Source organism: Providencia sp. PROV261, from assembly GCF_028477945.1.
Lineage (GTDB): Bacteria > Pseudomonadota > Gammaproteobacteria > Enterobacterales > Enterobacteriaceae > Providencia > Providencia stuartii.
In genome coordinates, this window is sequence record NZ_JAMPMC010000003.1 from 288,356 (window position 1) to 346,026 (window position 57,671).

Consider the following 57,671-nt stretch of genomic DNA (forward strand, 5'->3'; position numbering starts at 1 on the left):
AACTTTTTCCACTCCCCAGTTAAAGGGAGAGGATAAACCGGAAACACCTTGGTTAGTGAAAGCCTCCCATTGCGCTTGCTGTTGAAATTGTTGCGGAGAGAGTAATGCGCCTTCATTCCATAATGGGCGGTAAATTTTCATTCGATGATCCTTTTATTTAAGCAAAAGCAATTGGCATTATGATTCATTTTCCCGAAACAATTCGGCGGCGAGGTGATGTATTCACTCAAATTTGGAAAGTAAAGCATTTCTGATGTTTTGATACGCTACCGCCCTTAGCCGTCACCCAAGGCTCATAAGGTTAAAATACGCTAATACTGTCCTGACAAATCAATCCAAATTAATAAAAAATGGCACTTAAAAATAACCCGTGGCCCATCAAATGATGAATGCAATTGATGGACCGCTTGAATCTAAACGTCCATATCCTAAATATAGTGCTCAAATTATAGGAATTAAGGATTAAGTCAGCAATTATTTTTATCAATTTCTCTTATGTAGCCACAAATACGCATAGTGAGCATTATTCACTAGCTGAACTAGACATAAAATGTATTGTAAGGTAACAGAATGAAATAATCTGGAGTGAAGACGGACTTAAGAAGCCATGCTGGCGCATTCAAGGCTGTGTTGTATGTTATCAATTAGAAAGGTAACGTAAGGAAATTTAATGGTTGATACCTATTTTATGTGTGAAAAATGTTTCTTTCCGGTTTGTCACTGCGATGCTGACTGTCATGAGTAGTCTCATTGTCACGTGAAGAGCATAAGAATAGTTGGGATATTATTCTTATGCCAAATCAAGCCGCGAATTTGCAGTATGGTTTCGGCTATACTTTATTGTTATAGATAAATTAGTTGTTAATTATCCATAACTTAGTGATTTTATCTTGAATTAATGACCATAAGGCCACTTTGCGATGATGTTTTGCATGGAGCATTGAAAAATAGCTCAATGCTTCTGTTATCGATTCTTCTGTGTTTATTGCGATACTGTAATCAAAACTTTTCTTTAAATCCGAAATCGCATACGCATAATAGCGACTTTGCGCGGTGAGTATCGCCCCTTCAGTAAGGCAACGACGAAGTATAGTGGCAGCCCTTATATAGCCCTGAGTATATAAATAAAAAAGGGAGGCTTACGCCTCCCTTTGACTCTGTCAATAACTGATTAGCAAACCACTATTTTAGCACGTTGTAGATCACGGTTTCACCCGCGGTCACATTTCCGTTAGCTAAAATTTCAACACCAGCAAAATCATCGATATTACTGATAATAACAGGGCTGATCATCGATTTAGCGTTAGCTTCTAGGAAAGCGATATCCAACTTCAGAATTGGTGTACCGGCTTTCACTTCACTGCCTTCTTCCACTAAACGCGCACAACCTTCACCTTTTAGAGCAACAGTATCGATACCCATGTGAACAATTAACTCAACACCATTTTCTGTTTCTAAACAGAACGCATGATTAGTTTCGAAAATTTTCACGACGGTTCCTGATGCTGGTGCAAGCACCTCATCACTGGTTGGTTTAATGGCAATACCATCGCCAACGATACGACTAGAAAAAGCTTCATCTGGCACATCATCAAGGGAGTACACTTCACCACTGACAGGTGCTACCAGTGAAAGAATTGTTTCACCTTTTGTTTTCACAGGCTCGGCTATCTTGGCTTTTTCAGTTTCTGTTGCTGAAGCAGAAGCTGCAATTGGGCCTTTCGCAATCACTTCTTTCATCGCCGATGCGACCAGTTCAGCACGTGTACCTACAATGACTTGCACGCTTTGTTTATTCAAACGAATAACCCCTGAGGCACCAAGGCGTTTAGCCATCGCATCATTAACAATACTGGAATCTTTCACATTCAAACGAAGACGAGTAATACATGCGTCGATACCTGTAATATTGTCACTTCCGCCGACAGCTGCGACATATTGACGGGCTTCTTTCTGAATATCGCTATCTGTGCTATCAGCTGAGCTCAAGTTTTCATCATAACCGTCAATTGTTTCATCACCTGCACTCACTTCACGACCTGGCGTTAACAGTTTGAACTTGGTGATCATAAAACGGAAAACAACATAGTAAATACAGAAGAAAACGAGACCTTGAACAATCAACATCCACCATTGCAGCGCAAGAGGGTTACGTGATTGCAGTAACATATCCACTAAACCTGCACTAAAGCCGAATCCCGAGATCCACTCCATTGTGGCAGAGATATAGATAGAAATACCGGTTAATAAGGCGTGGATCACATACAGTACAGGCGCCACAAACATGAATGAGAATTCAAGTGGCTCTGTAATACCTGTAAAGAAGGCAGCAAAAGCACCCGCAAGCATAATACCTGCAACTTTGGCTTTATTTTCAGGACGAGCGCAATGGTAGATAGCCAAAGCAGCGCCTGGTAGACCAAACATCATAATAGGGAAGAAACCAGCTTGATAACGTCCAGTGATGCCTGGCGTCGCTAAACCTTCTTCAATTGACTTCGCGCCACCGAGGAAGTTAGGAATATCGTTAATACCTGCAACGTCAAACCAGAATACAGAGTTCAAGGCATGGTGCAGACCAACTGGGATTAATAAACGGTTAAAGAAGGCATAGATACCTGCGCCCACTGAACCTAAATCTTTGATACTTTCACCGAATGAGACTAATGCATTATAAACGACTGGCCATACGTACATTAGAATGAAAGCAAGGATAATCATTAAGAAAGAAGTCAGGATTGGAACCAGACGACGTCCACTAAAGAATGATAACGCTTTAGGTAATTCCACCCCACTATAACGGTTATACAGCTCAGCCGAGAGCACACCGACCAGAATACCCACAAACTGGTTATTAATCTTATTGAAGGCAGCAGGAACGTTTTCAAGCGGAACATTCATAATCATGGAGTAAGAAGCTGGTGAACACAGCGTTGTCACCACTAAGAACCCCACAAACCCTGTCAGCGCCGCTGCACCATCTTTATCTTTCGACATACCATAGGCAATACCAATGGCAAACAGCACAGACATATTATCAATAATAGCTGCGCCTGATTTAATAAGTAACGCTGCGATTGCACTATTGGCGCCCCACCCATCTGGGTCAATCCAATATCCAATCCCCATAAGGATTGCGGCGGCTGGCAGTACAGCCACAGGCACCATCAATGCCCTGCCGATCCGCTGTAAGTAGCTAAGAATATTCACGAACTCCCCCTTTAAAGCCCTATTATTGCCCCATTCACAGGATCTTATTGTTCATACACCATAATAATAATTTAGGTGTCTGAGTGTAGCAATTTCATAGTCTAGATGAATTTTTTCGCGATACAAAATAAATAGGTTCGATTTGTGATAAATGTCAATGATAATTTTCATTATCCACCTAAATTAGTGGCTATTATTGAAAACTTATTTTATGATTAAAAATAACTTATCTACTGGATTTAGCTGTATAGCTAATAGAGAATCGATACTCCCTGAAATTTCCTATAGTTAGTTAATAAAAAGTCAGGGGCATAGCAACTCAAAATAGCAAAGTTACATGCTGGCGATTGAGTACAATCGCTGATTTGCAACAAATGTCATGTAACTTAAGCCATAAAGAGTATGGCGATCTTTCAGATTTCATAGAATTAACAGACTGTTACTAGAGGTAAAGTATCATGAGGCTTCTCCCACTAAAAACTGCTCACGACGTTGGGATTTGGTCTGCACAATATATTGCAGATAAAATCAACGCTTTTAACCCAACAGCCGAGCGCCCTTTTGTTTTAGGTTTGCCGACCGGTGGAACTCCGCTTGCGACATACAAAGCGCTTATCGCGTTGTATCAAGCAGGCAAAGTGAGCTTTAAACATGTTGTAACGTTCAACATGGACGAATATGTGGGTATCCCAGAAGATCATCCGCAAAGTTACCATACTTTTATGCATGAAAACTTCTTTAACCATATTGATATTCAAAAAGAAAATATCAATTTGCTAAATGGTAACGCATCGGATGTGGATGCTGAATGCCAACGCTACGAAGATAAAATTAAGTCTTATGGCAAAATTAATCTATTTATGGGTGGTGTCGGTAATGATGGTCATATTGCCTTTAATGAACCCGGCTCATCATTACGCTCTCGTACTCGTATCAAAACATTAACCCCCGAGACGCGCATCGCTAACTCACGTTTCTTTGATAATGATGTCAATCAAGTACCGAAGTTTGCCCTTACTGTAGGTGTCGCAACATTAATGGATGCGGAAGAGCTGATGGTATTGGCAACGGGTGCCAACAAAGCCAACGCCGTTCAAGCTGCGGTTGAAGGTTCAGTCAATCATTTATGGACTATCAGTTGTGTGCAAATGCACCAAAAAGCATTGATCGTCTGTGATGAACCCGCAACGCTTGAGCTAAAAGTAAAAACACTCAAATATTTTACGCAGCTAGAATCTGACATTATCGAAAAATTTAACTCATAATCATTCGATCACCCGACCTGTGGAAGCAGGTCGGTGACCCGATGTTTTATCTCTCCAGAAGTCAGGAGCCAAATACCATGTACGCATTAACCCATTGTATTATTTATACAGGTCATGAAAGATTAGATAACCATGCTGTCATCATAGATGGTGCTCTTATTAAAGATATCTGCCCATTAGATGAACTTCCCTCTGATATCGAGCTGCACGATTTACAAGGTGCTATTCTTTCTCCCGGCTTTATTGATTTACAAGTCAATGGCTGTGGTGGCGTCCAATTCAATGATAACAAAGAAAATGTGACATTGAAGCATCTGGAGATAATGCAAAAAGCCAATGAGCGTTCTGGGTGCACAAGTTTTCTACCAACCTTAATTACCTGTTCCGATGAACTGATGAAGCATGGTGTAGAAGTGATGACGGAGTACTTAAAAACACATCGTCATCAAGCGCTCGGCCTACACTTAGAAGGCCCTTACATCAACATCGTGAAAAAAGGCACGCATAATCCTGAATTCATTCGTCAGCCTTCTGCGCAAATGATTGATTATTTAGCCGCTCATGCAGATGCGATTACCAAGGTCACCTTAGCACCGGAAATCGTGGGTGAGTCTTATATTCGCCAATTGACCAATGCTGGCATTATCGTTTCTGCGGGCCATTCAAATTCAACTTACGAAGAAGCGCGCCTCGGCTTTAAAGCGGGTATCCGTTTCTCAACCCATCTCTTTAATGCAATGCCATATATTTCAGGTCGCGGACCTGGTTTAGTAGGGGCAATTTATGATACTCCAGAAGTGTACGCTGGCATTATCGCAGATGGTCTTCATGTACAATGGGCAAATATTCGTAACAGTAAACGGTTGAAAGGTGATAAATTAGTTTTAGTTACGGACGCTACCGCGCCTGCTGGTATTGATCCTCAAACTGGTGAAATGGATCATTTTATCTTTGCAGGCAAAACCATATACTACCGGAATGGATTATGTGTTGATGAGAACGGAACCCTCAGTGGATCGTCACTAACCATGATTGAAGCAGTTAAAAATACGGTAGAACATGTCGGTATCGCATTAGATGAAACATTAAGAATGGCAACACTTTACCCCGCTAGAGCGATTGGCGTCGAATCCCACTTAGGGTCTATCGCGCCGGGTAAAGTTGCGAACTTAACTGCGTTTAACCACGACTTCCAAATCCTTTCAACCTATGTCAACGGAGAGGAAGTCTACAAAAAATGAGTATATAGCTGATGAACCATAGTCACTCGCTAAAGCAAATTGGTAATATTGATCTGGTAAAACAACTCAACGGTGCCGTGGTATATAGCCTCATTGACCAACATGGTCCTATATCTCGCATCCAAATTGCAGAGCAGAGCCAACTTGCCCCCGCAAGTGTCACTAAAATTACTCGTCAGCTACTTGAGCGCGGCCTCATTAAAGAAGTCGACCAGCAAGCCTCTACAGGGGGGCGACGTGCCATATCTATCGTATCAGAGCATAAAAACTTTCATACGATAGGTGTGCGCTTAGGTCGTTATGATGCCACTATCGCCCTTTATGATTTAAGCGGCAAGCTACTTGTCGATGCCCACTATCCAATCTCAGCGCCTTCTCAGCAAGCGGTAGAGCAAAAACTGATTGAAGCGATAGAAGACTTTATTGCGCTCAATCAACGCCGTCTTAAAGAGCTTATAGCCATCTCAGTCATTTTACCCGGCCTCGTTAGCCCACACAGCGGCATTGTTCACTATATGCCACACATTAAAGTGGATAACTGGCACCTTATCGATAATTTGCAGGCTCATTTCAAAATTACCTGCTATGTTGGGCACGACATCCGTAGCCTTGCCTTAGCAGAAAGCTACTTTGGAGCCACAAAAGATTGCAAAGACTCGCTACTTGTTCGGATCCACCGCGGTGCAGGTGCCGGACTGGTCATTGATAATGAAATCTTACTAAATCACCGTGGTAACCTCGGTGAAATCGGTCATATCCAAGTGGACCCTCTAGGTGATTTGTGCCATTGCGGTAATTTTGGTTGCCTCGAAACTATCGCCTCAAATCAAGCTATTGAAAACCGTGTTCAACAGCGCCTAGAACAAGGTTTTACTAGCTCACTCACACTAGAACGTTGCTCTATACAGCATATCTGCCAAGCTGCAAATAAAAATGACCCTCTGGCGACAGAGGTGATACAGCATGTCGGCCGCCAAATCGGTAAAGCCATTGCTATCGCAATCAACCTGTTTAACCCTGAAAAGGTGGTTATTGCAGGTGATATTACGGAAGCCGAGCAAGTCTTACTGCCAGCTATCCAAAGTTGTATCGATACCCAAACACTCAAAGAGTTCCGTGAAAACTTACCGGTAGTTACCTCACAATTAGTGCATACCTCAGCAATCGGTGCCTTCGCCTTAACAAAACGCGCTATGCTCAATGGGGAGTTGCTCCAAAAACTCCTTGATAACTGATCTCACAATCCCACCAGCAAAAACCAGAAACTGTTGCTCCATTTCTGGTTTTTGCTCTGGATTAGATTCTTTTTCCTTAACGCCAAAAACAGGCAAACCGTGCGTTGATAGATCTTTTGGATCACCATTTCACTGTTAGTTTGGCATCCCAACATATTAAGATGGATACAATTACTCTCATGTGACATGTCACAGTTTTTTCGATGAATGACTTGTTTTTTGCTGTCTTTATCGACAAAATGATTATTCATCAAACAAACGGACGCATTTTCACAAAAATAGTGAAAAAAGCAGTTGACTGTCTTAGCTGTAATTAGCATAATGCGCCCCGCAACGCCGATGAAGGTAATGCAAAAAAGATGGCTATGTAGCTCAGCTGGTTAGAGCACAACACTCATAATGTTGGGGTCACAGGTTCGAATCCCGTCATAGCCACCATGTTTGCGGGAGTGGCGAAATTGGTAGACGCACCAGATTTAGGTTCTGGCGCCGCGAGGTGTGCGAGTTCAAGTCTCGCCTCCCGCACCATTTCCTTCTCGGTTATTGAATTTAAGATTGGGGTATCGCCAAGCGGTAAGGCACCAGGTTTTGATCCTGGCATTCCCAGGTTCGAATCCTGGTACCCCAGCCATCTTAAATTAACGAATTTAGAAGACATCCTCGGATGGGGTATCGCCAAGCGGTAAGGCACCAGGTTTTGATCCTGGCATTCCCAGGTTCGAATCCTGGTACCCCAGCCATCTTCTCCTCTTCGTAGGTTGTCTTGAATCCCATGCAGTGAAGTTAAAAAAGCAGTTTTACTGTATGACATGGCTATGTAGCTCAGCTGGTTAGAGCACAACACTCATAATGTTGGGGTCACAGGTTCGAATCCCGTCATAGCCACCATGTTTTGCGGGAGTGGCGAAATTGGTAGACGCACCAGATTTAGGTTCTGGCGCCGCAAGGTGTGCGAGTTCAAGTCTCGCCTCCCGCACCATCCCTAACTAGGGATAAAAAATCTGATATATTGGGGTATCGCCAAGCGGTAAGGCACCAGGTTTTGATCCTGGCATTCCCAGGTTCGAATCCTGGTACCCCAGCCATCTCTCCCCCTACTCCACTTCAAAGTAAAATTTTCACCTAATATACCTTTGGGCTATCCCTTATACTTTCTCAAAAGAGACAACTTCATTTATCACTCAAGCTCAGTTACAGGTTTGCATCATCTATTTTTCTGAGCCTAAGTAGACCAATGTACAGCCATTTCAGATACTATTTTCGTTCCGTATACCCACTTAGTGTTCGTCAGCTGGCAAAACGATGAACAGCACCTATCGTATAGATGACCTTGAGATATTTTCAGAGAAACAAAAATAATCAGACAGTGTATCCATTACAGTGTCATCCCTATAACCAAATCTTATTGCCTGATTTATTCTCCTGTTCATCTAGCTCAATAAACAGGTTTCAAACCTACCATAAACACATCGTAGTGTTTTAAGCGGCATAGTGCTTTGCTTGAGGATAGAGGCTATTTGATGCTTCAAGAAAGCCCATTAGCCCATCGACACGAGCAATAAGGAGATCGCTTACCCCGAGAATTTGCCGTTTAATCACCACAGAAAGCCATAAATTACCACTCCACTTTCATAGAGGTAGAGCTGCTTATCTTTTAAATTTGAAACGAGAGCAGTTTAAGCAGCCTTCTTCACATCGCCGCCGTCTTCTTTCACTTTATATAGGATGGGGCGTATAAAGCGTTTCTTGTGGCTTCTGTTGCCACTGCTTTGGCGCACGCGGATAGTCGCGGCTGAGTCGCTTATTCTTAGAGCAAAAAGATGTTTAATTTTGTTTGATAGCCCTCAGCGCTTATTGGCTAGCTAAGCTAACTAGGGAGCCATTGATTCACCAGACTATTAGGTACAATAGTTTTGACTTACTCTAACGCCTTTTGCTGTATATCAAACACCAGAGAGAAATCATCTAACAGCAAAACCCTGTAGCCATTCCCTTTGGTATGTCAGCATTTTTCGCAGAAAACAAAAATATCTATATTTTATCCGCATACCTATCAGGTAATAACAAGGTAGCATTATTGACACGTTTTAATGAGAAATCATTGACTCATTACAAAATTGTTTCTCCCGTGATATCTCACGACCTTTGATTTATCTTAATAATTTTCCGTTAAGAATTAACACTGATGATATTAATACTTAGTTCGTTGGGCTAGCTCAAAACTGAGTTAGCCCAATTAACATTTCTATTAAAAATTTATTATTTTGTTATTAATGAATTATAATCCTTTATCAAGGATTCATAGTTTATAAAAATCGTATCAATATCATTCGACACATTCTTGCCTTCCTTAGCTTTTTTCTCTAACACTTTTAATTCGATAACAATTTGTTGATATTTTCTTAAATATTCTTTAACTGCATAATCTGAGCTTTTTATGTTTTCTTTATTGAGTAACACTTCATTGCCGAATAATTTTTCTAACTCGACTGACTCAGCTTCAATTTTAGCAATTTCATCAGAAAGTACTTTCAAATCAATTTTCTCTGGCTCCATTGACTCAATAGTATTAGACAGTAGATCCAATGAGTTCATAATTTGAAAACGAATAATTAAGCCTTTTTCCTTCACTAATTTAAGCTCTTCAACATGCATATCTTGATAATAATTTTCATATGCATTTTCTAATTTTTCTTTTTCATCAATAAGTTTGATGTAGGCTTTTTTAGCATCGTCGTATAACACTTGCATTTGCGCATAATCATCTAAACGATATGTTTTTTTGATAATGGCATAATCACCTAATTTTATCATTTTTTCATATAAATCAACATAACTTTTACCATAAGCAATACCTGCAGCGTCTAATTCAGGGATCTCTGGGGAAAGCGTCGCCATATAATCAAATGCTTCTTTGATATTATTTAGTTCTGAATTATTGAAATGCATTGAAAAAGTAATGTCCAATGACAGTAAGCTTCCACTTATTTCTGCCCTATTTTTTAGATCCGTTTTGTTATCAATTGCTTTAAAAGCCGGAAGGTTAAGTGTCATATTTTTATCAGAACTGAATGAATCTAATACACTTTTTGTATTATTTAAAATATTAGGATTTAAACCACCTGATATCACTGATGTTTTTTTCCTTATTATATTGCCAAATTCCTCCTCAATGGCATATGTCCATAAATTACCTTTTTCAATCTTTTGGGCCAATTTAGCTTCATTGAAGTTAGTGTTTTTCTGTTTTGACTCAGATTGTTCTGCTTTATTTTTCTGAGATGGAGTGGTATTTGAGCTTTCATTAGAATCATTACACCCCGTAACTGATATTAATAAAAGGCTTAATATCGAAACTAATATTTTCTTTTTCATAATCCCTCTGCATATTATTAATTTTTTACTTCCAAGTAATTATCATAGCTCTTTTTTACGAGTAAAAAAACAATGAGCTTAACACTATCCTTCACACTCCTATTTTTTAATAACAAAGAAGATTAACATTTACGGTATTACATTTGACAATATTTCACAGTAATACATTAAAGATAAAAAAGAGCCGATCAGTATTCTCAATTTTTCAGTAACTATTTGAATGGCTTGTGCCGAAAATAAAAGAAGTGTGCTCGTAGTCAATTTTATTCAATATCTTAGTTTGGTGCTTTCTCACTTGTTGAGACTCGAAAGCAGCCTTATGTCACATGAGGTCTTTACTCCAACATTCCCCATATGAGCTTCACTAGGCTTGTTGTTCGACGGGTTCCGCAGATAATGTGGCGTCATTGCGTTATTTAATCAATGAAGTCAAAATACTATCCTCTTAAAATACTTTTAGGATTTTACCGAAAATGAAAGATTGTGCCATGCATCATTCCTTTTTAATGTGTTTACTGAAATGACACAAAATATCTATCACACCTGAAAAAAGTATATTATAAAAGATATTTCAAATTGCTCGAACGGTATGCCCGAGCAGCTCTACAACTTCTTAGTGATACCAATCCAGTTTCGCGCATAGGTAAACGAACAAGTAGAAGAGAAAAACGAATATTACAATCTGGAAAAGTGCAATTAACTTTTATTTTACTCTCATTCTAATTAGCACTTTTCTCATTTTCATGTTTTCAATAAGAGATGTGAATTATGCCGTTAAATCGGGCTTATTACGCGATTAAGATAGCAGCCATTGCAAAACAACTGCGTCATGCTGGATTAATTGACCATACACTGAATTTGCCCATTATTTACCTACCAGGTATTTTAGGAAGTCAGTTATACGATAGGCAGAAAAAAATCTTAATTTGGGGAGACTATCGTAGCTTAATTCGACAGAATCATTATCAATATACGGACTCCGCTGCTCATATTGGTGTCCAACAACTACACAGCTTCTCAGTTATTCCTGGTTTAATCGAGAATTTAATCACCGCACCGTTAAAGCAGCTCTTAGAAAAAGCATTAGGCTATCGCGATGGTATTGACCTATTTTTCCTTGCATATGATTGGCGCGCAGATCACCGCCATTTAGCCGCTCAACTTGACGCCAAAATCCATCAAGTAAAACAACGTTATGGGGAGCAACAAAAAATATTACTGATTGCTCATTCATCATCAAACTGTGCGATCCGCTACTATCTACAACAATCGGCAACACAAAAAAATCGCGACAGTATTGCTAAATGGTATGCTTTTGGTCCTCCTTGGGTTGGAACATTTCAATCTTTAGCCTTGATTCAATCAGGGTATTACCCAGCAGGGAAACTCTTTCATGGGTTTTCTGCTGATGATATTGCCAGTTGCCCTAGTGCCTACCAGCTGCTTCCTAGCTCTCCTCAAGTCATAGATAAAAAAGGTAATCTAGTCGAAGAATTTGATATTTATGATGAAGAATGCTGGAAAAGCTTCTCTCTCGGCCCTTATCGCTCGCCCACAGCCAATATCTCTGCCTCCACGGAACACCTACGTGAAGAGCTAGCAAACAACCTAATGAGTGCAAAAGCCTTTAGTCAATGTGTGTCTATACGCCATGCCGCCGAACAGTCAGTTTCTCAAACCTGGTTTTTGAGTGATAACCATCAAACAGTCAAATGCGCCGTCTATGACCAAGGGCAACTATTTTTGAACGCAAAAGCGATACAAAAGCACTACCCTAATTTAGTTGAACAGGCGCTCACCAAAGGCGATGACCACCTTCCGATCGATGGTTTACTTAAAGGATGGGAGCACCCCATTTTATGTGAAACAGAAACACCGCCATTAGGTGAAAATTATGTGTTTATTAATCAAGCTCGTACTCACCGAGGATTAGTTGGACATATTCCTAATTTACGCACGCTCGCTTTTGATATTGCGACATTAAATCAAAAAGCGTGCTGATTAAGATGGCTTTCCGTTCGGACTTATCTCAAATATGTATTAAGTGAGCTCATATATAACTTTATCCGTAGATAAACATACATAATGATAAACAGCTAAACACTTATGATGTCGCAATTTAATGTGACACTGGCAAGATTGATTATTCGAATTTTATGTGTGTTTTTCAGGTATACACAAAGGTAAAAAAGTCTCATGGGTCAAAATAAAGAAGTACCTTTAGTTCTTGCAGGGAAGCCATTGCCCCTTTATTACCGCATAGTTTCATCAACTATTCGTCGCATATACTACCCAAATTGTTCCCTTGTCGGTCATGTGCCACTACAGCAAACTAATAAACCAACTCTCTTTTTGTGTAGTCATCGCAACAGTGCCTTTGATGGCTATTTAACCTTAAAAGTCTCTCCACTGGGGCAAGCACTCGCATCCATCCAACTGCTCAATAGCTTTATCATGCGCCTTTATTTCACGGGTATTCCCGTCGTACGCAAAAAAGATAAAGAACGTTTAGGGATCAGTGCAAGCAGCTTCGAAAACCCAGTTGATGCGGGTGTTGAGCATCTCAAAGCAGGAGGCTCACTGTTTCTCTTCCCAGAGGGAAGTAGTGAATGGGGCCACCGACCATTGCCTTATCAACGTGGTGCAGCACGGATCATTCGCACTTTACTCTCTCAACAGATTGAATTTAATATCGTGCCATTAGGGCTGTTTTATGCCATGCCCGACCGCTTTGCGAGTCATGCCGAAATCTATGTTGGCAAACCAATCCAGATTACTGCCCAAGAAAATGAAGAGTCCGATCGCGAATGGGAAAAACGCATCCATACTCAAATCTCACAATCTCTGGATGATGTTTCCGTTAATTGCCCTGATGAAGAAACCTTTAAACACGCTGAACAGTATGCTAGCCACGCTTTCATGCAAGGCGATTCCTATGCAGAGGCATTTTTACGTTACCAACACAACCCAACACCCCAATTACTTCCCGACACTCGCCCCTCAACTCACAGTACAACTTGGCGTTGGCTTGGCTTCTTTTTAATGTTTATCTTTATTCCTATTTTACTGGCCTCTCGGTTTGCAGCGACTTATGCCGATGCACGTAACACCATCACTTTTTTTAAAATATTAGGAGGAGGATTAGCCAGTTTAGTTTGGTTACCCTTACTTGCTTGTTTTACCTTCATCTGGCCTACGGTACTTATTCCGAGTTTTATCAGTGCCTTTATTGGTTATAAAATTATTCAATACAAAGGCTCTGCTCCATGCTAAAAACACACTATCTACATTTATTTAATCGGCTATTTGCCATTCAATTATTTATTATCTGGCTTTTAGGGTGCATTGGGGTTTTTGGCTCAGATCTGACAGAGACTCTTTGGCCATCGGTACTCACTGGCGGCATCTTTTGGATCCTATTAGTCGCCTGTAGCAAACTTCCCAAATGGCAATCCCCGCGTTTCTATTGGGTAGGTTTATTACAACTTATCGCTTGCTGGTCCATCTTCCCACTGTTTAAAGCCATTCGAATTCATTTTTATTCATGGAGCGCGGATCATCTCTTATACACCATAGACAGTTATCTTTGGCTTAATAAAAGCCTTCCAGAGCATATGATCGCTCTTCAAGCCCCATGGTTCAGTGAGTTAATTGCTTTTTGTTATTTCAGCTTTTACTTTTTAGTTATTGGTAGTGCTCTATTTTTCTTTTTACAACGCAAAAAAAACACCTCTGAGCATTACTTTTTGGGCTTAATGTTGATGTATTTTTTTGGATTTATTGGCTATTTCATTTTGCCTGCTGTCGGGCCATACGGTGCTTTCCCAACATTATTTACTTACCCTGTCCACAATGGTGCAATGACCCTTTTTCTGACAGATATGGTGGAAAAAGGGATCACTGGAATGGATGTTTTCCCAAGCTTACACACAGGGATCACCCTGTATATCGTTGGTTTTTTATTCAAAACAGGCTACCGAAAAATCGCATGGTGCCTAACCCCTTTAGCAGCAGGTCTCATTGTTGCAACGGTTTATCTTCACTACCACTACGGTATCGACGTCATTGTTGGTGCTTTGTTGGCATTACTTGTACTGCATTTCCTATTTAAGAAAAAGAAGGTGGAAAATGGAACTCATCTATAGTCTAAATGATACTCAAGCGGCAGATATTGCTATCAGTGGTGGTAAAGGGGCTAGTTTGGCAAAAACAATCCAAGCCCTCCCTGTTCCTGACGGCTTAATCCTCTCTTGCGAAGCCTACAAGCAATTCATTTCCCCTTTATTTGGACAAATTAGTTCACTCCTTGCTCAACACCCTGACAATGAACAAAATGCCAGCGAATCTATCCGACAACTCATACTCTCGGCGCCATTGCCTGATAGCCTGACCACCCTGTTATCAACCCGCTTACATGATAGTCAATTAACTCATGTTCCTCTGGCTGTGCGCTCTTCAGGGACACTAGAGGATATGCCAGGAGCCGCATTTGCAGGCCAACACGATACTATTTTAGGCGTACGCGATCTCCCGTCGCTTCATGATGCGATCCGCCAATGCTATGCTTCCCTTTGGCATACCCATGTCATGCTTTATCGACAACATTTACAGTTACCCCATCAACATGCCGCGATGGCGGTTGTATTACAGCGTATGGTAGACGTACGTGAAAATGAAGCCGCCGGGGTTGCCTTCTCAATTGATCCTGTACGGGGTAATTTATCATCTGTACTGATTAACGCTGCCTTTGGATTAGGAGAAACCGTTGTTGGTGGTGAAGAGCCTATTGATGAATACCAAGTTGATCGCGATTCCTTGCAAATCGTTCACCAAGAAATCGCCGAGAAGCAGCGTGCAATTGTTATGACTGATAAGGGAACGGACATACTCCCTTTAGTGAGCCCTGCCAAAAATCAAACAACACTAACTTCTGAACAGTGCCAAGCAGTCGCCGAGCTCGCCATTCGTGCAGAGCAATATTTTCAGTTCCCTCAAGATATTGAGTGGGCATTTCATGACCAACAATTATGGTTATTACAATCACGTAATGTGACTCAAATTGCCCCAATTTGGACACGCGACGAGTCGGCAGAACGTTTCCCTAATCCAATCACACCTTTGACATGGGATATGTGTGAGGCGGGTTTCCATGCCTCTTTGAACTACAGTTTAAATTTAATGGGGCTACCTTCCTTTAATGGTAAATGGTTCACGATGAAAGATTATTATATTTATGGTAACCAAAACGCCGTTGCGCTTTACCATAACCGTCTTCCTACATCAATGATGAATGATTTACCCACTCTCTTATCTTCATTGCCTGAAATTGCCCGTAAATTTGCATGGGTACAAGAGCTACCTATTACTTGGATGCGAGACCTCGACCGATATTTGATTGGAATTGGCGCCCTTAACCAAGAGCCTCTCCAAGAGAAAAAATTGAGTGAACTGTGGGATTACATACAAAGGATCAATAAATTAGGCTCTGATTACTTTTTACCGAACATTGCGATTTCACTTACTCAACGCTCATTATACGCAGCCTTAATCGCCTTACTGAAAATGCTTTATCAAGGGGATGAACAGTTAGCTCATAAGACACTTGATAGTCTAATTGCAATGTCAGAGACCAAAACAGGGCAAGTGAATAACGAATTATGGAGCTTATCACGCCTTGTTCGCCATGATGCGAAATTATTTGCGCTATTAAAAGCTATCGATGCAGATTCAATTATGGGTACATTGAAGCAAGCGCATCCCGACTTTTTCACTGAATTTACCGCATTTTTAACTAACCATGGTCATCGTGAAATGGACTTTGATGCCTACCACCCTACATGGCTAGATGCCCCTCATATTGTTCTTACACAAATAAGCGCAATGGCGGATTTAGAAAATGATGGACAAACCAGCGATGCGTTAAGTAAAAAAATTGCTCAGTCAAAAACCGAATTTGAGATCATCTCGCAAACGCCAGAAGAGTTGCGTTATTTTATGCAAGAGTTAATTAGGTTGGCGCGGGTATACACTGCATTAGATGATTTAGAGCATTACCAAACCACTCGCCTGGCTTTACCTATGCGCCGGGGCTTACATGCCCTAGGTGAGCGCTTGGTGATCCGCGGTGTCATTGATCAAGCCTCGGATATCTATTTTGCGAAAGAACAGCAGTTAGCAGACGCTATTAACGCTGAAACTACTCAAGCATTTAGCGAATTACGCCAACATATAAGCAGCAACAAAGCAGGCTATGAACAGGCTAGAAGTACAACACCGCAATGGGTTTATGGCGAAATATCAGAAGAAACCGAAGACGATGGGTCATCCCTAAAAGGGTTAGCTGGCAGCGCTGGCACCGTTGAAGGTGAAGTCTTTTTAGTTCATGGGCCTGAAGATTTTGCCCAATTCCCTCAAGGCGCGATTTTGGTTGCTCGTACCACCAATCCTGCATGGACAGCACTTTTTTATCGAGCAAGTGGCGTTATCACCGAAAGTGGTGGCCCGCTTTCTCACGGCGCAGTAACCGCTCGCGAATTAGGATTACCGGCGGTTATGGGTATCCGTCGTGTGATGAATACGCTTAAAAATGGTCAGCGTGTTAAAGTCGACGGTCAAAAAGGTATTGTTGAGCTGCTATAATCACGTATTCAATTCACTGGATAAGCTATGTTTATGATGACCTTATAGACGATGGCTTTATTCAGTGAATTGAACTTTTTGTTATAACTAATAACTACAAAGAATAACGAGCCGAATGGCCTAAATGGATATCTTTTCTCTTTTCCGCTTATCAGTACAGAAAAGTATCTCAAGATTAGGCTACGCCTGCTCTGGACGCTTGCTACTCCCTGTTTGACCTCTTTGTATCATCTCATCTTACTTCTCTATTTTTGACTTTCGAATAGTTATCTACACTTATCATTTAGCTTCGAAAAGTAACACTTAGTTAATTTTATTTACCTTTAGATAACTTCATTATCGAATATGTGACTTTAATCATTTTATCGTAACTAATAATAGTGATAATCTCCGCGTGAATTTTGGTTAGACTCGGTTAATGGCGTCAGGAGCACTCTGCCTTCTGCCATGACTCAAATTTCATCCAACCTATCATTCCCAAAATAAAAACGTTCTCAAATCCTAATAATTATAATTTGCAGTGATGCAATATTTTACAGAGAAGATTTATGCAAAACATTATAAAACAACCACTCTATAAGATCCTTTATGTCCAAGTTATTGTTGCCATTTTATTTGGTATCGCACTTGGTCACTTTTTCCCTGATATTGGAGAATCCTTAAAACCACTCGGTGATGCTTTCATTAAAATTGTTAAGATGATCATCGCACCTGTTATTTTCTTAACCGTTGTTACTGGTATAGCCGGTATGAGCAATATGAAGGCGGTTGGTAGCGTTGCAGGGAAAGCGATGCTTTATTTCATCACTTTCTCGACTATCGCACTGATTATCGGCCTAATTGTCGCGAATATCATTCGTCCCGGTGCGGGGCTTAACATTGACCCAGCAACACTCGATAGCAGTAAAGTGGCAGGATATGTAGAAAAAGCCCATGAATCCTCTATTGTTGGCTTTTTAATGAATATCATTCCTGATACCGTTATTAGCCCGCTCGTTAACGGTAATATTCTGCAAGTACTGTTTATTGCCGTCATTTTTGGTTTGGCTCTTGCTGCAACGGGTAAGCATGGCGAGCCTATCGTTAAATTACTGCAAAACTTCTCAGAGCCTGTCTTTAAGATGGTTGCCATGCTGATGAAACTTGCTCCTATTGGTGCATTCGGAGCCATGGCATTTACTATAGGTAAGTACGGTATTTCTTCAATCGGCAACTTAATGATGCTGATTATGACCTTCTATATCACATCATTACTGTTCGTTTTGATAGTGCTTGGTGCTGTCGCTAAATATAATGGCTTTTCGATCATTCAACTGATCAAATACATTAAAGATGAACTATGGCTAGTATTAGGTACCTCATCGTCTGAAGCCGCATTGCCTAGCTTAATGAGAAAAATGGAACATGCTGGATGTGAAAAATCCGTAGTTGGCTTGGTTATCCCAACAGGTTACTCATTTAACCTTGATGGAACCAACATCTACATGACCATGGCCGCACTGTTTATTGCTCAAGCGACAAATATTGATCTGACTATTTGGGAACAAATCTCACTGTTACTGGTTGCAATGATCAGTTCTAAAGGCGCAGCAGGTGTGACAGGCGCTGGCTTTATTACCTTGGCAGCGACTCTAATGGTGGTGCCAAGCATTCCTGTTGCAGGCATGGCTTTGATTCTAGGTATCGACCGTTTCATGTCTGAGTGTCGTGCACTAACTAACTTAGTGGGTAATGCTTGTGCTTGTATCGTCGTTGCTCGTTGGGAAAAAGAGTTAGATACTGAAAAATTAGCCAATGCGTTTGCCGCAAAAGGCGAAAGCATTGATTCAATTATTACTGAAGAAAATTTTGATGTTGTAGCTGACCAACCAAAACCGGTGGATATTAGCAAAAAATAAACAGCGTATTTGTTAACTGCAAATAAGTTGGTTACCGCTCAAGTCATTACAGCGCATATCATCTGCGCTGTAATCATCCATACGACTTTGAGTCGGTGTGTATTTTTTCAACATTAATCATTGCCCAAGTTCTTGCGATTATTGAGGTTCTCGTCAAACTTTCTAATCGCAACTTGGGCATTAATGCAATTTCTATCCGCAACTTAGGTTATTTAGGATGAAATTTATAATCCTAATGCGTATTTTAATGCGATTTTCTTCGCTTCACCGGCACGTTGAGCAGCCATAAGACCAAGGTTTCTTAACATTTTCAAGCCGGGTAGCGTTTCACTAAATGCCATATAAAATGCATCCATCCCCGCTTGCATGACTAAGTTATCTGGCAAGCGTCGACGTTGATAGCGTTTTAATACCTCTACGGAAGACCAAGGTTCAAGGTACTCTTTTGCCTGTGTAACCACTTTCAGCAAAACATCAACATCTCGATAGCCTAGGTTAACCCCCTGTCCTGCCAGTGGGTTTATGGTATGTGCGGCGTCGCCAACCAACGCAAGCCCCTCAATCACATAACGATTCGCATGGTGGCGTGTCAACGGAAATGCGCCGGAAGCATATGCGGTGACTTTCCCTAAACGCTCAGGAAAAGCTTCCGTAATCGCCCCAGTCAGTTGCTCCATCGACATTGATTGTAATCGGCGGATTTTGGCTGGGCTGTCATACCACACCAGCGAGGCCCAATGATCATAAAGCGGTAAAAATGCCCGAGGGCCTGACGGGAAAAATTGCTGCCATGTCTTATCTTGCTGCGGCCCTGCTGTTTGGACGGTGATCAACATGCAAGACTGGCGATACTGCCAACCACGGCTGCCAATTCCTGCTAATTTACGTACTTGGGAGTTTGCGCCATCCGCACCGATGACTAATTTCGCTTGTAGCTCACGCCCATCATCCAGAGAGACTACCCACTCTTTTTGGCCTTTAGGTTGATAAAGATACAGTAATTGAGCGGGGCAAATACGTTCAAGATTGGCGTATTTTTCACACTCCTGCCACAGAGCCAGCTGCAATATTCGGTTTTCTACCATAAAACCAAGTTCAGGCAACCCTAAGTCATGGGCGTCAAAAACAACGTTGCTCCCTTCTTCTTCCCATGTTTCAAGTTGTCGATAAGGCGCACTGCGCATTGCTTCAACATGTTGCCAAGCACCTAACTGTTTAAGTAAATCGACAGAGGAACGGCTAATGGCAGAAATACGGACATCAGGAGCACTATTGGCGTCAAAAGCGGTTGGCTCTGCTTTTTCCAGTAATGCAACACGCATCCCTTCTTGAGCAAACCCAAGAGCCGCGGCGGCACCAGTCATACCCGCACCAACGACGACAACATCATAATATTCTGTTAATTTATTCATTACATTAGCTACTATTAACTATTTGATTTACGTAGTGTACCGAAAAATTGTTACGCTGACAGGGAATATCTCTTTCAGAGACTCTGGTCACTGATGCTGCAAATGAATACAATACAGGTTAATCTTGAAAAAAATAGGCGATAACCTGTCTTTGAGACCGCGTATTACATAGCCTTTGGGTACTAACTCAGGCTATTTTGGCATTTTTCATATCATAGAGTGATGTTTATGATCAAAAATGCGTGCGCCTTCCCAAAACGGGACAGGACTTTGGATTTATATCCATTATATTTCGAGCAACTACGCATAAAGGCTCTATGCTCAAAGTATAACGGGTATACAACGCGTTTCGGAGTCCATTATACTAAGCCACTTCGAAAACACCGGATATAGACATGTCGACGAATAAAAAGTTATATATTAAAACATGGGGCTGCCAAATGAATGAGTATGACTCATCAAAAATGGCTTCATTATTAGAAAGCACCCATGGTTATCAGATCACTGAGATTCCAGAAGAAGCAGATTTACTGCTGCTGAACACGTGTTCAATCCGTGAAAAAGCACAGGAAAAAGTTTTCCATCAGCTTGGTCGCTGGAAATCGTTCAAAGATAGCAACCCTGATATCATTATTGGTGTCGGCGGCTGTGTTGCGTCTCAAGAAGGTGATTTTATCCGCCAGCGCGCACCAAGCGTCGATATTGTTTTCGGTCCACAAACGCTACACCGTCTCCCTGAAATGATTAATCAGGTTAAAGGAAGCCGTAGCCCTGTTATCGATATCAGTTTCCCTGAAATTGAGAAATTTGACCGTCTGCCAGAACCACGCGCGGAAGGCCCTACCGCTTTTGTCTCCATCATGGAAGGCTGCAATAAATATTGCACATTCTGCGTTGTTCCTTATACACGCGGTGAAGAAGTTAGCCGTCCTTGTGATGATATCCTGTTTGAAATTGCTCAATTAGCGGCGCAGGGTGTACGTGAAGTAAACCTATTGGGTCAAAACGTTAACGCTTATCGTGGCGCAACATTTGATGGTGAAATCTGTACTTTTGCTGAATTAATTCGTTTGGTTGCCGCGATTGATGGTATCGACAGAATTCGTTTCACGACTAGCCATCCAATTGAATTTACTGATGACATCATTGAAGTCTATGAAGATACGCCTGAGCTAGTTAGCTTCCTACATTTGCCAGTGCAAAGCGGTTCAGATCGTATTTTGACATTAATGAAACGCGCACACACCGCACTTGAATACAAGGCTATCATCCGTAAATTACGTAAAGCACGTCCGGATATTCTCATTAGCTCTGACTTTATTGTTGGCTTCCCTGGTGAAACCAATGATGATTTTGAAAAAACCATGAAACTGATCGCTGATGTGAACTTCGATATGAGCTTTAGCTTTATCTACTCACCACGCCCAGGTACACCAGCCGCTGATCTACCCGATGACGTGAGCGAAGATGAGAAGAAACAGCGTCTCTATCTCCTTCAACAGCGCATAAACCAACAAGCAATGAGCTACAGCCGTGCTATGTTAGGTACGGTACAACGTATTTTAGTCGAAGGCCCTTCACGTAAAAACGTTATGGAGCTTTCAGGTCGTACAGAGAGCAACCGTGTTGTGAACTTTGAAGGTTCACCTGATATGATTGGCAAGTTTGTTGATGTAGAGATCGTTGACGTTTATGCCAATTCACTACGCGGTAAAGTGATCCGCACAGAAGACCAAATGGGCTTGCGCGTTCACGAATCACCCGCTTCTGTCATCGCACGTACTCGTAAAGAAGATGAGCTTGGTGTTGGTAGTTACCAACCCTAACGATAGGATACTCAGTGACCGATAAAAAACCGTTGCAAATCGCAACACAAGAAATCTTTCTAGAGCCCGCAGATAACCAACGCTTAATGAGCCTTTGCGGGCCATTTGATGATAATATCAAGCAACTTGAGCGTAGACTTGCGATTGAAATTAATCGTCGTGATAACCGTTTCAAGCTATCAGGCAAACCACTCAATATCCAAGCGGCCAGTAAAATCTTACGCCAATTGTATGTTGATACCGCTCCAATACGCGGTGTGATCCCCGATATTGACCCTGAGCAAATCCACCTTGCTATCTCTGAAAGCCGCGTATTAGAGCAGGCTGCCGATAGTATTCCAGATTATGGTAAAGCCGTTAATATCAAGACCAAACGTGGTGTTATCAAGCCTCGTACACCAAACCAAGCGCAATATATAGCGAATATTTTAGATCACGATATTACGTTTGGCATTGGCCCTGCGGGTACAGGTAAAACATACCTTGCCGTTGCAGCCGCCGTAGATGCTTTAGAGCGCCAAGAAGTACGGCGTATTTTGCTGACTCGCCCTGCTGTTGAAGCGGGGGAAAAACTTGGCTTTTTACCCGGTGACCTCAGTCAAAAAGTAGATCCTTATTTGCGCCCACTGTATGACGCATTATTTGAAATGCTAGGGTTCGAAAAAGTTGAAAAACTGATTGAACGTAATGTTATTGAGGTAGCACCACTGGCTTATATGCGCGGTCGCACCCTCAATGATGCTTTCATTATTTTAGATGAAAGCCAGAACACCACCATTGAGCAGATGAAAATGTTCCTGACCCGTATCGGTTTTAATTCAAAAGCCGTCATCACGGGGGATATTACTCAGGTCGACTTGCCTCGCGGTAATAAATCAGGCTTACGTCATGCCATTGAAGTGCTTTCTGATGTTGATGAACTTAGCTTTAATTTCTTCCACAGCGAAGACGTTGTTCGTCACCCTGTTGTCGCAAAAGTTGTTATTGCCTATGAAAAATGGGAAGAACAAGACAACAAACGCCGTCAACAAATTAGAGAAGAAAAAGAACAGCAAAAAGCGTTAGAAAAGCAGGAAATAATTAAATGAGTGAAGTCATTCTTGATTTACAGCTCGCTTGCGAAGAAACAACAGGGCTACCTGATGAAGCACTGTTTCAACGTTGGTTAGAAGCCGTACTCCCTAAGTTTCAACCACAAAGTGAAGTGACTATCCGCATCGTTGATGAAGAAGAAAGTCACCATTTAAACCTGACTTATCGGGGGAAAGATAAACCAACAAATGTGTTATCTTTTCCTTTTGAAGCGCCACCAGAGGTAGAATTACCTCTACTTGGCGATCTGATTATTTGTCGTCAAGTGGTTGAACAGGAAGCCATCGAACAGCAAAAAAGTGCTGAGGAGCATTGGGCGCACATGGTTGTACATGGCTGTCTGCATCTGCTTGGTTATGATCATATCGAAGACGATGAAGCAGAAGAAATGGAGAGCCTAGAAACGGAAATTTTAGCTGAATTGGGCTATGCTGATCCTTATCTTGCAGAAAAAGAATGACCCACGGTCTATTTTTATGTTAAATATTAGCTGAATAAGTCTAATCGCGTTTTTTGGGAGTAAATACCATAGTTATCTCACGCCGTTGAATGTATATTTGGCAGAGTTAAAAACCTAAGCAATTGACTTATTTAGCTAAATTAACCATTATCATCAATTGAGGAATAATTAATAAAACGCCATGAGCGACGATAACTCTTCGAGTAGTGACAACCCTGGTCCTAAGAAAGGGTTCTTTGCACTATTAAACCAACTCTTCCACGCTGAACCTAAAAACCGTGGTGACTTGGTCGAGCTGATCCGTGATTCCGAGCAGAACGACCTTATCGATCCTGATACCCGTGACATGTTAGAAGGCGTCATGGATATTGCCGATCAGCGGGTACGTGACATTATGATCCCGCGCTCCCAGATTGTAACCTTAAAACGTAATCAAACTCTGGATGAGTGCCTTGATGTTATTATCGAATCCGCACACTCACGTTTCCCTGTCATCAGCGAAGATAAAGATCATATTGAAGGGCTACTAATGGCAAAAGATTTGCTGCCATTTATGCGTACAGACGCTGAGCCATTCAGTATTGATAAAGTGTTGCGCCAAGCGGTTGTTGTACCTGAAAGCAAACGGGTCGACCGGTTGTTAAAAGAGTTCCGTTCACTACGCTATCATATGGCTATTGTCATTGATGAGTTTGGCGGTGTCTCTGGTCTTGTTACCATTGAAGATATTTTAGAGCTTATTGTTGGCGAAATTGAAGATGAGTACGATGATGAAGATGATGTCGATATTCGTCAGCTAAGTCAGCACTCCTACTCAGTTAGAGCCTTAACCCAAATTGAAGACTTCAATGATGCGTTTGAGACTCACTTTAGCGACGAAGAAGTGGATACTGTCGGTGGCCTTGTTATGCAAGCCTTTGGTCATCTACCCTCTCGAGGTGAATCCATCACTATAGATGGCTATCAATTTAAAGTTGCCATGTCGGATAGCCGCCGAATTATTTTACTTCACGTAAAAATTCCAGATGGCGCGCCTGCACCAAACTTAGATGAAGAAAAGAGTTAATGAACTTAACGTCATACTATCAAAGTCAGTGGTTAAGACTACTACTGGCTTTCATTTTCGGAGCCAGTGGTACACTGGCTTTTTCGCCATTTGACCTCTGGCCTGCAGCTCTCCTTTCCATCCTATTTCTCCAACTACTGACCCTACAACGCTCCCCTAAACAAGCTTTTTCGATTGCTTTTGCATGGGGCTTTGGGCTATTTGGCTCGGGCGTTAATTGGGTGTATGTCAGCATTGCTGACTTTGGTGGAATGCCAGAGGTTGTTAATGTCCTATTGGTGATCCTGCTTGCAGCTTACCTTTCCCTCTACACTGGGTTATTTGGTTATCTACTCAGCAAATTCTTTCCCCAATCAACAATATGGCGATTAGTCTTTGCCGCTCCAGCCATTTGGCAGCTCACCGAGTTTTTACGAGGTTGGGTTCTTACAGGCTTCCCATGGCTTCAATTCGGTTACAGCCAAATTGATGGCCCAATGAAAGGCCTTGCCCCCATCTTTGGTGTAGAACTGATAACTCTAATATTATTTAGTATTAGTGGGTTACTCGTGCTTGCGTTGGTACGTCGCCGTATTACGCCGTTAGTCGCCGCTGCCGTACTACTTTTCGCCCCTTTAATCATCAAGAGCTATCAGTGGTATACCCCTCTGGAGTCAAAAACTACGGAAGTGGCGCTTGTACAAGGCAATATTCCCCAATCCATGAAGTGGGAAACAAGCTACTTACAAAAAATCAAAGATACTTATATCAAGCTTTCTAGCCCTTATATTGGCAAAGCTTCCTTAATTGTTTGGCCTGAATCCGCAGTGCCGTCAGTCGAATTAGATAACCAAGCATGGCTAAAATCACTGGACAAAATATTAGCTGAATCCCAGACCAAACTGATCACGGGTATTGTTGATGCCCGTCCTATTGACGGTGACTATCAGTTTTATAACACCATCATTGTATTAGGGGATACAACTCCCTATCTGTACCCATCAAAAAATCGCTATAACAAGCACCATTTAGTGCCTTTTGGTGAGTTTGTACCGCTAGAGGATATTTTACGCCCTATCGCACCATTATTTAATTTACCAATGTCAGGATTTAGCCGGGGCGATTATCAACAAGCTCAGCTTGCTGTAGGCAATATGCATCTAACAGCCGCCATCTGCTATGAAATTATCCTTGGAACACAGGTTCGCGATAATTTCCAACCTAATAGCGATTACCTCTTAACCATTTCTAACGATGCGTGGTTTGGTAAGTCGATTGGGCCATGGCAACATTTCCAAATGGCGCGCATGAGAGCGCTGGAGCTTGGTCGCCCACTACTTAGAGCTACCAATAATGGCGTCACCGCAATTATTCGAGCAGATGGTACCGTCCAAGCTAAGTTGCCTCAATTTACCGCTGCTACACTATCTGCATCTATTACCCCAACAACGGGGTTAACACCTTATGCACGCTGGAGTAATTGGCCAATGTGGGGCGTTGTTATCATATTTATGCTGATAGCCATATCACGAGGCCGCAGGTCAAAAACAAGTTCAGATAAATAACAAAAATCCCAGTCTTTGCATTAATTGCACACGACTGGGATTTTATTTTACATCGCCTAAATTTTATCATTTAACCAATCAATTGCCCTTGTACATCCGCAACGCTAATAGAAGCGATGCAACCTGCATTAAAATTTAAATAATCATCTTCAATGCCATCGGAAAAAATCACGCCATTTTCCGGCATCAATGATTCAAGTTGCAGCGGTGAATTCTCCTCAATCGCACCGAAAACAAATGAAGTTCCTGTTGTCTTACTAGGAAAAGGCTCCCTAACACTAAATTGAAGTCGCCTTTCTTGCCAAGAAAATCCTTGTGACAACGGGTGATGAGCTACCCCCATAACGGCTTGAGCACCCGCTAAAATCGATTGAAACCACCCTGTCGACCCTAAGCCTGTTGAAATAATGATCCCCGAGGAGGATTGAAATTCTTGTTCCCCATTCCATCTCATAATATAGCGTGCCGATGTGTGGGTTTTAGGGCCAATAAATAGATCATTAACCGCAAGTAATGTTTGCCCATCATTAGTTGTCGCCTGAGCAAAAGTCACCGTTTTACTTGGCATCTTTTCCTTTAACGTATTCAAAACGACTTCACGCAGTTGGCCTATTTCAAAAGGTAATAATTTGCCATCCCATCTTGCAGGATCAGGATTAATTGCGATAACAGGCTGACCATTTAAATATTTCAATGTATTTGCCACTAAGCCGTCTTGTCCTATCACAATCACAATATCACGAGCCGTAAATTGGTAGCTAGGCAGTAAAGAACGTTCTAACAATTGAAATCGCCCCATTGATTTCAGAACCGCCTCTGCTTGTACTAATTGTTTTTGATAGTGATCGTGCTCTTCAAGATAATCGTTTACCTCAACATGATTATGCTCTAAATAAAATTTGGCTTGTGGCCAAGTATTAAAACGTTCAATCAGTGCCTGTAACCGCGTTTTACGCATAATTAAAACAAAACGGACATCCTCTCCTCTTTTCATGCTTTAGCTCCTTTTTTAAATATTTGGCTAAAGAGATCGGGGGATATATTCAACTCACCAATTTTCCCTGCATTTAGCGCTAATGATTCAAACGCCATAGCCATTAACTGCTCCGGTGCCATTTTTGCCAATGCCATCGCTTTTAAATTCTCGACAGGCAGTTCTCGATAAGCACGCATTTTCACCTCAATAGCGTAAGCATCCGCATCCGATTGAATTCGTTGGTTTTCAACGCTTAATGCCACAAGCTCATTACGTTTAGCTTCGGCATTGACTTGAGCGGCTAACTTTTCCTGCTCAATTTCAGCCTGTTCACGCAATAAATGACGTTCATTTTCTAAACGTGCTTCTTCAATTTGTTGCTGCTTATTTTGAACGGATAAATCGGTTTCCAGCTCGGCTTCCTTAAGCATACGCTCTTGTTCGACAGAAAACTTACGTCTCGCATAAATCGCATCATCGGCCTCTTTTAGAATCGATTCTCTCGCCTCTGCTTCAAGAGCTTTCAATGTTTCAGGTGATGGTGTAATGGCTGCAATCGAAACATCAAGAATATCGATGCCTAATGCTTGTAGCGCCGAATGTATCGATAACTGATTGGCGACCTCTGTGATCAATGTTTGACTTATCAACAATGCATCACGCATCGCAGTACGTTGGATTTTTGCCTGAATTAAAGTCTGTGCACTACGCACAACCCTATCGCTTAATTTTAATGGGTCCTCAGACGCATACGAGCTGCCATCTTGAGTCAGGTTATAATTCAATACCTCTGCTGTTTTTTCCGGTTGGCTAATTCGAAATGAGATTTGCCCTTGAATACGCAAGCTTTGAAAGTCCGCCGTTTGTAAATTAAAAATAAACGGCGCTTCAAGCGCATTTAATGGTAGTGCTGCAATAGATGTTGTTGCTGAGTTATACCAAAAACTTAATCCCTTCCCTTGCTTAATCACTTTTCCGTTGACGGATTTAATAATGAAAGTCGAAGAGTCTGCTTTGAAATAATTAATATTAAACATAGTTAACCCCATTAGTGTCCTTGTGACAATAATTAATTATTGTCTTATAGACACCAAGGTGTCAAGCATTAAGTGTCTTAATGACACAAATATTTTTTTAACGTATCATCGCCCTATTAACCATAAAATAGCTTAGTGGGTTGTCATCTCATGAATGAACAAGAATATTTATCTAAATACGATAGGAATGCATATCTTTCGCCACTAGTGACGGTAGATGCGGTGCTATTTACTTACCATGAAGAGACGTTAAAGGTTCTCCTTGTTGAGCGTGCAAATCATCCAGATAAAGGGATGTGGGGGCTACCTGGCGGGTTTATCGATGAAGAGCAAGATAGCACTCTTGAGCAAGCTATCTTGAGAAAGCTAAAAGAAAAAACGGGCGTCATTCCCCCCTACATTGAACAGCTTTGTACTGTCGGTAACCATTTTCGTGATAAACGAGGTTGGTCTGTCACCGTTTGTTATACAGCCCTTATCGCCTATCAGGCATGTCAGCACTACATTGATAGTGTCGGATCAGCAAAATGGGTCGCTATCAGCGACATTGAAAACATGTCATTAGCCTTTGACCACTCGATGCTTTATCAGCAAGCACGAAAGCGATTAAAACAAAAATCACTCTATTCTATTGTTCCCGGCTTTGCCTTACCTGAAGTCTTTACTTTGACAGAGCTGCAACATGTGCATGAAGTATTAATCGGCAAAACATTGCAAAAAAAATCTTTTCGCCGTCGCTTAGAGCAGGCTGATTTACTGATTGATACAGGAGAAAAACGGCAAGAAACAGGCCGACCAGCTAATTTATATCGTCTGAAACCTGAGTCAGCTGATTACCGTTTTATTCGTAATTTAGAATTTTAACCCTGATAGGTAAAACAAAGGCCCCCTTGAAACATATCTTCAAGAGGGCCTGAAATAGCCTAGCGAGAAATTAACTAAAAAGAAGCCATCCACATACGTGTTTTTATTCCCCAATAGCTTGTATAACCACTGGTAAAACTGACCATTTTACCGTTATCGATGATCATAAAGGTCGGTGTGGCACTAATGCCAACCTGATTCGCAAGCGAGCCTTGTGTATCATTGATTACTGGGAAATTTAGCTCTTTTTTCTCCATCCCTGATAACAGACGTTCACTATTGCCAGAACGTATTGCCACAGAAACAACGGGAACACCGGCCTTAGCTAAGTCGGCTACCGTTGGAGAGGTTATTTTGCAAACCCCACACCATGTCGCCCAAAAATAGACTAAAACAGGTTGTTCTTTACTCAACTCTGCTAATGATACGGTTTCACCCGTCGCAAGTAATTGCGGCTCAAGCAAAATAGGTGCTAGGCTTTCAGGTTTACGCCAAAAATCCATTACGGTAAAGACGACGAACAAGATCACCACCAACCCAATAATTTCTTTTGACCACTTTTTCAGTCTAGCCATATTTACCTTATTTCACTTTTGCTAATTGCTCTTTAACAATCATTTCTAATTGTTGAGCATCTACAGCACCTGGGATCATTTCTTCACCAATGAGTGTTGCAGGTGTACCATTAACCCCTAATTTTTCGGCTAACATCATGTTAGTGCGAATAGTTTCTTCGCTCTTATCGTTAGCGACTAATTTTTCATTACCTGTCGCTTTCAACGCCTGTTTGATGTTTTCTTCAGTTAACATCCCTTGCTTTTGCATAAATTTTTGATGCAGTGCTTGGAATGCTTTTGGATCTTTTTCCCACAATGTCAGAACCAGTTGAGAAGACTCCAGCGATGTTTTGCCTTTAAATGGCAGAGGTTTTATCACCACAGCAACATCAGGGTATTTCTTCACAATCTCTTCAAGCTGTGGATCAAAACGCTTACAGAATGGGCAGTTATAATCGGTGAAGTTAACCAACACCAGTTTTGCATCTTTGGCACCCAGTCGTGGGCTTGCTGGATCATTAAACAGCTTATCGTGCTCGGCTTTAATCGTTGCCTTCATTTGAGCTTGCTGTTTTTCACCTTGCTTAGCCTGTAGTGCAACAATCGCTTCTTCTAAAATTTCAGGGTTTTCAACCAAGGTATCACGTACCAACTTACGCACTTGTGCTTCTTGGTCAGACGTTAATGGAGCCGCATGAGCAGTTGCACCTAGCATTAGCGACGAGAACAGAACAGCTACAATTGTTTTTTTCATTTTTCGGCTCCTTTGGCCTCATTCATAATTGATAATAAAACTTCACGATCAAGTATCGTTGACAGTATTTCACCCTCAGCCAACCTAGGGCCATAAATTTGATTAAATGGCACAGCCACCTGCCCACGTTTTTGTAAAAATGCGGTAATTTCTGGTGATGGCTTAGTCCAGTCACCTCTTAATGCGACCACATCTGGTTCATTCAAGAGTTGCTGAACATCATCTCTTAGCAATACATTATATTTATTTGCTTTACAGGTTACACACCAATCTGCCGTAACATCAATAAACACACGCTTATTTTCTGACAGAGCCTGTGTAATCGCTTCCTCACTCAGAGGTTGCCAATCCACATTATCCTGAACAAGGGTTCGACTTCCTGTCGTTTGCTCCATCGTTGCCCAAACAAAACCACCTGTTAATAATGCAAACAGGACAAACGAAATTGCCGCAGTGCGTAAACTGAATTTTTTGCCAATGAAAACCACCAGCAAAAGCAAAAAGACGATCACAATAGCTAAGGCAGCCATTTCACCAAAATGAGGGATCAGTAAGCTAATTAACCATAGACATGACAATAGCATCATCACACCTAAAACCACTCTCAGTTTACTCATCCAAGCCCCAGGTTTTGGTAACAGCCGAGAAATAGCAGGGAAAGCGGCGATTAATAGCCACGGTAAACTCATTCCGATCCCCAGTGCCGTAAAGACTAACCAGAGTTCTCCTATCGGAGCCGCTAGTGCAAACGCCACTGCTGTGCCCAAAAATGGTGCAGAACAAGGGGTTGCCAATAAGGTTGCAAACACACCTTGCCAGAAATGCCCACTGTTACCTTGACCACCCGCAGTCGCTAAACGAGTGCTCGCTTTACTTCCTAGATGGATCTCAAACAAACCAAATAGGTTAGCCGTAAATAATGCTGTCACTAATACCATAAACCCAATAAACCATGGGTTTTGGAACTGGATCCCCCATCCAACAGCTTGTTGCCCAACGCGCAACAGGGTCATTAATAACGCTAATAGCCAGAAAGAGACTAAGATCCCTGAAGAAGAAAGCAAAAATTGCCGACGGATGGTTTTCTGCTCCCCTTGCGGTACCATCAAGACCGAGCCTAACTTCATCGCGAGAACCGGCAAAACACAAGGCATAAGGTTTAAAATCAAACCACCTAGTAACGCAAAGGCCAAAATCTGCCAAAGAGGTATCGCACCGCCAGCACTATCCTGCTGGGTAGCGCCAGTAAAAGGTGTGATTTGCGCTGTTACCTGTTGTGAAAGCGCGCCATCCGTCACCACAAAAGAGAACGGTTTTCCTGTCAGGTCTGGCGCTTTATCTCCCCAATCATCACTCACCGCAACGGTCGCCGTCAGCTTGTCACCCGATAAACGAATATTTGGCACACCTAGCGTGGTTCCTTCTGGTGTATCAGTAAAAACCCCTGCTTTTTGGCTCCACGGCTCGCCAGCCACTTTTTGTAATTCAAGAACGAGTTTGTCACCATCAAACCCGACATTATGGTTTTGCACTAGCCCCGCTGTAGGAGGAATACGCCCCATCGCTTGATTAAATGCCCACTCAAAATTCTCAGGCTCAGGTTCAGTCAAATCGAGCTCGAAAGGATAATCCGTTAAAATACAGACATTGCTACAGGTGGAAAGCGTTAAAACTCCCGAAAGTTTATCTAGCTTTTCATCGGCATTAACGACGATAGGAAAAACAACGTCTCCCATATAACCTTGAGTTGAAATACCTGCAACATCAAAACGACCAGGGGCTGGCCACTGCCAATCCATATCTGTTACTGGTGATTTCCAATTGATTTCCGGCGTAATACCGCCTTCTCCTGGAGAACGCCAATAGGTTTTCCAACCATCTTGTAGTTGTACATCCAACAATAAAGCAACCTTCCCATCTTTTTGGGAAGCACTTAACAATCTTACTTGAGCATGGTCATTATGTTTATCTGTTAGCCAGCCAGTATCAGCTGCCTGTAGCACTCCCGAAAATAAGGCAGATAAAATAATTAACGCATTAATTAAAAAACGCATAATTCCTCCAGAATAAAATACACCAACAAGCTGAACGTGATGGTGTTCTAATCTCGAAGATTGCAATATTGTAAATGGAGCCTAACTCTTGGTGGGGGATGTTTATCCTCACGCTTAGCTCTGCGTGAAAATAAATGAGAGTAAAAAATACCTAACGCAGTGATAGAAAGGAAAACAAAAAAGAGAGGTTCAATAGCAGCAGGGCTTAATGTCAGTAGTGATTTAGCACTCAATTCACAAGAAGACAAATGCGCGCTTTTTTCACTCGAAACAGCCGTTTTAAACACCATAGACTGACCATTGGATTGCATTTGCACGACAGGCTCTTGAGGCGAAAAATGGGCGAAAAGACGCTCTCCAACGGCTCTTTGATTAATACAAAGTAAAACCATCAGACAGGCGAGTACTACTAATCCTTTGCCTAATTTGAGTTGCCTGTTCATGCGTGTCTCTATTTCTTCGTCCTGAAATCACACTGTTAAATAATGATAAGTTAATTCAATATTTAAATTTAACCAATTTAATCAAGGTTACATCTTACACAGCAAACGACTCGGTACAAGTAGCATGAGCTAACTTTACAAACCCAATCCTATTTACACCTCTAAAGATAAAAATTGGCATACAAGATGCATTATACCCACTAGCAACAGGAAAATGAGATTATTTTTCACACTAGTGGTGCATAAATACCCTTTTTAGGAAAGTTTTCCCAGTAATAGTGCAACAAATTAGGAACTGCCCAAATAATATGCGAGATAGCTCCCGATTTTGAAACAATTCATTTTCATTGTTTAACATTTTTCTTTAATTTTTAACAATATTAAAACATGCAGCAGGTGATCGTGGTATTGATAGCATCCACGAAACATCAGCAAGCACAACAAACGAGATAAATCTCCGATCTTAGAAAGGAGCTGTAAATATGCGTATGAGCAAGATTGTATCATCGATGATGGTGCTAGGAGCAACTTGTGCCGTTCAAGCAGAAGAACTAACAGGTACTCTAAAAAAAATTAACGACAATGGTGTGATTGTTGTTGGCCACCGTGAGTCATCCGTTCCATTTTCTTACTATGACAATAACCAAAAAGTGGTCGGCTACTCTCAAGACTACTCCAATGAAATCGTTGATGCGGTTAAAAAGAAACTCAACAAACCTAATCTAGAAGTTAAGCTTATCCCTATTACATCACAAAACCGTATACCGCTATTACAAAATGGTACCTATGATTTTGAGTGTGGTTCAACGACCAATAACTTAGAAAGACAAAAACAAGCTGCGTTTTCAAATACGATTTTCGTAGTAGGTACTCGTCTACTTACTAAAAATGACTCTGGAGTCAAAGACTTCGCCGACCTCGCGGGTAAAAACGTCGTTGTTACCTCTGGAACAACGTCTGAAATTTTGCTCAATAAACTTAACGACGAAAAAAATATGAAAATGCGCATTATCAGTGCAAAAGATCATGGTGACTCATTCCGTACCCTTGAATCTGGCCGCGCTGTCGCCTTTATGATGGATGATGCGTTGTTAGCAGGTGAACGTGCAAAAGCGAAAAAACCAGATATTTGGGAGATTGTAGGCAAACCGCAAACAGAAGAAGCTTATGGCTGTATGCTACGCAAAGATGATCCTCAGTTTAAGGCGTTAGTCGATGAAACTATCGCGAAGGCACAAACTTCTGGTACGGCTGAAAAATCATTTGACCGTTGGTTTAACCAACCTATCCCACCAAAAAATCTTAACTTGAAATTCACGTTATCAGATGAAATGAAAGAGTTGTTCAAATCACCTAATGACAAAGCACTTAACTAAATAAAAAGACAAACAGGGTGTTACTGAAGTGGGATTTGCAAGGCGGTCGTTCCCCGCCTTGCACTTTCTCACCAGTAGTAGGGTCAATCTAAATTGCCCACAGGAAGTAGAATTATGTCAATCAATTGGAATTGGGGGATTTTCCTACAGGAAGCCCCATTTGGGAATACCACCTATTTAGGTTGGTTATTATCTGGCTTAGAAGTCACTGTCGCACTTTCTATCTGTGCTTGGATCATTGCTTTTCTGGTCGGCTCGTTCTTTGGTATTTTACGTACCGTGCCTAATCGCTTTTTAGCGATGATAGGAACCGTTTATGTCGAGCTATTTCGTAATGTCCCTTTAATTGTTCAATTTTTTACTTGGTATTTAGTGATCCCAGAGCTGTTACCCCGTTCTATCGGCGACTGGTTCAAAATGGACTTAGATCCTAACTATCAATTTTTTATCTCTTCAACACTGTGCCTTGGTTTATTTACCGCCGCCCGTATGACTGAACAGGTAAGAGCGGCAATACAATCATTACCAAGAGGGCAAAAAAACGCTGGTCTCGCTATGGGGCTGACCTTGCCACAAACTTATCGCTATGTGCTTTTACCCAATGCGTATCGTGTCATTTTGCCACCAATGACATCCGAGATGCTTAACTTAGTGAAAAACTCGGCGATAGCTTCCACTATCGGCCTCGTTGATATGGCAGCCCAAGCAGGTAAGTTGCTTGATTATTCTGCCCATGCTTGGGAATCATTCACTGCGATCACGCTTGCCTATGTCGGCATCAATTTGATCATTATGCTGTTAATGAATTTGTTAGAACGTAAAGTTCGCTTACCCGGCACATTAGGAGGGCGATAATATGTTCTATGAATTTGATTGGAGCTCCATCGCCCCAAGTTGGCCATTTCTTCTTGATGGGTTAGTCGTCACCGCTAAAATTACCATTACGGCTATTGTCGTGGGGATATTGTGGGGAACGGTTCTCGCCGTGATGCGTCTATCTACTTTTAAACCTATCAGTTGGTTCGCTGCACTGTACGTAAATACGTTCCGCTCTATCCCATTAGTCATGGTATTGTTGTGGTTCTATCTGATTGTGCCTAACTTAGTCCAAAATGTTCTAGGCATATCACCAAAAAGTGATATCCGTTTAATTTCAGCAATGGTAGCCTTCTCGCTTTTTGAAGCCGCCTACTACTCTGAGATTATTCGAGCAGGTATTCAGAGTATTTCACGAGGCCAAGCATCTGCCGCACTTGCACTGGGCATGACGCATATGCAAACAATGAGGTTAGTCATCTTGCCTCAAGCCTTTAAAGCGATGATCCCTCTGTTATTAACACAAGGCATTGTGCTATTTCAGGATTCATCATTAGTTTATGTACTGAGTTTGACGGATTTCTTCCGTACGGCAACCAATATTGGTGAGCGTGATGGTACACAAGTAGAAATGATATTGTTTGCAGGTTTCGTGTACTTTATTATCAGTTTCGGCGCTTCAATGCTGGTGAATTATCTTAAGAAAAGGACTGTTACATGATTACCCTGAAAAATATCTCTAAATGGTATGGCCAGTTTCAGGTACTCACAGACTGTACAACTGAAGTCAAAAAAGGCGAAGTCGTGGTTGTCTGTGGACCATCAGGCTCTGGTAAATCCACATTAATAAAAACAGTGAATGGCCTTGAGCCAGTTCAACAGGGTGAAATTTTTGTAAATGGTATCCAAGTCAATGATAAAAAAACTGATTTGGCAAAACTTCGCTCTAAAGTTGGCATGGTATTCCAACACTTTGAGCTATTCCCGCATCTTTCTATTATAGAAAATTTAACACTGGCCCAAGTAAAGGTGCTAAATAGAAATAAAAAAGAGGCTGAAGCAAAAGGGTTGAAATTACTCGAACGCGTTGGGCTAGCAAGCCATGCAAATAAGTTTCCTTCCCAGCTTTCGGGTGGGCAGCAGCAGCGTGTGGCAATTGCTCGAGCCTTGTGTATGGATCCCGTTGCAATGTTATTTGACGAGCCAACATCAGCACTTGACCCTGAAATGATCAATGAAGTGCTTGATGTTATGGTCGAATTAGCAAACGAGGGTATGACTATGATGGTCGTTACCCACGAAATGGGTTTCGCTAAGAAAGTCGCTAACCGTGTGATTTTTATGGATGAAGGAAAGATTGTTGAAGACAGTAAAAAAGAAGACTTTTTTGCTAATCCGCAATCTGATAGAGCTAAAGATTTCCTCGCGAAAATACTGCATTAATTATTGCAAGCCATAGGGAGAGACTACCTCTCTATGGCTGCCCCCTGCACGACACTCTTATACCTTTCTATTTTGTTTTATCTAAATATTTGTTGCCCGACAATACATACAGATATAGATTAAAAACCCAATTAATATCAATCTAATAATCTAAGCCTCATGATGAAAAATGATCAACAAATAACAATTATCCCTTTACAAGACGATACGGTTCTGGATGTTTCTGCCTGTAATTTTAATGTGATGATAACTGATGAGTTACTTCATCCCTATGACGATATAAACAGGAAAAAAGCGATTAAGCCCTACCTAAAGGATTATCATTTCTCTCCAGAGCAGTGGTTGAATGAACAAGAAAGTTTAGGTGTTTTATATGTTGCGAAATTGGGGGATAAAACGATTGGCTATGCCTGTGCAAGTCTTTGCTGGAATGGAATGGCTCAACTTGATGAATTGGCCATCGATGAGCCATATAGAGGTAAAGGTATCGCCAAACAATTACTAGAAAAAATTGAAGCTTGGGCAACCGACAATGGTTTACATCACATCAGATTAGAATCTCAATCTACGAATACCACAGCCGCTAAGTTCTATCACAAACACGGTTTTCGCATTCATGGTTATGATAAAGCGCTCTATTTATGCACGGAAAATGCCCATGAAGTCGCATTATTTTGGTATAAGACATTATAAACATTAGCGTTCAATGTTTACTTTTATAAATAAGTTGACCAACAACACCTCCCTCTCTTTCGGAAGATGTCTTCCATCCATCACATTGACCGATGCAAAATCAAAGGGAGAGACACCTTCAATGCAAGCAACCTTTACTCCATACTCTTGTGGGGTTGAGCGTCTTTGATGAAAAGTATAAATTCCGCAGATTGAATAAAAAGAGGGCGGCTTGCTTTGTGTTAAAACGATATTCCGTTAGTTTATCTTTTCCTTCTAAAATAGTGTCTCTGACAAGAGCGCAAAGATTACGATTGCCCCACGCATTCGGCAAAAAGGGCAGTGACATCTTCTTGCTGTGTTATATCTATCAGTCAACGCAACCTTAAATTTCACTGTACCACAATGGCTCTGAACTTGTTTTTCAATCACAACGCCCTCCCTAATAGCATAGGCAAAAATGAAATCAGTGGATTAAGGTACTCAAACAACTCAAATAGGTTTTGTTAATTGATATAATTTATTGATGCTTTTTTATGTTTCTAGGGGATCTTTGCACTTTAGTGCTAATAAAATAGAGTGAATAAATACCCCTCCCTATGTATTGCCCAATATTTGCTGGCTTTTTGAGTTTTTTTGCGTGAAACACTACCAATCTTACTGTTTTTTAGTTAAGTTTGATGCTCATCGGAATAAAATATTCTGACACCGCCCCCCAAAAACAATATCCAGCTTTCCCCGTCGGTTCAGCTAATCAACTATTGTTGTTTTAGGGTAGGATCCGCTATGCTATGCGGATCTAACTTATAGAAAGACATTAACGCTACTGAGTAGCATTTATTCACCATAGGATTATCGGTGCCATGCAAGAACAATATCGTCCAGAAGATATAGAGCCAAAAGTACAGCGTCACTGGGATGAAAAAGCCACATTTAAAGTGACAGAAGACAACAGCAAAGAGAAATACTACTGCCTGTCCATGCTACCTTACCCTTCTGGTCGACTACACATGGGCCATGTGCGCAACTACACTATGGGTGATGTGATCTCCCGTTATCAACGCCTATTAGGTAAAAACGTTTTACAACCAATCGGTTGGGATGCGTTTGGCTTACCTGCTGAAGGCGCGGCTGTCAAAAATAAAACAGCACCTGCACCATGGACCTATGCCAATATCGATTACATGAAAGGCCAGTTAAAAATGCTGGGCTTTGGCTACGATTGGGATCGCGAAGTTACCACTTGTACGCCTGAATACTATCGTTGGGAACAATGGTTCTTTACTAAGCTCTATGAAAAAGGCTTAGTCTACAAAAAAACCTCTGCTGTAAACTGGTGTCCACATGATTTAACCGTACTCGCCAACGAACAGGTTATCGATGGCTGCTGCTGGCGCTGTGATACGCCCGTCGAGCGTAAAGAAATTCCTCAATGGTTTATTAAAATCACCGATTATGCTGAAGAGTTGCTAAACGATCTTGATAAGCTTGATGATTGGCCTGAGCAAGTCAAAACCATGCAACGTAACTGGATTGGGCGCTCTGAGGGTGTCGAAATCACCTTTAACGTTGCCGATCGTGATGACAAATTAACCGTATATACCACTCGCCCTGATACTTTCATGGGTGCAACTTATGTGGCGGTTGCTGCGGGTCACCCATTAGCACTCGAAGCCGCAGAAAAAAATGCCGAATTAGCCAACTTTATCGATGAATGCCGTAATACCAAAACAGCCGAAGCTGATATGGCGACCATGGATAAAAAAGGGATGCCAACTGGCCTTTATGTTATTCATCCACTCACCCAAGAAAAATTACCTATCTGGGTAGCCAACTTTGTGTTGATGGAATATGGCACCGGTGCGGTGATGGCTGTACCTGCTCACGACCAACGTGACTGGGAGTTTGCCCATAAATATAACCTGCCACTAAAAGTGGTTATTGCCGACGCTGAAGGCAATGAGCCTGATATTTCTCAAGAAGCGATGACTGAAAAATTTGCATTGATCAACTCAGGCGAATTTAGCGGCTTAGATAATACCGCTGGCTTCAATGCTATCGCAGACAAATTAGTCGCTATCGGCGTGGGTCAACGTAAAGTGAACTACCGTTTACGTGACTGGGGTGTTTCTCGCCAACGCTACTGGGGCGCACCAATTCCAATGGCAACATTAGAAGATGGCACAGTTGTTCCTGTTCCTGAAGATCAACTGCCAGTGATTTTGCCAGAAGATGTCGAAATGGACGGTATCACCAGCCCAATTAAAGCGGATCCAGAATGGGCGAAAACCACCATCAATGGTCAGCCAGCTTTACGTGAAACCGATACCTTTGACACCTTTATGGAGTCATCTTGGTACTATGCTCGTTACACTTGCCCTCAATTTGATGAAGGCATGTTGGATCCGGCTGCTGCGAATTACTGGTTACCAGTGGACCAATACATTGGTGGTATTGAACACGCCATCATGCACTTAATGTATTTCCGTTTCTTCCACAAATTGATGCGTGATGCAGGCCTAGTCAACTCAGATGAACCAGCAAAACGCCTATTATGTCAAGGTATGGTACTGGCAGATGCCTTCTACTATACCGGCAGTGATGGTCAGCGTGTTTGGGTTTCGCCAAGTGATGTCACTGTAGAGCGCGACGACAAAAACCGTATTATCAAAGCCGTTGATACCGAAGGACATGAGCTGGTTTATACTGGCATGAGCAAAATGTCTAAGTCGAAAAACAATGGTATTGACCCACAGTTGATGGTTGAAAAATACGGTGCCGATACTGTTCGCCTATTTATGATGTTTGCGGCACCACCAGAGCTAACCCTTGAATGGCAAGAGTCTAGCGTCGAAGGGGCAAACCGTTTTGTCCGTCGTGTATGGCGTATCGTTCATGAGCACTCACAAAAAGGGGCAACTCAGCCGCTTGATGTCAGCACATTAACGACAGAGCAGAAAGACTTACGTCGCGACTTACATAAAACCATTGCTAAAGTGACCGATGATTTTGACCGTCGCTATGCGTTTAACACTGCAATTGCCGCTATCATGGAGTTCATGAACAAATTAGTTCGTGCACCACAAGAGACCGAACAAGATCGTGCATTGATGCAAGAGTCACTTGAAGCGATCACCTTGATGCTGTCACCTATTATTCCACATGCATGTTTCGAAATGTGGAAAGCATTAGGTCACACCGATGATGTCGATTTTGCAAGCTGGCCTGTCGCTGACGAAAAAGCCATGGTTGATGACACTAAATTAGTCGTTATCCAAGTTAATGGTAAAGTGCGTGGTCGTATCACTGTACCTGCTGATGCAGTGCAAGACTTTGTGTTAGATATGGCAACAAAAGAGTATAGCGTCTCGAAATACCTCGAAGGCGTTACTATTCGTAAAGTAATTTATGTACCAGGTAAATTACTAAACTTGGTTGTTGGCTGATAAGGAGGCCAGGTGCGCTATCTGATAACTTTATTACTGAGCCTGTCGGTGCTAGTCACCGCAGGTTGCGGTTTTCGCCTTCAAGGAACGACACAGATCCCTGAGGAACTGAAGACGTTACAGTTAAGTTCTAATGCACCTTATAGCTCTCTAACCAGAGCCGTTAGGGAGCAACTCAGGCTCAATAATGTGACGCTTGTTGAAAATGGCAGCGCTGATATCCCAATTTTAAAAATTACGGGATCGTCAGAAAAAACAGAAACCGTATCGATTTACCAAGATGGTAAAGCGGCAGAGAAACAATTGACCTTTGTGCTCAATGCTCAAGTCATGATGCCAAATGGTTCGGTTTACCCGTTACAAAGCCAAGTTGAGCGTACTTTCTTTGATAACCCATTAGAAGCTCTTGCAAAAGATGCTGAAAATGAATTGGTTAAACAAGAGATGCGGGAACAAGCAGCGCGGATATTAGTCCGTAAACTGTTAATTGTTCATACTGCCGAACTTGAGAAAGCTAACGCTAAAGCTGTTGTTCCTGTTGTTGAACCATAATGATCCGTATCTATCCTGAACAGTTGGCCTCTCAGTTACAAGAGTCTCTGAGAGGCCGCTATTTAATCTGGGGCAATGAGCCCCTATTAATTCAAGAAAGCCAAGATGCCATCCGAAAAACGGCTCAAACTCAAGGGTTTGAAGAGCATTTCACCTTTTCACTTGAACAGCACACTGATTGGGACGAAATATTCAGCCTCTGCCAAGCCCTGAGCCTATTTACAAGCCGTCAATCACTGACGTTGATCCTGCCAGAAAATGGCCCTAGTGCTGCTATGGCGGAAAAGCTGATTCAATTATCTCAACTTCTTCACCCGGATATCCTGCTATTGCTTCGCGGGCAAAAACTCACCAAAGCACAAGAAAACAGTGCTTGGTTTAAAGCTATCAGCCATGAAGCTGTCTATATCAGTTGTCTAACGCCTGAATATCAGCGCCTACCTCAGTGGGTTGCAAAACGGGCGCACAATATGCAGCTCTCTTTAGAAACAGAGGCCAACCAACTCCTTTGCTACTGTTATGAAGGGAATTTACTCGCGTTGGCACAAGCACTTGAGCGATTATCGCTACTCTACCCCGATGGTAAATTAACCTTGCCACGTGTCGAAACTGCCGTGAATGATGCTGCACATTTTACGCCATATCATTGGGTTGATGCCTTATTAGCCGGCAAATCACGGCGCGCTTGGCATATTCTCGAACAGCTTCAACGTGAAGATACTGAAACGGTCATCCTCTTACGGGCTATCCAACGTGAATTAATGCTACTACTGACATTAAAACGCCAATCGGTTACCACGCCATTAAAAACCTTGTTTGATCAGCATAAGATTTGGCAAAGCCGCCGACCATTATTGAGCGCAGCATTACAACGTCTAAGCTTACATCAATTACAATCCGCACTTTTGTTGCTAACACAAGCAGAGCTACATGCCAAACAAGACTTTAGCCACTCGGTGTGGCCTGACCTACAATCCTTGTCTATGTTAGTATGTACCAAAGCCTTACCAGAGAGTTTTATCCATGACCTTTAAGACCAAAGGCCTTCAAGCGTTATTTGGTGGGACATTTGACCCGATACATTATGGCCATCTACGCCCAGTAGAAGCATTAGCCAAGCAAGTTGGCTTACAAAAAGTGATTTTGTTGCCAAATCATGTGCCGCCGCACCGACCTCAACCAGAAGCTAGCCCAGCTCAACGATTAGACATGGTACGTCTAGCGATACAAGATAACCCGCTGTTTACCATCGATACCAGAGAGCTTGAGCGTAATAGCCCATCCTACACGATAGAAACCTTAACCTCATTACGTACTGAGATGGGTCCAGAGCAGCCGTTAGCATTCATTATTGGTCAAGATTCGTTATTGTCGATCCAGACATGGAATGGTTGGGAACAGCTGTTGGATAAATGCCATTTATTAGTTTGCTCACGCCCCGGTTATGCGACCAATTTCAGTGAGCCGCAAATGCAAGCATGGTTAAAAAAACACAGAACAGAGGATACCAATAAGCTGAGCCAAGCACCGAACGGTTATATTTTCCTTGGTGATACGCCACTCATTGATATTTCAGCCACCGAAATCCGTCATAGCTTAAGTGCCGGCCATCTAAATGATGATTTGATCCCCGCTTCTGTCATGGCTTATATCAAACAGCAGCACCTCTATCAAAATTGAAGTAATGCTCTGATTTTTTCACATCCCGGATATGGTGATAAGTAAAGTTGCTCACTGATATAACTATCAGGGTATTGAGTGAGCAACTGCAATATCATCGATAACGGATTATTAATAGAAAGATAACCCGCTTGATAATCATTGATTAGCCACCCCAAACGGACTTTTTCATCTCTTGTCGCTTTATATTTAAAATAGCCTTGTATATGTTGAAGCGCATTGACTTGTAACTTGCGAGCTGGTGTTGTGGCTAAAATAGCCAGTAGTTGATAACGATATTGGGTGTAAACCTCAGTGAGTTCGCTATTTTTTTGAATACCCGCCACAAATTTACCTGTTGCTTTATATCCCTTCGGGGAATAAGCCATCAATAAATATTTATGACGACTGTGAAAACAAATAATTTGGTGGTGCGTTAAATTCTTAGCTAATTGCGTTAATCGATATCCGGTATACAGTTGAATAAGAAACCGATCGAGATGCTCTGGACATGACCATTCCTGCGTAGTTAACAGTGGTGTGTTTTCAGGAAGTTGTTCAAGGAGTTGCTGACGAGCTCCCTCATCACAAATTACCCCTTGATATGCAAACTTTATCTCTGTCAGGGCCGTAATGGGAATCAACTTAATATGTGACTCCGTTAATGAGGTGATATCCTCGGCAGGAAATTCAACATCCCCAAACAGAACAACATTAAACATTATTGATTCCACGCATGGCTCCTTTGCTTTGCGAGATAAAACTCACGATGGCTGATTATTGATTTATCACTTTGTAAAGTTTGTACAAATTTCTTGCCCTGAACGCCAGTTATTCATATAAATCACACACCTTAAGGAATATAAAATAATTTAGCCGATTTTTCTGAAAATCTAGGGTAAAATGTCCCTGCCTTAACAGGTATATTACAAACAGTGTTTAACGTTATACCCGTCATACTTCGAGTTGTCTCCTAATTAGTGGCGCCAATAGCTTCTAAGGGATAGCTACTGGCATTATGTATTGGCTGAGTATAATTAGAATAAAAGGTGAACCTTTTGCAAGGAACTGAACTCCAACAATTTATTATCAATCAGCTTGACGATGCAAAAGCTGAAGATATCATCTCGATCGATGTTCATGGTAAATCAAGTATCACTGATCAAATGATCATCTGCACTGGGACATCAAGTCGTCACTTAATGTCTGTTGCAGACCGGTTAATTGAAGCTTGCCGTAAAAATGGCTTGCACCCACTCGGTGTTGAAGGCCAAGGGGTTTCTGACTGGATTGTGGTTGATCTTGGTGAAGCTATTGTTCATATCATGCAAGACGAAAGCCGTCGTATGTATGAACTTGAGAAACTCTGGAGCTGAGTTTGAAATTACAACTCATTGCTGTAGGTACAAAAATGCCGGACTGGGTTCAGACCGGCTTTATGGATTATCTCCATCGTTTCCCTAAAGATATGCCTTTCGAACTGATTGAGATCCCAGCAGGGAAACGCGGGAAAAACGCAGATATTAAACGCATTCTCGAGAAAGAAGGTGAACTGATGCTGGCAGCCGTCGGCAAAGGTAATCGGATTGTCACATTGGATATACCCGGTGAGAAGTGGGATACCCCAAAACTTGCTAACCAACTTGAAAATTGGAAACAAGATGGTCGCAATGTTAGCCTGCTCATCGGTGGCCCTGAAGGACTTGCACCTGCTTGTAAAGAAGCCGCCATGCAAAGTTGGTCATTATCTCCACTGACACTGCCCCACCCTCTTGTTAGAGTACTTGTTGCAGAAAGTCTTTATCGTGCGTGGAGTATTACGACTAACCACCCTTATCATCGGGAATAGTCAGTTTTTAATATGTTCAATATGGCAGTGGGATGAAAAATCAACGCACCCCTTTTCGCGACCATACAGCAGAATCAATGTTATTTATTCGCCGAGCATTAATTGCATTCGGCGTCATTGTGCTATTAACTGCTGTTCTTGTTACTAATCTCTATCATATACAAGTTGTTCGCCACGAGGATTATCAAACAAGATCAAATGATAACCGGATAAAACTCGTTCCCATTGCCCCTAGCCGCGGGATTATTTATGACCGCAATGGCAGACAATTAGCCTTAAATAGCACCTTTTACCAATTAGAAATTGTGCCTGAAAAAGTGGCCGATCTCCAAGACACGCTGGATAAACTGCGTGATGTCATCGGTCTAACCGATGAGGATATTGCTAACTTTGAAAAAGAGCGTAAACGCTCCCGCCGTTTTACCTCTATCCCCCTAAAAACACAGCTAAACGAAGTACAGGTAGCGCGCTTTGCCGTTAACCAATACCGTTTCCCTGGACTTGAAGTAAAAAGCTACCAACGTCGCTCCTATCCTTATGGCTCGGCATTGACCCATGTCATTGGTTATGTTGCTAAGATCAACGATAAAGACGTAGAGCGCCTTGATAAAGAAGGAAAACTGCCTAACTATGCCGCCAGCCATGATATCGGTAAATTAGGCATCGAGCGCTACTATGAAGATGTGTTGCATGGGAAAACAGGCTATGAAGAGGTTGAAGTGAATAGCCGCGGGCGTGTTATCCGCCAGCTACATGAGCAACCGCCGCAAGCAGGCCGAGATATCTACTTAACTATCGATCTTGAACTGCAAATTTATATTGAAAAACTGCTGACAACGAGTCGTGCCGCGGTGGTTGTCACTGACCCGCGCAATGGTGAAATATTGGCATTGGTCTCTAACCCAAGCTATGACCCGAACTTATTTGTTAACGGTATATCAAACAAAGACTATCAAGCACTCTTAAACAACCCTGATAGGCCGTTAATTAACCGAACAACTCAAGGCCTTTATCCTCCTGCTTCAACCGTAAAACCTTTTATTTCGGTTGCGGCGTTAAGCGAAAAGGTGATTACCCCTTCAACGACTATCTTTGACCCAGGTTGGTGGCAGCTTCCAGGCTCTGAAAAACGCTATCGTGACTGGAAGCGTTGGGGGCATGGCAAATTAAATGTGGTGAAGTCAATCATTGAGTCTGCGGATACGTTCTTCTATCAAGTCGCCTATGATATGGGGATTGATAGAATATCCGATTGGATGAAGAAATTTGGCTTTGGCGATTATACTGGTATCGACCTTGCCGAAGAGCGAGCAGGTATTATGCCGACTCGAGAATGGAAGCAAAAACGCTATAAAAAACCTTGGTATCAAGGGGATACTATACCTGTCGGCATTGGACAAGGCTACTGGACCGCAACGCCAATTCAAATGTCAAAAGCCTTGATGACACTCATCAATGACGGTCAAGTGAAAACTCCTCATTTATTGTATGGCACCAAGCTCGGCAATGCGATGGTACCTTACGAAGATAAAGAGACGGCTCAGATTGGTGATATCCATTCAGGTTATTGGGAGCTCGCGAAGCAAGGAATGTACGGTGTCGCCAATGCACCAAACGGTACAGGAAGACGTAGTTTTATCGGCACGCCATATAAGGCAGCAGCGAAATCAGGAACTGCTCAGGTGTTTAGTTACGAAACCTATAACGCCAGCAAATTAGCCGAGCATTTACGCGATCATAAACTAATGATTGCCTATGCCCCCTACGATAAACCAACCGTTGCGGTCGCCATTATTTTAGAAAATGGTGGCGCTGGCCCTTCTGTTGGCGATATCGTTAGGCAAATATTTGACCATGTTTTATTAGGTGATAATAAAATAGAGGTTAATAGCGTACCAACAGGCACTGAGGAAGACCGTTAACACTATGACAGACGATAAGAAAAAATTATCACTCTCAGCGCGCCTGCACATCGATGTGCCTATGCTGTTAATTATTTTAGCGTTACTTGCTTACAGTGCGTTTATTATGTGGAGTGCTAGCGGGCAAGACCCTGAAATGATGGAAAGAAAATTGGGGCAAATCGCTTCAGGATTTATCGTCATGATCATCATGGCGCAAATTCCTCCGCGCCTATATGAAAACCTTGCCCCTCATTTATATATCTTTTGCGTTATTTTGCTAATTTTTGTCGATGTTTTCGGGCAAATCAGTAAAGGGGCACAACGGTGGCTCGATCTGGGGATTATCCGCTTCCAGCCTTCCGAAATTGCTAAAATAGCGGTTCCTTTGATGGTGGCACGCTTTATGAACCGAGACCTCTGTCCGCCATCACTAAAAAATACCATGATAGCGCTCGTGCTTATTTTTACGCCTACCTTGTTAGTTGCCGCACAACCCGACCTTGGTACCTCTATCTTAGTTGCCGCATCGGGGATATTTGTGCTCTTTTTAGCAGGAATGAGCTGGCGTTTAATCACTATCGCCGCAACCGCCCTTGCTGCTTTTATTCCGCTATTGTGGTTTTTCTTGATGCATGATTACCAACGAACCCGCGTCATGATGCTACTCGACCCTGAAACCGACCCATTAGGCGCTGGTTATCATATTATCCAATCAAAAATCGCGATTGGTTCTGGGGGGCTGATGGGTAAAGGCTGGCTACATGGAACACAATCACAGCTTGAGTTTCTACCTGAACGCCATACTGACTTTATTTTTGCCGTTTTAGCGGAGGAGCTTGGCTTAATTGGTGTATTGGTCTTACTCGGCTTATATCTGTTACTGATCATGCGTGGGCTTTATATCGCTGCGAACGCACAAAACACCTTTGGTCGCGTCATGGCTGGTGGCTTAATGTTGATCCTCTTTGTTTATGTATTCGTTAATATTGGCATGGTTAGTGGTATCTTACCTGTGGTTGGAGTACCTCTACCGCTCGTCAGTTATGGAGGATCGGCACTGATTGTTTTAATGGCCGGATTCGGTATTATCATGTCTATTCATACACACAGAAAATTTCTTTCCAAGAGTTTATAAAAGAGGCTTAGTATGCGTTTTCAATGGATTATGCTTGGCATTACGACTGCATTGCTTAGTGGTTGTGTCACAGAAGAGAACATTAAGCAGCCTAGTAATGTACCGGCTGTACCTGCTCAAGACGTGCTTGGCGCAGAGCCTCATTATGAGCCTTTTCATCCAACAGCCAACAGTGACTATCAGCGTAACGGCCAGCAATACCAAATTGTTCGCGACGCATCGCAATTTTCACAAGTAGGTTATGCCTCTATCTTTGGTTCAGAGTCAGCAGGGAATATGACAGCAATTGGTGAGCGAGTTAACCCTATTGAATTAACAGCAGCCCACCCGACTTTACCTATTCCAAGCTATGTGCGTATCACTAACATGATGAATGGCCGAATGATGGTTGTTCGTGTGAATGATAGAGGCCCTTATACACAAGGCAAAAGCATCGCTGTTTCTCGCGCCGTTGCTGATCGCCTCAATTTAATGCCAACCACACGCATCAAAATTGATGCTATCCAAGTCGCTCAAGATGGCTCTCTATCAGGACCAGGTACGATTGGCTCAAACTTTGTTAAACACAGTTATGCCCTGCCAGGGCGCCCTCAGCTAGGCTCCGGCCCAATGGGAACGCCTGTAATGGAAAATTTACCAACCCCTGAAAATGTGCTCCCCGTGAAACAGCCAACAGCCCCAATGGAGCCCGTTGTGCCTGAAAGCAGCTTAAAAACCCCTGAGCCAGAAGCCCCTCAAGCGACGCCAAGTACTCCTGCCGTTCCTGAAAGAGGTTATTTAGTTCAAGTTGGTGCTATCGGAAATCAAAGCAACGCCAAAACTATGTTGGAAAAATTGAAAAGTCAGTTTGGTGTTCCCGGCCGCTTACAGCCCTACAACAATATTTATCGTGTTCAATTAGGGCCATTTGCAGATAGGCAACAGGCTGTGGATCTACAAGGCCGAATTCAGGCTGAACTAAATCAAACGTCGATGGTTGTCGCTCCATAAGGTAGGTATTCATCACTATTCAAATTATCAGTACCAACAATAATGACGCCTCTTAACCTAAACATATCAAGGGGCTTTTTTATTTGCTCGATAACAGACTAGTAACTTGAAGTGTGATCTGTATAAAATATTGTAAAAACATTGGCGCAAGCATTAATCAATCCTTGTACTTTTGCTAAACTGCGCCTCCTTGTGTTAACCGAATTCCGGATGTAACAATACAAACATGAAAAATTTTGCCCCATCACGCACCCTTCGTCATACCTTGCTAGGTGCATCGCTACTTTTCACTATGACACAGGCAAATGCTAACGAGCCATTCCCAAATAGCCCTGTTCCAGCAGTACCTGAAATTGATGCAGAAGCCTATATCTTGATTGATTACAACTCAGGTAAAGTGCTTGCTGAAAAGAATGCGGATCAACGCCGTGACCCTGCGAGTTTGACTAAAATGATGACCAGCTATGTTATTGGTCAAGCGATCAAGTCAGGCAAAATCGGTGCAGAGGATATTGTCACTGTCAACGAAGATGCATGGGCAACAGGTAACCCAATATTTAAGGGTTCCTCATTAATGTTCCTGAAACCCGGCGACCGCGTGAGTGTTTCTCAATTAACTCGTGGAATTAACTTACAATCAGGTAACGATGCTTGTGTTGCCATGGCGGACTATGTCGCGGGTGACCAAGCGAATTTCATCCAATTGATGAATGGCTACGTCAGCAAACTGGGCTTACAAAATACCCATTTTCAAACCGTTCATGGTTTAGATGCTGAAGGCCAATATAGTTCAGCACGTGACATGGCATTACTCGGGCAGGCTCTGATACGTGATGTTCCCGATGAATATGCTATCTACAAAGAAAAAGAGTTCACTTTTAACAATATTCGCCAAACTAACCGTAATGGTTTGTTATGGGATAAAAGTCTCTCAGTTGATGGCATTAAAACAGGCCACACTAATGCTGCGGGGTATAATTTAGTTGCCTCCGCAACAGAGGGCCAAATGCGCCTTATTTCCGTCGTAATGGGCGGTAAAAGTATGAAAGGCCGTGATGCAGAAAGTAAAAAACTGCTCACGTATGGCTTCCGCTTTTATGAAACCGTCAAGCCGCTACAAGCGGGGGTTGAGTTTGCCTCCGAGCCTGTTTGGTTTGGTGATGAAAATAACGTTAAACTTGGGGTAACAGAAGATCTGTTCTTAACTATCCCTCGTGGACGTTTAAAAGATCTTAAAGCAAGCTATGATATCTCAACATCCGAGCTAGAAGCACCACTGAAAAAAGGGCAAGCAGTTGGAACTATTAATTTCCAACTTGATGGTAAAACCATCGAACAACGCCCTCTGGTCGTGCTGAAAGATGTGGAAGAAGGTGGCTTTTTCAGTCGTTTAATTGACTATATTAAGTTACTGTTCCATCGCTGGTTTGGCTAACCCTTGAATCAGATATATATCATCCCCATATAGTGTATATCTGAAAGTTTGAAGGGGGGGAATCCCCCTTCAAACACTATTATTGTTATTAGGAGCGCCCATGAAAACGAAATTAAACGAACTACTTGAGTTCCCCTGCTCATTCACTTACAAAGTGATGGGATTAGCGGAGCCGGAGCTGGTTGATCAGGTCGTTGAAGTGGTTCAGCGCCATGCTCCGGGCGACTATTCTCCAGAAGTGAAGCCGAGTAGCAAAGGCAATTACCACTCCGTTTCGATTACCATTAATGCAACGCATATTGAGCAAATCGAAAAATTATATGAAGAGCTTGGTGCATTAGAGCGCGTTAGAATGGTTCTGTAATTCACTTTGTGTCTTATCAAAAATCGGGTGGCTTAAACCCACTCGGTTTTTTCCTAACGTCTTTTATGTTACTCCCCCCTATATAAAAACTTTCATCGTTTCTAGGTCCAAATACCCGCCTTTTTTTCCCGCTAGATAGCGTTACAGGTTACTTTGCATAGCACAAATAGATTGCATCAACCCTCAATATAACATTTTCATAACATGACAAAACTGGCGATAACCCGCTACCAGCGTTATACTACTGGCACATTTCTAATGTGGATGTTAAAACATTGTCAGCACGAACCATTATTGTACGTCAATTAGGGCTTGCCCCTTATCAACGCGTTTCTGATGCGATGCACCAGTTCACTGAAAACCGCGACAAAGAGACCGCCGATGAGCTATGGCTTGTCGAACATCCTCGCGTCTTTACCCAAGGCCAAGCAGGTAAGGCTGAACATCTGCTCGCTCCCGGAGAGATCCCCGTGATCCAAAGTGATAGGGGCGGCCAAGTCACTTATCATGGCCCTGGTCAGCAAGTGATGTATGTCATGCTTGATCTCAAACGTAACAAGTTAGGCGTTCGCGATTTAGTCACGGCTCTTGAAACGACGGTTGTGAAGACACTTGCACATTACCAAATTGAAGCTTATCCACGCCCTGATGCCCCCGGCGTGTATATCAATGGTGATAAAGTTTGTTCGCTAGGTCTACGCATTCGAAAAGGTTGCTCTTTCCATGGATTAGCGCTCAATATCAATATGGATCTAGAACCTTTCAACCGCATCAACCCTTGTGGTTATTCGCAATTAAAGATGACACAGATGTGTCATTTCATTCCCAACCTGACATTACCAGATGTTCAACCCGTGCTAATTGAACAGTTCTGTGACACACTGGGATTTCATATTGTTCAATAATGATGCTATAATTTTTTAACATTTTTAAAAAAAATTTTAATGGATAAGTCACGGCTCCCATACTTTTATTCCTAGTATCAACTTATCCAATAACTCAAAAAGATAACTGGAACCGGTATAATTATGAGTAAACCAATTCAGATAGAACGCGGAATTAAATATCGTGACGCCGATAAAATGGCGCTGATCCCTGTTAAAAACGTTGTTACAGAACGTGAAGAGATTCTACGTAAGCCTGATTGGATGAAAATTAGGTTACCGGCTGACTCGACCCGTATTCAGGGGATCAAAGCCGCTATGCGCAAAAATGGCCTGCACTCTGTTTGTGAAGAGGCCTCTTGCCCTAACCTATCTGAATGTTTTAATCACGGTACAGCCACTTTTATGATCCTCGGTGCTATCTGTACACGCCGTTGCCCATTCTGTGATGTTGCCCATGGCCGCCCAAATGCACCCGATGCTAACGAGCCAGTTAAACTTGCTCAAACCATTAAAGATATGGGGCTTCGCTATGTCGTGATCACCTCGGTGGATCGTGACGATTTACGAGACGGCGGAGCACAGCACTTTGCAGATTGTATTAGCGCTATTCGTGAAAAAAGCCCCTCGATTAAAATCGAAACATTAGTGCCAGATTTTAGAGGCAGAATGGATCGTGCTTTAGAGATCTTGACCGAAACACCACCGGATGTATTTAACCATAACCTTGAGAATGTGCCGCGTCTTTATCGTCAAGTACGTCCCGGCGCAAATTATGATTGGTCATTAAAGCTACTTGAAAGGTTCAAAGAAGCGCATCCAGACATCCCAACCAAATCAGGTTTGATGGTTGGCTTAGGTGAAACTAACGAAGAAATTATTGAAGTAATGCGCGATTTGCGCCGTCATGGCGTTACCATGCTAACGCTTGGTCAGTACCTCCAACCAAGCCGCCATCACCTTCCGGTTAAGCGCTATGTTAGCCCTGCTGAATTTGATGAAATGAAAGAAGAGGCTATGGCGATGGGCTTTACCCACGCGGCTTGTGGTCCGTTCGTACGCTCATCTTACCATGCAGACCTACAAGCCAAAGGCGAAGAAGTTAAATAGTCACGACGTTTATCACCCTGTCTATCAAGCCTCGAAAATTCGAGGCTTTTTTGTTTGTGCCCCCAAAATCTAAGAGGCAAATAAAACTCGCCCCAGATAAACTGGGGCGAGTTTAGAGGCTGTTCGTTTCTATTTGTTTAAATTACAGAGAGACAACGTTTACAGCAGATGGGCCTTTAGCACCTTCAGTGATTTCAAATTCAACTTTCTGACCTTCTGCTAGGGTTTTGAAACCTTCGCTCGCAATAGCAGAAAAGTGAACAAACACATCTTTGCTGCCATCTTCTGGAGTGATAAAACCGAAACCTTTAGACTCGTTGAACCACTTAACGTTACCTTTAACTTTAGACATCAAATTATTACCTTTAAATAAAAATAGACACACCATCAGTGTCAGGTTCAGTACAACAGATATACAAGTAACTTGTCTACAACCTAGATCACGAAAATTGACAAAATATATAAAAAAATATTATTTATTGGGATAAATTTCTCATTTAACATGAATTATTCTTTATAATAGTAATTAATCCCAATAATAATATTAAACTCACTGAACTAATTAGCATATTCCTTTTCATGCGCTAATAACCAATCCTTGATATCTAACCCTCCGGTATAGCCGACCAGCTTGCCGTCATGACCTAATACGCGATGGCAAGGAACAATCAACGAAATCGGATTACGTGAGTTTGCCATCCCCACCGCGCGGCAATAATTCACAGAACCGAGTTTTAAAGCCAGATCCTTATAGCTCCAACGCTCACCAAAAGGAATACTACAAAGGTGCCCCCATACTTTCTTTTGAAATTCAGTGCCTTGTGGATTTAACTTTACCGTGAATTCTTTACGTTGATGGTTAAAATATTCTGTCAGTTGTTTAACACACAACTCAGAATGCGTATTTTTCTGTTCTGGATAACTCTTTTGCTCAACAAAATAGATACTGGTTACCCCCTCGTCATCCGCCGTGATTTGTACCCACGGTTTAGGAAATTTTTCCGGTGCAGCCAAATATTGACAATACATAATATCCCCTTAAGAGAGTGCGATTATCTGATCGTATATACAGTTATAAACTGTATTATTTCTACTTGGCAATAATATTTTTTCTCAGACTTGATAACAGAACTATTCAAATCCTCAAAATTTAATTTTCCAATATAAATAACTACCTAGCCATTAATTAGAATAATTATCATTCAATATTTCCATACCACTATATATTGTGTGATTGAAAAAAATTAGATCTATATATAGTCTTTAAATACCAATCATCACACTACTGATAGTATTCAGTACACCTAAAGGTACTTAATATGGCCATTATTACGATTTACAGTAAACCCGACTGCGTTCAATGTCATGCCACTTACCAAGCCCTAGAACGTAAAAGCATTCCATATCAGGTCATCGACCTCACTCAAGATGATGAAGCTCTACAGTTTGTTCGCAAATTGGGTTACCAGCAAGTTCCTGTTGTCGTTGCTGATCATGAACATTGGTCCGGCTTTCGCCCTGATATGATCAGCCGCCTTTCAGCTTAGGAGCGGATTATGCAAACGGAATCACTCATCTATTTTTCGAGCCGTTCTGGCAACTGTCATCGTTTTGTTGAAAAGGTTGGGCTGCCAGCAACACGTTTGCCTATCGGTGAACAACAAAGCAGCATCATTGCCACCACACCATTTGTCCTGCTCCTTCCGACCTATGGGGGAGGTGGCAGCCGAGGTGCAGTTCCGAAAGAAGTGATCCGTTTTTTGAATATTGAATCAAATCGACGATTAATTCGTGGGGTTATTGCCGCTGGTAACACTAATTTTGGCGAAGCTTATGCGATTGCGGGCGATATCATCGCCACAAAGTGCCAAGTTCCCTACTTATATCGATTTGAATTATTAGGCACGGAGCGCGATGTGCAACGTGTCCGTGATGGACTAAATGCCTTTTGGCAACAAAGACATAATTAGAGCTAATTCAATGGAAAACACCAAAAACAAGACCACTGTTGATTATCATGCACTTAATGCCATGTTGAATTTGTACAACAGTGCGGGCGAGATCCAGTTTGAGAAAGATAAAGAAGCGGCTCACCACTATTTTCGCCAACATGTAAATCAAAATACTGTCTTTTTTCATGACTTAAAAGAGAAGCTCGATTTCTTAGTTAACGAAAATTATTATGAACCACAAGTCATTGAGCAATATGATTTTGCCTTTATCAAGAAGCTTTTTAAGCAAGCCTATGCACATAAATTCCGTTTTCAAACTTTTTTAGGTGCATTCAAATACTACACCAGCTACACCTTAAAAACCTTTGATGGCAAACGTTACCTTGAACGCTATGAAGATCGTGTTTGCATGGTCGCGCTAACACTCGCTCAAGGTAATCAAGCACTTGCTAGCTATTTAGTCGACGAAATTATCAGTGGACGCTTTCAACCGGCCACCCCTACTTTCCTTAACTGTGGGAAAAAACAACGCGGAGAGCTGGTTTCCTGCTTCTTACTGCGTATTGAAGACAACATGGAATCAATTGGTCGTTCCGTCAATTCAGCCCTACAGCTATCAAAACGTGGTGGTGGTGTTGCTTTTCTGATGACCAACCTGCGGGAACAAGGCGCGCCGATCAAGCTGATCGAAAACCAATCCTCTGGCGTCGTTCCGGTCATGAAAATGTTAGAGGATGCCTTTTCCTACGCAAATCAATTAGGGGCGCGACAAGGTGCAGGCGCTGTCTATCTGCATGCTCATCACCCTGACATCATGCGTTTTCTGGATACTAAGCGGGAAAATGCCGATGAAAAAATTCGCATTAAAACATTATCACTTGGTGTAGTGATCCCTGATATTACTTTCCAATTGGCGAAAGAAAACAAAGAGATGTATCTGTTTTCACCTTATGATATTGAACGTGAATATGGCGTTCCCATGTCAGAAATCAGCGTGACTGAAAAATATCATGAGATGGTCAATAATAAGGCCATAAAAAAATACAAAATCAACGCACGCGAATTCTTCCAAACCCTCGCCGAAATCCAATTTGAGTCTGGTTATCCTTATATTTTATTTGAAGATACGGCGAATCGTGCGAACCCAATAGCGGGACGCATTAATATGAGTAACTTGTGCTCAGAAATTCTGCAAGTTAATCGCCCTAGCTTCTATGAAGACGATTTAAGTTACCGCGAAGTCGGGAAAGATATCAGTTGTAACTTAGGCTCCATGAATATAGCCAAAATGATGGATGCTCCCGATTTTGCCCAATCCGTTGCCATTGCGATCAGAGCGCTAACGGCGGTCTCCGATATGAGCCATATTCGCTCAGTGCCTTCTATCGAACAAGGTAACCATCAATCCCACGCCATTGGGCTTGGGCAAATGAACTTACATGGCTATCTTGCAAGAGAGCGTATCCACTATGGTTCAGAAGAAGCGCTTGATTTCACTAATATCTATTTTTATACCATCACTTATCATGCTTTAAAAACTTCAAATCAATTGGCAATTGAACGCAAAGCCACTTTTAAAGGTTTCGAGCATTCTGAGTATGCCAATGGTCGTTATTTTGATAAATATATCAACCAAAGCTGGCTACCAAAAACACAAACCGTTCAGGAATTATTCCGACGTTCGGGCATCGAAATTCCAACTCAGGCGGATTGGCTATCATTGAAACAATCAGTGATGGAGCACGGTATTTATAACCAAAACTTACAGGCAATTCCGCCTACTGGTTCAATATCTTATATCAATAACTCAACATCGAGTATTCACCCGATAGTTGCCCGAATAGAGATCCGTAAAGAGGGGAAAATAGGTCGCGTCTACTACCCTGCCCCATTTATGAATAATGATAACCTTGAATATTATCAAGATGCTTATCAAATTGGCCCTGAAAAAATCATCGATACCTATGCCGTTGCCACACAACATGTCGACCAAGGGCTATCTCTAACCTTGTTCTTCAAAGACGATGCAACAACTCGCGATATCAACCGCGCTCAGATCTACGCGTGGCGTAAAGGTATAAAAACCTTGTATTACATTAGGCTTCGCCAAACCGCCCTAGAAGGCACAGAAATTGACGGTTGTGTTTCATGTACGCTTTAAAAGGAAAATCAGTATGACAACGCACATTTCATCTGCACCAGTTAAAGCGATCAACTGGAATCGAATCGAAGATGATAAAGATTTGGAGGTCTGGAACCGCTTAACCACCAACTTTTGGTTACCAGAGAAAATACCTCTATCAAACGATATCTCTTCATGGAATACATTAACGGCTGCCGAGCAGCAGTTAACTATCCGAGTCTTTACTGGGTTAACGCTGCTCGACACAATTCAAAATACCGTTGGCGCACCGAGCCTCATGTCCGATGCCCTTACACCACATGAAGAAGCGGTATTATCAAATATCAGTTTTATGGAAGCAGTACACGCTCGCTCTTATAGTTCTATATTTTCAACGCTTTGCTCAACTAGCGATGTTGATGATGCTTATCGTTGGAGTGAAGAAAATTCTGCGCTACAAAATAAGGCAAAAATCATTATGTCTTATTACTGTGATTCACATCCATTAAAGAAAAAAGTCGCAAGTGTTTTTTTAGAATCATTTTTATTTTATTCGGGATTCTATTTACCTATGTATTGGTCCAGTCGAGGCAAGTTAACCAATACTGCTGACCTCATTCGTTTAATTATTCGTGATGAGGCAATTCACGGCTATTATATTGGTTATAAATTTCAGAAATCCTTATTAAAATATGATGAAAAAACACAGAAGGAAATTAAAGATTTTACTTTCAGTTTACTTTTTGATTTATATGAAAATGAAGTGAATTATACACAAGAATTATATGACACTGTTGGTTGGACAGAGGATGTTAAAAAGTTCCTTCATTATAATGCCAATAAGGCATTAATGAATTTAGGTTATGAAGCCCTATTTCCCGATGTAGTTACTGATGTTAGCCCAGCAATATTATCGGCACTTTCACCGGATGCAAATGAGAATCATGACTTCTTTTCGGGTTCAGGATCTTCATATGTCATTGGCAAAGCAGTAAGCACCGAAGATGATGATTG

49 protein-coding genes, 7 tRNA genes and 2 pseudogenes (2 of these 58 running past the window's edge) are annotated in these 57,671 nt (G+C 42.0%); 43 read left to right on the forward strand and 15 right to left on the reverse strand.

The window, feature by feature from the left end:
• Positions 1–141: pseudogene (gene tssK, locus PR675_RS01810) on the reverse strand (type VI secretion system baseplate subunit TssK); its annotated part reaches 918 nt to the left of the window's first position; the annotation flags it as partial.
• A gap of 1,041 nt (positions 142–1,182) precedes the next feature.
• The gene (gene nagE, locus PR675_RS01815; protein ID WP_014657737.1) at positions 1,183–3,210 is read right to left on the reverse strand and encodes an N-acetylglucosamine-specific PTS transporter subunit IIBC; all 2,028 of its coding nucleotides are present in this window, start codon (positions 3,208–3,210) and stop codon (positions 1,183–1,185) included.
• Between the two features lie 458 nt (positions 3,211–3,668).
• Here nagE and nagB point away from each other — a divergent pair, with 458 nt between their 5' ends.
• From nagB to PR675_RS01865, 10 genes are all read left to right on the forward strand, one after another.
• Entirely contained in the window at positions 3,669–4,475 is an 807-nt protein-coding gene (gene nagB, locus PR675_RS01820; protein WP_004917685.1) for a glucosamine-6-phosphate deaminase, read from the forward strand.
• A gap of 77 nt (positions 4,476–4,552) precedes the next feature.
• Positions 4,553–5,716 carry an N-acetylglucosamine-6-phosphate deacetylase gene (gene nagA / locus PR675_RS01825; RefSeq protein ID WP_060560658.1) on the forward strand — a complete coding sequence of 388 codons (1,164 nt, stop codon included), beginning with the start codon at positions 4,553–4,555 and terminating at the stop codon, positions 5,714–5,716.
• A gap of 11 nt (positions 5,717–5,727) precedes the next feature.
• A complete protein-coding gene (gene nagC, locus PR675_RS01830; protein WP_004917681.1) occupies positions 5,728–6,951 on the forward strand; it encodes a DNA-binding transcriptional regulator NagC in 1,224 nt (407 codons plus the stop codon).
• Positions 6,952–7,312: 361 nt separating this feature from the next.
• A tRNA-Met gene (locus tag PR675_RS01835) sits at positions 7,313–7,389 on the forward strand.
• A gap of 5 nt (positions 7,390–7,394) precedes the next feature.
• A tRNA-Leu gene (locus PR675_RS01840) sits at positions 7,395–7,479 on the forward strand.
• A gap of 28 nt (positions 7,480–7,507) precedes the next feature.
• Positions 7,508–7,582, forward strand: a tRNA-Gln gene (locus PR675_RS01845).
• 34 nt (positions 7,583–7,616) lie between these two features.
• Positions 7,617–7,691: transfer RNA gene (locus PR675_RS01850), tRNA-Gln, on the forward strand.
• Between the two features lie 71 nt (positions 7,692–7,762).
• Positions 7,763–7,839: transfer RNA gene (locus PR675_RS01855), tRNA-Met, on the forward strand.
• A gap of 6 nt (positions 7,840–7,845) precedes the next feature.
• Positions 7,846–7,930: transfer RNA gene (locus tag PR675_RS01860), tRNA-Leu, on the forward strand.
• Positions 7,931–7,961: 31 nt separating this feature from the next.
• Positions 7,962–8,036: transfer RNA gene (locus PR675_RS01865), tRNA-Gln, on the forward strand.
• A gap of 1,174 nt (positions 8,037–9,210) precedes the next feature.
• Here PR675_RS01865 and PR675_RS01870 read toward each other — a convergent pair.
• A complete protein-coding gene (locus PR675_RS01870; protein ID WP_004917671.1) occupies positions 9,211–10,326 on the reverse strand; it encodes a DUF3829 domain-containing protein in 1,116 nt (371 codons plus the stop codon).
• Between the two features lie 768 nt (positions 10,327–11,094).
• Here PR675_RS01870 and PR675_RS01875 point away from each other — a divergent pair.
• The 5 genes from PR675_RS01875 (at position 11,095) to PR675_RS01895 (ending at position 18,863) form a co-directional block, all read left to right on the forward strand.
• On the forward strand, positions 11,095–12,327 hold the full coding sequence (locus PR675_RS01875; protein WP_060560657.1) for a lipase/acyltransferase domain-containing protein: 1,233 nt from the start codon (positions 11,095–11,097) through the stop codon (positions 12,325–12,327).
• A 195-nt stretch (positions 12,328–12,522) separates the two neighbouring features.
• On the forward strand, positions 12,523–13,599 hold the full coding sequence (locus PR675_RS01880; protein ID WP_060560656.1) for a lysophospholipid acyltransferase family protein: 1,077 nt from the start codon (positions 12,523–12,525) through the stop codon (positions 13,597–13,599).
• On the forward strand, positions 13,593–14,471 hold the full coding sequence (locus tag PR675_RS01885; RefSeq protein WP_060560655.1) for a phosphatase PAP2 family protein: 879 nt from the start codon (positions 13,593–13,595) through the stop codon (positions 14,469–14,471). The genes PR675_RS01880 and PR675_RS01885 overlap by 7 nt, the downstream gene beginning before the upstream one ends.
• The gene (locus PR675_RS01890) at positions 14,455–16,965 is read left to right on the forward strand and encodes a PEP/pyruvate-binding domain-containing protein (RefSeq protein WP_272582656.1); all 2,511 of its coding nucleotides are present in this window, start codon (positions 14,455–14,457) and stop codon (positions 16,963–16,965) included. The genes PR675_RS01885 and PR675_RS01890 overlap by 17 nt, the downstream gene beginning before the upstream one ends.
• Before the next feature lie 548 nt (positions 16,966–17,513).
• Positions 17,514–18,863, forward strand: a complete 1,350-nt coding sequence (locus PR675_RS01895; RefSeq protein WP_004917663.1) for a dicarboxylate/amino acid:cation symporter — start codon at positions 17,514–17,516, stop codon at positions 18,861–18,863.
• Between the two features lie 12 nt (positions 18,864–18,875).
• Here the strand turns inward: PR675_RS01895 and PR675_RS20960 are convergent, their stop codons facing one another.
• A complete protein-coding gene (locus PR675_RS20960) occupies positions 18,876–18,977 on the reverse strand; it encodes a DUF3289 family protein (RefSeq protein ID WP_219725107.1) in 102 nt (33 codons plus the stop codon).
• 110 nt (positions 18,978–19,087) lie between these two features.
• Positions 19,088–20,275, reverse strand: coding sequence for a 3-demethoxyubiquinol 3-hydroxylase (gene ubiF / locus PR675_RS01900; RefSeq protein WP_053110333.1), 1,188 nt, complete (start codon positions 20,273–20,275; stop codon positions 19,088–19,090).
• Between the two features lie 395 nt (positions 20,276–20,670).
• Between ubiF and miaB the strand changes: the two genes are divergently transcribed.
• The 5 genes from miaB to lnt all read left to right on the forward strand — a co-directional run bounded on the left by miaB (position 20,671) and on the right by lnt (position 26,263).
• Entirely contained in the window at positions 20,671–22,101 is a 1,431-nt protein-coding gene (miaB, locus tag PR675_RS01905; RefSeq protein WP_004917657.1) for a tRNA (N6-isopentenyl adenosine(37)-C2)-methylthiotransferase MiaB, read from the forward strand.
• An 86-nt stretch (positions 22,102–22,187) separates the two neighbouring features.
• Positions 22,188–23,189: a PhoH family protein gene (locus PR675_RS01910; protein WP_223854883.1), complete on the forward strand. Its 1,002-nt coding sequence runs from the start codon at positions 22,188–22,190 to the stop codon at positions 23,187–23,189.
• Positions 23,186–23,653, forward strand: coding sequence for an rRNA maturation RNase YbeY (gene ybeY / locus PR675_RS01915; RefSeq protein WP_004917654.1), 468 nt, complete (start codon positions 23,186–23,188; stop codon positions 23,651–23,653). The genes PR675_RS01910 and ybeY overlap by 4 nt, the downstream gene beginning before the upstream one ends.
• Before the next feature lie 181 nt (positions 23,654–23,834).
• Positions 23,835–24,719, forward strand: a complete 885-nt coding sequence (corC, locus tag PR675_RS01920; RefSeq protein ID WP_014657724.1) for a CNNM family magnesium/cobalt transport protein CorC — start codon at positions 23,835–23,837, stop codon at positions 24,717–24,719.
• Positions 24,719–26,263 (forward strand): apolipoprotein N-acyltransferase, encoded by a 1,545-nt coding sequence (gene lnt, locus PR675_RS01925; RefSeq protein ID WP_060560654.1) that lies wholly within the window; start codon positions 24,719–24,721, stop codon positions 26,261–26,263. Before corC ends, lnt begins: the two co-directional genes overlap by 1 nt.
• 70 nt (positions 26,264–26,333) lie before the next feature.
• Here lnt and PR675_RS01930 read toward each other — a convergent pair whose 3' ends face one another.
• Together PR675_RS01930 and PR675_RS01935 are read right to left on the reverse strand one after the other, a co-directional pair.
• Complete coding sequence (locus PR675_RS01930) at positions 26,334–27,257, reverse strand: sugar kinase (protein ID WP_036943472.1); 924 nt, start codon at positions 27,255–27,257, stop codon at positions 26,334–26,336.
• Positions 27,254–28,276 carry an SPFH domain-containing protein gene (locus PR675_RS01935; RefSeq protein ID WP_004917647.1) on the reverse strand — a complete coding sequence of 341 codons (1,023 nt, stop codon included), beginning with the start codon at positions 28,274–28,276 and terminating at the stop codon, positions 27,254–27,256. The genes PR675_RS01930 and PR675_RS01935 overlap by 4 nt, the downstream gene beginning before the upstream one ends.
• 150 nt (positions 28,277–28,426) lie before the next feature.
• Here PR675_RS01935 and PR675_RS01940 point away from each other — a divergent pair, with 150 nt between their 5' ends.
• Positions 28,427–29,140 (forward strand): NUDIX hydrolase, encoded by a 714-nt coding sequence (locus PR675_RS01940; protein ID WP_060560653.1) that lies wholly within the window; start codon positions 28,427–28,429, stop codon positions 29,138–29,140.
• 74 nt (positions 29,141–29,214) lie between these two features.
• On the opposite strand, the gene PR675_RS01945 is transcribed toward PR675_RS01940, so the two are convergent.
• The 4 genes from PR675_RS01945 to PR675_RS01960 are packed head-to-tail and all read right to left on the reverse strand — an operon-like array spanning position 29,215 to position 32,948.
• The gene (locus PR675_RS01945; RefSeq protein WP_004917645.1) at positions 29,215–29,715 is read right to left on the reverse strand and encodes a protein disulfide oxidoreductase; all 501 of its coding nucleotides are present in this window, start codon (positions 29,713–29,715) and stop codon (positions 29,215–29,217) included.
• Between the two features lie 7 nt (positions 29,716–29,722).
• Positions 29,723–30,451 (reverse strand): DsbA family protein, encoded by a 729-nt coding sequence (locus PR675_RS01950; RefSeq protein WP_004917644.1) that lies wholly within the window; start codon positions 30,449–30,451, stop codon positions 29,723–29,725.
• Entirely contained in the window at positions 30,448–32,505 is a 2,058-nt protein-coding gene (locus PR675_RS01955; protein WP_060560652.1) for a protein-disulfide reductase DsbD family protein, read from the reverse strand. The genes PR675_RS01950 and PR675_RS01955 overlap by 4 nt, the downstream gene beginning before the upstream one ends.
• A gap of 47 nt (positions 32,506–32,552) precedes the next feature.
• Positions 32,553–32,948 carry a hypothetical protein gene (locus tag PR675_RS01960; RefSeq protein ID WP_060560651.1) on the reverse strand — a complete coding sequence of 132 codons (396 nt, stop codon included), beginning with the start codon at positions 32,946–32,948 and terminating at the stop codon, positions 32,553–32,555.
• 482 nt (positions 32,949–33,430) lie between these two features.
• On the opposite strand from PR675_RS01960, the gene PR675_RS01965 reads away from it, so the two are divergent.
• From PR675_RS01965 to PR675_RS01985, 5 genes are all read left to right on the forward strand, one after another.
• Positions 33,431–34,324 (forward strand): amino acid ABC transporter substrate-binding protein, encoded by an 894-nt coding sequence (locus tag PR675_RS01965; protein WP_272582657.1) that lies wholly within the window; start codon positions 33,431–33,433, stop codon positions 34,322–34,324.
• Between the two features lie 114 nt (positions 34,325–34,438).
• Positions 34,439–35,179 (forward strand): amino acid ABC transporter permease, encoded by a 741-nt coding sequence (locus PR675_RS01970; RefSeq protein WP_004917640.1) that lies wholly within the window; start codon positions 34,439–34,441, stop codon positions 35,177–35,179.
• Position 35,180: 1 nt separating this feature from the next.
• Positions 35,181–35,861: a glutamate/aspartate ABC transporter permease GltK gene (gltK, locus tag PR675_RS01975; protein WP_004917639.1), complete on the forward strand. Its 681-nt coding sequence runs from the start codon at positions 35,181–35,183 to the stop codon at positions 35,859–35,861.
• A complete protein-coding gene (locus tag PR675_RS01980; protein ID WP_004917638.1) occupies positions 35,858–36,583 on the forward strand; it encodes an amino acid ABC transporter ATP-binding protein in 726 nt (241 codons plus the stop codon). Before gltK ends, PR675_RS01980 begins: the two co-directional genes overlap by 4 nt.
• A gap of 159 nt (positions 36,584–36,742) precedes the next feature.
• Positions 36,743–37,276 (forward strand): GNAT family N-acetyltransferase, encoded by a 534-nt coding sequence (locus PR675_RS01985; protein WP_036943465.1) that lies wholly within the window; start codon positions 36,743–36,745, stop codon positions 37,274–37,276.
• 10 nt (positions 37,277–37,286) lie between these two features.
• Here the strand turns inward: PR675_RS01985 and PR675_RS01990 are convergent.
• Positions 37,287–37,687, reverse strand: a pseudogene (locus PR675_RS01990) (GFA family protein).
• A gap of 431 nt (positions 37,688–38,118) precedes the next feature.
• On the opposite strand from PR675_RS01990, the gene leuS reads away from it, so the two are divergent.
• Genes leuS through nadD form a run of 4 tightly spaced genes read left to right on the forward strand, consistent with a single transcriptional unit; the run spans position 38,119 to position 42,933 of the window.
• Positions 38,119–40,701, forward strand: a complete 2,583-nt coding sequence (gene leuS / locus PR675_RS01995; protein ID WP_004917635.1) for a leucine--tRNA ligase — start codon at positions 38,119–38,121, stop codon at positions 40,699–40,701.
• A 12-nt stretch (positions 40,702–40,713) separates the two neighbouring features.
• Positions 40,714–41,253: an LPS assembly lipoprotein LptE gene (lptE, locus tag PR675_RS02000; RefSeq protein ID WP_014657715.1), complete on the forward strand. Its 540-nt coding sequence runs from the start codon at positions 40,714–40,716 to the stop codon at positions 41,251–41,253.
• On the forward strand, positions 41,253–42,287 hold the full coding sequence (gene holA / locus PR675_RS02005; RefSeq protein WP_014657714.1) for a DNA polymerase III subunit delta: 1,035 nt from the start codon (positions 41,253–41,255) through the stop codon (positions 42,285–42,287). The genes lptE and holA overlap by 1 nt, the downstream gene beginning before the upstream one ends.
• Positions 42,277–42,933: a nicotinate-nucleotide adenylyltransferase gene (gene nadD / locus PR675_RS02010; RefSeq protein ID WP_060560650.1), complete on the forward strand. Its 657-nt coding sequence runs from the start codon at positions 42,277–42,279 to the stop codon at positions 42,931–42,933. Before holA ends, nadD begins: the two co-directional genes overlap by 11 nt.
• On the opposite strand, the gene PR675_RS02015 is transcribed toward nadD, so the two are convergent.
• Positions 42,924–43,646: a YbgA family protein gene (locus tag PR675_RS02015; RefSeq protein ID WP_223854701.1), complete on the reverse strand. Its 723-nt coding sequence runs from the start codon at positions 43,644–43,646 to the stop codon at positions 42,924–42,926. The two genes, nadD and PR675_RS02015, sit on opposite strands and share 10 nt — an antisense overlap.
• A 315-nt stretch (positions 43,647–43,961) precedes the next feature.
• Here PR675_RS02015 and rsfS point away from each other — a divergent pair, with 315 nt between their 5' ends.
• From rsfS to lipA, 9 genes are all read left to right on the forward strand, one after another.
• Positions 43,962–44,288, forward strand: a complete 327-nt coding sequence (gene rsfS, locus PR675_RS02020; RefSeq protein WP_004917626.1) for a ribosome silencing factor — start codon at positions 43,962–43,964, stop codon at positions 44,286–44,288.
• Positions 44,289–44,290: 2 nt separating this feature from the next.
• The gene (gene rlmH, locus PR675_RS02025; RefSeq protein WP_004917624.1) at positions 44,291–44,761 is read left to right on the forward strand and encodes a 23S rRNA (pseudouridine(1915)-N(3))-methyltransferase RlmH; all 471 of its coding nucleotides are present in this window, start codon (positions 44,291–44,293) and stop codon (positions 44,759–44,761) included.
• Between the two features lie 32 nt (positions 44,762–44,793).
• The gene (gene mrdA, locus PR675_RS02030) at positions 44,794–46,683 is read left to right on the forward strand and encodes a peptidoglycan DD-transpeptidase MrdA (RefSeq protein ID WP_004917620.1); all 1,890 of its coding nucleotides are present in this window, start codon (positions 44,794–44,796) and stop codon (positions 46,681–46,683) included.
• Between the two features lie 4 nt (positions 46,684–46,687).
• Positions 46,688–47,800: a peptidoglycan glycosyltransferase MrdB gene (gene mrdB / locus PR675_RS02035; RefSeq protein ID WP_004917618.1), complete on the forward strand. Its 1,113-nt coding sequence runs from the start codon at positions 46,688–46,690 to the stop codon at positions 47,798–47,800.
• A gap of 12 nt (positions 47,801–47,812) precedes the next feature.
• A complete protein-coding gene (gene rlpA / locus PR675_RS02040; protein WP_272582658.1) occupies positions 47,813–48,790 on the forward strand; it encodes an endolytic peptidoglycan transglycosylase RlpA in 978 nt (325 codons plus the stop codon).
• Positions 48,791–49,016: 226 nt separating this feature from the next.
• Entirely contained in the window at positions 49,017–50,225 is a 1,209-nt protein-coding gene (dacA, locus tag PR675_RS02045; RefSeq protein ID WP_004917615.1) for a D-alanyl-D-alanine carboxypeptidase DacA, read from the forward strand.
• 100 nt (positions 50,226–50,325) lie between these two features.
• Positions 50,326–50,589, forward strand: coding sequence for a DUF493 family protein YbeD (ybeD, locus tag PR675_RS02050; protein ID WP_004917614.1), 264 nt, complete (start codon positions 50,326–50,328; stop codon positions 50,587–50,589).
• Between the two features lie 260 nt (positions 50,590–50,849).
• Entirely contained in the window at positions 50,850–51,494 is a 645-nt protein-coding gene (gene lipB / locus PR675_RS02055) for a lipoyl(octanoyl) transferase LipB (protein WP_014657709.1), read from the forward strand.
• A gap of 123 nt (positions 51,495–51,617) precedes the next feature.
• The gene (gene lipA, locus PR675_RS02060; RefSeq protein ID WP_004917612.1) at positions 51,618–52,583 is read left to right on the forward strand and encodes a lipoyl synthase; all 966 of its coding nucleotides are present in this window, start codon (positions 51,618–51,620) and stop codon (positions 52,581–52,583) included.
• Between the two features lie 142 nt (positions 52,584–52,725).
• Here lipA and cspE read toward each other — a convergent pair whose 3' ends face one another.
• Both cspE and PR675_RS02070 read right to left on the reverse strand, forming a co-directional pair.
• Positions 52,726–52,935, reverse strand: a complete 210-nt coding sequence (gene cspE / locus PR675_RS02065; protein WP_014657708.1) for a transcription antiterminator/RNA stability regulator CspE — start codon at positions 52,933–52,935, stop codon at positions 52,726–52,728.
• A 206-nt stretch (positions 52,936–53,141) separates the two neighbouring features.
• Positions 53,142–53,612, reverse strand: coding sequence for a methylated-DNA--[protein]-cysteine S-methyltransferase (locus tag PR675_RS02070; RefSeq protein WP_004917609.1), 471 nt, complete (start codon positions 53,610–53,612; stop codon positions 53,142–53,144).
• 290 nt (positions 53,613–53,902) lie between these two features.
• Here PR675_RS02070 and nrdH point away from each other — a divergent pair, with 290 nt between their 5' ends.
• The 4 genes in view from nrdH to nrdF are tightly spaced (at most 13 nt apart) and all read left to right on the forward strand, a layout consistent with a single transcriptional unit that may run on beyond the window.
• Entirely contained in the window at positions 53,903–54,130 is a 228-nt protein-coding gene (gene nrdH, locus PR675_RS02075; protein WP_004917608.1) for a glutaredoxin-like protein NrdH, read from the forward strand.
• A gap of 9 nt (positions 54,131–54,139) precedes the next feature.
• The gene (gene nrdI, locus PR675_RS02080) at positions 54,140–54,553 is read left to right on the forward strand and encodes a class Ib ribonucleoside-diphosphate reductase assembly flavoprotein NrdI (protein ID WP_004917606.1); all 414 of its coding nucleotides are present in this window, start codon (positions 54,140–54,142) and stop codon (positions 54,551–54,553) included.
• 10 nt (positions 54,554–54,563) lie between these two features.
• On the forward strand, positions 54,564–56,696 hold the full coding sequence (gene nrdE / locus PR675_RS02085) for a class 1b ribonucleoside-diphosphate reductase subunit alpha (RefSeq protein WP_071599640.1): 2,133 nt from the start codon (positions 54,564–54,566) through the stop codon (positions 56,694–56,696).
• Between the two features lie 13 nt (positions 56,697–56,709).
• Positions 56,710–57,671: the 5' portion of a class 1b ribonucleoside-diphosphate reductase subunit beta gene (gene nrdF, locus PR675_RS02090; protein ID WP_004917602.1), read on the forward strand. Its footprint extends 10 nt past the window's final position; 962 of the gene's 972 nt are visible here — the first part of the coding sequence; its start codon is at positions 56,710–56,712; its stop codon lies beyond the right edge, outside the window.

What these genes read in the sequence shown, in the direction of transcription:
- lnt (WP_060560654.1), top strand. Translation starts at nt 24,719, where the DNA reads ATGAACTTAACGTCATACTATCAAAGTCAGTGGTTAAGACTACTACTG.
- lipA (WP_004917612.1), top strand. Translation starts at nt 51,618, where the DNA reads ATGAGTAAACCAATTCAGATAGAACGCGGAATTAAATATCGTGACGCC.
- dacA (WP_004917615.1), top strand. Translation starts at nt 49,017, where the DNA reads ATGAAAAATTTTGCCCCATCACGCACCCTTCGTCATACCTTGCTAGGT.
- corC (WP_014657724.1), top strand. Translation starts at nt 23,835, where the DNA reads ATGAGCGACGATAACTCTTCGAGTAGTGACAACCCTGGTCCTAAGAAA.
- nrdH (WP_004917608.1), top strand. Translation starts at nt 53,903, where the DNA reads ATGGCCATTATTACGATTTACAGTAAACCCGACTGCGTTCAATGTCAT.
- mrdB (WP_004917618.1), top strand. Translation starts at nt 46,688, where the DNA reads ATGACAGACGATAAGAAAAAATTATCACTCTCAGCGCGCCTGCACATC.
- PR675_RS01960 (WP_060560651.1), bottom strand. Translation starts at nt 32,948, where the DNA reads ATGAACAGGCAACTCAAATTAGGCAAAGGATTAGTAGTACTCGCCTGT.
- PR675_RS01955 (WP_060560652.1), bottom strand. Translation starts at nt 32,505, where the DNA reads ATGCGTTTTTTAATTAATGCGTTAATTATTTTATCTGCCTTATTTTCG.
- PR675_RS01885 (WP_060560655.1), top strand. Translation starts at nt 13,593, where the DNA reads ATGCTAAAAACACACTATCTACATTTATTTAATCGGCTATTTGCCATT.
- nagA (WP_060560658.1), top strand. Translation starts at nt 4,553, where the DNA reads ATGTACGCATTAACCCATTGTATTATTTATACAGGTCATGAAAGATTA.
- miaB (WP_004917657.1), top strand. Translation starts at nt 20,671, where the DNA reads ATGTCGACGAATAAAAAGTTATATATTAAAACATGGGGCTGCCAAATG.
- PR675_RS20960 (WP_219725107.1), bottom strand. Translation starts at nt 18,977, where the DNA reads ATGTTGAAAAAATACACACCGACTCAAAGTCGTATGGATGATTACAGC.
- PR675_RS01895 (WP_004917663.1), top strand. Translation starts at nt 17,514, where the DNA reads ATGCAAAACATTATAAAACAACCACTCTATAAGATCCTTTATGTCCAA.
- cspE (WP_014657708.1), bottom strand. Translation starts at nt 52,935, where the DNA reads ATGTCTAAAGTTAAAGGTAACGTTAAGTGGTTCAACGAGTCTAAAGGT.
- leuS (WP_004917635.1), top strand. Translation starts at nt 38,119, where the DNA reads ATGCAAGAACAATATCGTCCAGAAGATATAGAGCCAAAAGTACAGCGT.
- nrdI (WP_004917606.1), top strand. Translation starts at nt 54,140, where the DNA reads ATGCAAACGGAATCACTCATCTATTTTTCGAGCCGTTCTGGCAACTGT.
- mrdA (WP_004917620.1), top strand. Translation starts at nt 44,794, where the DNA reads ATGAAAAATCAACGCACCCCTTTTCGCGACCATACAGCAGAATCAATG.
- PR675_RS01980 (WP_004917638.1), top strand. Translation starts at nt 35,858, where the DNA reads ATGATTACCCTGAAAAATATCTCTAAATGGTATGGCCAGTTTCAGGTA.
- PR675_RS01880 (WP_060560656.1), top strand. Translation starts at nt 12,523, where the DNA reads ATGGGTCAAAATAAAGAAGTACCTTTAGTTCTTGCAGGGAAGCCATTG.
- holA (WP_014657714.1), top strand. Translation starts at nt 41,253, where the DNA reads ATGATCCGTATCTATCCTGAACAGTTGGCCTCTCAGTTACAAGAGTCT.
- PR675_RS01930 (WP_036943472.1), bottom strand. Translation starts at nt 27,257, where the DNA reads ATGAAAAGAGGAGAGGATGTCCGTTTTGTTTTAATTATGCGTAAAACG.
- nagC (WP_004917681.1), top strand. Translation starts at nt 5,728, where the DNA reads ATGAACCATAGTCACTCGCTAAAGCAAATTGGTAATATTGATCTGGTA.
- ybeD (WP_004917614.1), top strand. Translation starts at nt 50,326, where the DNA reads ATGAAAACGAAATTAAACGAACTACTTGAGTTCCCCTGCTCATTCACT.
- PR675_RS01890 (WP_272582656.1), top strand. Translation starts at nt 14,455, where the DNA reads ATGGAACTCATCTATAGTCTAAATGATACTCAAGCGGCAGATATTGCT.
- PR675_RS01940 (WP_060560653.1), top strand. Translation starts at nt 28,427, where the DNA reads ATGAATGAACAAGAATATTTATCTAAATACGATAGGAATGCATATCTT.
- PR675_RS01910 (WP_223854883.1), top strand. Translation starts at nt 22,188, where the DNA reads ATGAGCCTTTGCGGGCCATTTGATGATAATATCAAGCAACTTGAGCGT.
- nagB (WP_004917685.1), top strand. Translation starts at nt 3,669, where the DNA reads ATGAGGCTTCTCCCACTAAAAACTGCTCACGACGTTGGGATTTGGTCT.
- ubiF (WP_053110333.1), bottom strand. Translation starts at nt 20,275, where the DNA reads ATGAATAAATTAACAGAATATTATGATGTTGTCGTCGTTGGTGCGGGT.
- rlpA (WP_272582658.1), top strand. Translation starts at nt 47,813, where the DNA reads ATGCGTTTTCAATGGATTATGCTTGGCATTACGACTGCATTGCTTAGT.
- PR675_RS01935 (WP_004917647.1), bottom strand. Translation starts at nt 28,276, where the DNA reads ATGTTTAATATTAATTATTTCAAAGCAGACTCTTCGACTTTCATTATT.
- nadD (WP_060560650.1), top strand. Translation starts at nt 42,277, where the DNA reads ATGACCTTTAAGACCAAAGGCCTTCAAGCGTTATTTGGTGGGACATTT.
- PR675_RS01945 (WP_004917645.1), bottom strand. Translation starts at nt 29,715, where the DNA reads ATGGCTAGACTGAAAAAGTGGTCAAAAGAAATTATTGGGTTGGTGGTG.
- PR675_RS01870 (WP_004917671.1), bottom strand. Translation starts at nt 10,326, where the DNA reads ATGAAAAAGAAAATATTAGTTTCGATATTAAGCCTTTTATTAATATCA.
- PR675_RS01965 (WP_272582657.1), top strand. Translation starts at nt 33,431, where the DNA reads ATGCGTATGAGCAAGATTGTATCATCGATGATGGTGCTAGGAGCAACT.
- PR675_RS01985 (WP_036943465.1), top strand. Translation starts at nt 36,743, where the DNA reads ATGATGAAAAATGATCAACAAATAACAATTATCCCTTTACAAGACGAT.
- nrdE (WP_071599640.1), top strand. Translation starts at nt 54,564, where the DNA reads ATGGAAAACACCAAAAACAAGACCACTGTTGATTATCATGCACTTAAT.
- PR675_RS01950 (WP_004917644.1), bottom strand. Translation starts at nt 30,451, where the DNA reads ATGAAAAAAACAATTGTAGCTGTTCTGTTCTCGTCGCTAATGCTAGGT.
- PR675_RS01875 (WP_060560657.1), top strand. Translation starts at nt 11,095, where the DNA reads ATGCCGTTAAATCGGGCTTATTACGCGATTAAGATAGCAGCCATTGCA.
- PR675_RS02070 (WP_004917609.1), bottom strand. Translation starts at nt 53,612, where the DNA reads ATGTATTGTCAATATTTGGCTGCACCGGAAAAATTTCCTAAACCGTGG.
- gltK (WP_004917639.1), top strand. Translation starts at nt 35,181, where the DNA reads ATGTTCTATGAATTTGATTGGAGCTCCATCGCCCCAAGTTGGCCATTT.
- PR675_RS01970 (WP_004917640.1), top strand. Translation starts at nt 34,439, where the DNA reads ATGTCAATCAATTGGAATTGGGGGATTTTCCTACAGGAAGCCCCATTT.
- ybeY (WP_004917654.1), top strand. Translation starts at nt 23,186, where the DNA reads ATGAGTGAAGTCATTCTTGATTTACAGCTCGCTTGCGAAGAAACAACA.